Origin of the sequence: Devosia sp. UYZn731 (genome assembly GCF_040546795.1) — a bacterium.
In the GTDB taxonomy this organism is placed as follows: Bacteria; Pseudomonadota; Alphaproteobacteria; order Rhizobiales; family Devosiaceae; genus Devosia.
This window is the reverse complement of sequence record NZ_JBEPOL010000014.1, coordinates 1-56011: the sequence shown is the minus strand read 5'-3', so window position 1 is coordinate 56011 and position 56011 is coordinate 1. Positions and strand designations below refer to the sequence as shown.

The 56011-nt window shown below is 62.3% G+C and carries 57 protein-coding genes, 2 tRNA genes and 1 pseudogene (1 of these 60 cut by a window edge); 40 read left to right on the top strand and 20 right to left on the bottom strand.

The window, feature by feature from the left end:
- On the bottom strand, window positions 1–1603 hold the beginning of the coding sequence (locus ABIB57_RS24735; protein ID WP_354043983.1) for a peptidoglycan-binding protein. It extends 1859 nt beyond the left edge of the window; 1603 of the gene's 3462 nt are visible here — the first part of the coding sequence; the start codon lies at window positions 1601–1603; its stop codon lies off the left edge, out of view.
- A 216-nt stretch (window positions 1604–1819) separates the two neighbouring features.
- Here ABIB57_RS24735 and ABIB57_RS24730 point away from each other — a divergent pair, with 216 nt between their 5' ends.
- Window positions 1820–2491, top strand: coding sequence for a response regulator (locus ABIB57_RS24730; RefSeq protein WP_299724187.1), 672 nt, complete (start codon window positions 1820–1822; stop codon window positions 2489–2491).
- A 955-nt stretch (window positions 2492–3446) separates the two neighbouring features.
- Here ABIB57_RS24730 and ABIB57_RS24725 read toward each other — a convergent pair.
- On the bottom strand, window positions 3447–5075 hold the full coding sequence (locus ABIB57_RS24725) for an ATP-binding response regulator (protein ID WP_354043981.1): 1629 nt from the start codon (window positions 5073–5075) through the stop codon (window positions 3447–3449).
- Window positions 5076–5218: 143 nt separating this feature from the next.
- On the opposite strand from ABIB57_RS24725, the gene mscL reads away from it, so the two are divergent.
- The 3 genes from mscL to ABIB57_RS24710 all read left to right on the top strand — a co-directional run bounded on the left by mscL (window position 5219) and on the right by ABIB57_RS24710 (window position 7390).
- On the top strand, window positions 5219–5656 hold the full coding sequence (gene mscL / locus ABIB57_RS24720; protein ID WP_354043980.1) for a large conductance mechanosensitive channel protein MscL: 438 nt from the start codon (window positions 5219–5221) through the stop codon (window positions 5654–5656).
- Window positions 5657–5933: 277 nt separating this feature from the next.
- Window positions 5934–6569 (top strand): response regulator transcription factor, encoded by a 636-nt coding sequence (locus ABIB57_RS24715; RefSeq protein WP_354043979.1) that lies wholly within the window; start codon window positions 5934–5936, stop codon window positions 6567–6569.
- A 149-nt stretch (window positions 6570–6718) separates the two neighbouring features.
- Entirely contained in the window at window positions 6719–7390 is a 672-nt protein-coding gene (locus ABIB57_RS24710) for an HAD family hydrolase (RefSeq protein WP_354043978.1), read from the top strand.
- On the opposite strand, the gene hemA is transcribed toward ABIB57_RS24710, so the two are convergent.
- On the bottom strand, window positions 7387–8667 hold the full coding sequence (hemA, locus tag ABIB57_RS24705) for a 5-aminolevulinate synthase (protein WP_354043977.1): 1281 nt from the start codon (window positions 8665–8667) through the stop codon (window positions 7387–7389). The two genes, ABIB57_RS24710 and hemA, sit on opposite strands and share 4 nt — an antisense overlap.
- 353 nt (window positions 8668–9020) lie before the next feature.
- Between hemA and ABIB57_RS24700 the strand changes: the two genes are divergently transcribed.
- The 3 genes from ABIB57_RS24700 (at window position 9021) to ABIB57_RS24690 (ending at window position 11932) form a co-directional block, all read left to right on the top strand.
- Window positions 9021–10316: a hypothetical protein gene (locus ABIB57_RS24700; protein ID WP_354043976.1), complete on the top strand. Its 1296-nt coding sequence runs from the start codon at window positions 9021–9023 to the stop codon at window positions 10314–10316.
- 92 nt (window positions 10317–10408) lie between these two features.
- Window positions 10409–11179, top strand: a complete 771-nt coding sequence (locus tag ABIB57_RS24695; protein WP_354043975.1) for an SDR family NAD(P)-dependent oxidoreductase — start codon at window positions 10409–10411, stop codon at window positions 11177–11179.
- Between the two features lie 87 nt (window positions 11180–11266).
- Window positions 11267–11932 (top strand): YiaD family glycine zipper/OmpA-like lipoprotein, encoded by a 666-nt coding sequence (locus ABIB57_RS24690; protein ID WP_354043974.1) that lies wholly within the window; start codon window positions 11267–11269, stop codon window positions 11930–11932.
- 52 nt (window positions 11933–11984) lie between these two features.
- Here ABIB57_RS24690 and ABIB57_RS24685 read toward each other — a convergent pair whose 3' ends face one another.
- The 3 genes from ABIB57_RS24685 to ABIB57_RS24675 all read right to left on the bottom strand — a co-directional run bounded on the left by ABIB57_RS24685 (window position 11985) and on the right by ABIB57_RS24675 (window position 13297).
- A complete protein-coding gene (locus ABIB57_RS24685) occupies window positions 11985–12290 on the bottom strand; it encodes a hypothetical protein (RefSeq protein ID WP_299724151.1) in 306 nt (101 codons plus the stop codon).
- A complete protein-coding gene (locus ABIB57_RS24680; protein ID WP_354043973.1) occupies window positions 12226–12546 on the bottom strand; it encodes a hypothetical protein in 321 nt (106 codons plus the stop codon). Before ABIB57_RS24680 ends, ABIB57_RS24685 begins: the two co-directional genes overlap by 65 nt.
- Window positions 12547–12622: 76 nt before the next feature.
- Window positions 12623–13297, bottom strand: a complete 675-nt coding sequence (locus ABIB57_RS24675; RefSeq protein WP_354043971.1) for a L,D-transpeptidase — start codon at window positions 13295–13297, stop codon at window positions 12623–12625.
- A 193-nt stretch (window positions 13298–13490) separates the two neighbouring features.
- On the opposite strand from ABIB57_RS24675, the gene ABIB57_RS24670 reads away from it, so the two are divergent.
- Both ABIB57_RS24670 and ABIB57_RS24665 read left to right on the top strand, forming a co-directional pair.
- Window positions 13491–13880 carry a PRC-barrel domain-containing protein gene (locus tag ABIB57_RS24670; protein ID WP_354043970.1) on the top strand — a complete coding sequence of 130 codons (390 nt, stop codon included), beginning with the start codon at window positions 13491–13493 and terminating at the stop codon, window positions 13878–13880.
- Window positions 13881–14101: 221 nt separating this feature from the next.
- Window positions 14102–14473, top strand: a complete 372-nt coding sequence (locus ABIB57_RS24665; protein WP_354043968.1) for a response regulator — start codon at window positions 14102–14104, stop codon at window positions 14471–14473.
- A gap of 95 nt (window positions 14474–14568) precedes the next feature.
- Here the strand turns inward: ABIB57_RS24665 and ABIB57_RS24660 are convergent, their stop codons facing one another.
- The 4 genes from ABIB57_RS24660 to ABIB57_RS24645 all read right to left on the bottom strand — a co-directional run bounded on the left by ABIB57_RS24660 (window position 14569) and on the right by ABIB57_RS24645 (window position 17772).
- On the bottom strand, window positions 14569–14892 hold the full coding sequence (locus tag ABIB57_RS24660) for a hypothetical protein (protein ID WP_354043967.1): 324 nt from the start codon (window positions 14890–14892) through the stop codon (window positions 14569–14571).
- A gap of 93 nt (window positions 14893–14985) precedes the next feature.
- On the bottom strand, window positions 14986–15741 hold the full coding sequence (locus tag ABIB57_RS24655; RefSeq protein ID WP_354043966.1) for a creatininase family protein: 756 nt from the start codon (window positions 15739–15741) through the stop codon (window positions 14986–14988).
- Complete coding sequence (locus tag ABIB57_RS24650; RefSeq protein ID WP_354043964.1) at window positions 15738–16553, bottom strand: RidA family protein; 816 nt, start codon at window positions 16551–16553, stop codon at window positions 15738–15740. Before ABIB57_RS24650 ends, ABIB57_RS24655 begins: the two co-directional genes overlap by 4 nt.
- A gap of 70 nt (window positions 16554–16623) precedes the next feature.
- Window positions 16624–17772 (bottom strand): mandelate racemase/muconate lactonizing enzyme family protein, encoded by a 1149-nt coding sequence (locus tag ABIB57_RS24645; protein ID WP_354043963.1) that lies wholly within the window; start codon window positions 17770–17772, stop codon window positions 16624–16626.
- A 123-nt stretch (window positions 17773–17895) separates the two neighbouring features.
- On the opposite strand from ABIB57_RS24645, the gene ABIB57_RS24640 reads away from it, so the two are divergent.
- The 15 genes from ABIB57_RS24640 to ABIB57_RS24570 all read left to right on the top strand — a co-directional run bounded on the left by ABIB57_RS24640 (window position 17896) and on the right by ABIB57_RS24570 (window position 33218).
- Window positions 17896–18666, top strand: coding sequence for an SDR family oxidoreductase (locus ABIB57_RS24640; protein ID WP_354043962.1), 771 nt, complete (start codon window positions 17896–17898; stop codon window positions 18664–18666).
- Window positions 18648–19604, top strand: coding sequence for a MurR/RpiR family transcriptional regulator (locus ABIB57_RS24635; protein WP_354043960.1), 957 nt, complete (start codon window positions 18648–18650; stop codon window positions 19602–19604). Before ABIB57_RS24640 ends, ABIB57_RS24635 begins: the two co-directional genes overlap by 19 nt.
- A 119-nt stretch (window positions 19605–19723) precedes the next feature.
- Window positions 19724–21013 carry an ABC transporter substrate-binding protein gene (locus ABIB57_RS24630; RefSeq protein ID WP_354043959.1) on the top strand — a complete coding sequence of 430 codons (1290 nt, stop codon included), beginning with the start codon at window positions 19724–19726 and terminating at the stop codon, window positions 21011–21013.
- A gap of 63 nt (window positions 21014–21076) precedes the next feature.
- Entirely contained in the window at window positions 21077–21961 is an 885-nt protein-coding gene (locus ABIB57_RS24625; RefSeq protein WP_354043958.1) for a carbohydrate ABC transporter permease, read from the top strand.
- Between the two features lie 2 nt (window positions 21962–21963).
- Window positions 21964–22833: a carbohydrate ABC transporter permease gene (locus ABIB57_RS24620; RefSeq protein ID WP_354043957.1), complete on the top strand. Its 870-nt coding sequence runs from the start codon at window positions 21964–21966 to the stop codon at window positions 22831–22833.
- Window positions 22830–23954 carry an ABC transporter ATP-binding protein gene (locus tag ABIB57_RS24615; protein ID WP_354043956.1) on the top strand — a complete coding sequence of 375 codons (1125 nt, stop codon included), beginning with the start codon at window positions 22830–22832 and terminating at the stop codon, window positions 23952–23954. The genes ABIB57_RS24620 and ABIB57_RS24615 overlap by 4 nt, the downstream gene beginning before the upstream one ends.
- Window positions 23955–24950, top strand: coding sequence for a phosphotransferase (locus ABIB57_RS24610; RefSeq protein WP_354043955.1), 996 nt, complete (start codon window positions 23955–23957; stop codon window positions 24948–24950).
- Entirely contained in the window at window positions 24943–26235 is a 1293-nt protein-coding gene (eno, locus tag ABIB57_RS24605) for a phosphopyruvate hydratase (protein WP_354043954.1), read from the top strand. The genes ABIB57_RS24610 and eno overlap by 8 nt, the downstream gene beginning before the upstream one ends.
- Window positions 26232–26981, top strand: coding sequence for an SDR family NAD(P)-dependent oxidoreductase (locus ABIB57_RS24600; RefSeq protein WP_354043953.1), 750 nt, complete (start codon window positions 26232–26234; stop codon window positions 26979–26981). Before eno ends, ABIB57_RS24600 begins: the two co-directional genes overlap by 4 nt.
- Before the next feature lie 122 nt (window positions 26982–27103).
- Complete coding sequence (locus ABIB57_RS24595) at window positions 27104–28078, top strand: ABC transporter ATP-binding protein (RefSeq protein ID WP_354043952.1); 975 nt, start codon at window positions 27104–27106, stop codon at window positions 28076–28078.
- Window positions 28075–28887 (top strand): ABC transporter permease, encoded by an 813-nt coding sequence (locus ABIB57_RS24590; RefSeq protein WP_354043951.1) that lies wholly within the window; start codon window positions 28075–28077, stop codon window positions 28885–28887. The genes ABIB57_RS24595 and ABIB57_RS24590 overlap by 4 nt, the downstream gene beginning before the upstream one ends.
- Window positions 28884–29717: a substrate-binding periplasmic protein gene (locus ABIB57_RS24585; protein WP_354043949.1), complete on the top strand. Its 834-nt coding sequence runs from the start codon at window positions 28884–28886 to the stop codon at window positions 29715–29717. The genes ABIB57_RS24590 and ABIB57_RS24585 overlap by 4 nt, the downstream gene beginning before the upstream one ends.
- A 163-nt stretch (window positions 29718–29880) precedes the next feature.
- Complete coding sequence (locus ABIB57_RS24580; protein ID WP_354043948.1) at window positions 29881–30522, top strand: c-type cytochrome; 642 nt, start codon at window positions 29881–29883, stop codon at window positions 30520–30522.
- Between the two features lie 50 nt (window positions 30523–30572).
- Entirely contained in the window at window positions 30573–32336 is a 1764-nt protein-coding gene (locus ABIB57_RS24575; protein WP_354043946.1) for a pyrroloquinoline quinone-dependent dehydrogenase, read from the top strand.
- Between the two features lie 60 nt (window positions 32337–32396).
- A complete protein-coding gene (locus tag ABIB57_RS24570; protein ID WP_354043945.1) occupies window positions 32397–33218 on the top strand; it encodes a substrate-binding periplasmic protein in 822 nt (273 codons plus the stop codon).
- Here ABIB57_RS24570 and ABIB57_RS24565 read toward each other — a convergent pair whose 3' ends face one another.
- Entirely contained in the window at window positions 33219–33824 is a 606-nt protein-coding gene (locus ABIB57_RS24565; protein WP_354043943.1) for a zinc metalloprotease, read from the bottom strand. It lies immediately after the preceding gene.
- A 402-nt stretch (window positions 33825–34226) separates the two neighbouring features.
- On the opposite strand from ABIB57_RS24565, the gene ABIB57_RS24560 reads away from it, so the two are divergent.
- On the top strand, window positions 34227–35030 hold the full coding sequence (locus ABIB57_RS24560; protein ID WP_354043942.1) for a class I SAM-dependent methyltransferase: 804 nt from the start codon (window positions 34227–34229) through the stop codon (window positions 35028–35030).
- 189 nt (window positions 35031–35219) lie between these two features.
- Here the strand turns inward: ABIB57_RS24560 and ABIB57_RS24555 are convergent, their stop codons facing one another.
- Together ABIB57_RS24555 and ABIB57_RS24550 are read right to left on the bottom strand one after the other, a co-directional pair.
- A complete protein-coding gene (locus ABIB57_RS24555; protein ID WP_354043941.1) occupies window positions 35220–36170 on the bottom strand; it encodes an amidohydrolase family protein in 951 nt (316 codons plus the stop codon).
- Between the two features lie 243 nt (window positions 36171–36413).
- Window positions 36414–37268 (bottom strand): hypothetical protein, encoded by an 855-nt coding sequence (locus ABIB57_RS24550; protein ID WP_354043940.1) that lies wholly within the window; start codon window positions 37266–37268, stop codon window positions 36414–36416.
- Between the two features lie 257 nt (window positions 37269–37525).
- Between ABIB57_RS24550 and ABIB57_RS24545 the strand changes: the two genes are divergently transcribed.
- Window positions 37526–37936 (top strand): GNAT family N-acetyltransferase, encoded by a 411-nt coding sequence (locus tag ABIB57_RS24545; RefSeq protein ID WP_354043938.1) that lies wholly within the window; start codon window positions 37526–37528, stop codon window positions 37934–37936.
- A 361-nt stretch (window positions 37937–38297) separates the two neighbouring features.
- Here the strand turns inward: ABIB57_RS24545 and ABIB57_RS24540 are convergent, their stop codons facing one another.
- Complete coding sequence (locus ABIB57_RS24540) at window positions 38298–39272, bottom strand: SDR family NAD(P)-dependent oxidoreductase (protein WP_354043937.1); 975 nt, start codon at window positions 39270–39272, stop codon at window positions 38298–38300.
- Window positions 39273–39393: 121 nt separating this feature from the next.
- Between ABIB57_RS24540 and ABIB57_RS24535 the strand changes: the two genes are divergently transcribed.
- Window positions 39394–40026, top strand: a complete 633-nt coding sequence (locus tag ABIB57_RS24535) for a TetR/AcrR family transcriptional regulator (RefSeq protein ID WP_354043935.1) — start codon at window positions 39394–39396, stop codon at window positions 40024–40026.
- A 379-nt stretch (window positions 40027–40405) separates the two neighbouring features.
- Here the strand turns inward: ABIB57_RS24535 and ABIB57_RS24530 are convergent, their stop codons facing one another.
- The 4 genes from ABIB57_RS24530 to ABIB57_RS24515 all read right to left on the bottom strand — a co-directional run bounded on the left by ABIB57_RS24530 (window position 40406) and on the right by ABIB57_RS24515 (window position 46175).
- The gene (locus ABIB57_RS24530; protein WP_354043934.1) at window positions 40406–42337 is read right to left on the bottom strand and encodes an alpha/beta fold hydrolase; all 1932 of its coding nucleotides are present in this window, start codon (window positions 42335–42337) and stop codon (window positions 40406–40408) included.
- A 55-nt stretch (window positions 42338–42392) separates the two neighbouring features.
- On the bottom strand, window positions 42393–42947 hold the full coding sequence (locus tag ABIB57_RS24525) for a hypothetical protein (RefSeq protein ID WP_354043933.1): 555 nt from the start codon (window positions 42945–42947) through the stop codon (window positions 42393–42395).
- Between the two features lie 334 nt (window positions 42948–43281).
- Window positions 43282–45318, bottom strand: coding sequence for a methyl-accepting chemotaxis protein (locus tag ABIB57_RS24520; RefSeq protein ID WP_354043931.1), 2037 nt, complete (start codon window positions 45316–45318; stop codon window positions 43282–43284).
- A 197-nt stretch (window positions 45319–45515) separates the two neighbouring features.
- Window positions 45516–46175, bottom strand: coding sequence for a PAS domain-containing protein (locus ABIB57_RS24515; RefSeq protein WP_354043929.1), 660 nt, complete (start codon window positions 46173–46175; stop codon window positions 45516–45518).
- A 173-nt stretch (window positions 46176–46348) separates the two neighbouring features.
- Between ABIB57_RS24515 and ABIB57_RS24510 the strand changes: the two genes are divergently transcribed.
- The 4 genes and pseudogenes from ABIB57_RS24510 (at window position 46349) to ABIB57_RS24495 (ending at window position 48210) form a co-directional block, all read left to right on the top strand.
- Window positions 46349–46633, top strand: coding sequence for a hypothetical protein (locus ABIB57_RS24510; protein WP_354043928.1), 285 nt, complete (start codon window positions 46349–46351; stop codon window positions 46631–46633).
- Window positions 46634–46669: 36 nt separating this feature from the next.
- Window positions 46670–46840: pseudogene (locus ABIB57_RS24505) on the top strand (helix-turn-helix domain-containing protein); the annotation flags it as partial.
- Window positions 46841–47305 (top strand): TetR-like C-terminal domain-containing protein, encoded by a 465-nt coding sequence (locus tag ABIB57_RS24500; protein ID WP_354044004.1) that lies wholly within the window; start codon window positions 46841–46843, stop codon window positions 47303–47305.
- A 23-nt stretch (window positions 47306–47328) separates the two neighbouring features.
- Window positions 47329–48210: an alpha/beta fold hydrolase gene (locus ABIB57_RS24495; protein WP_354043926.1), complete on the top strand. Its 882-nt coding sequence runs from the start codon at window positions 47329–47331 to the stop codon at window positions 48208–48210.
- A 99-nt stretch (window positions 48211–48309) separates the two neighbouring features.
- Here the strand turns inward: ABIB57_RS24495 and ABIB57_RS24490 are convergent, their stop codons facing one another.
- Entirely contained in the window at window positions 48310–48681 is a 372-nt protein-coding gene (locus ABIB57_RS24490) for a hypothetical protein (protein WP_354043925.1), read from the bottom strand.
- Between the two features lie 28 nt (window positions 48682–48709).
- A tRNA-Thr gene (locus ABIB57_RS24485) sits at window positions 48710–48784 on the bottom strand.
- 127 nt (window positions 48785–48911) lie between these two features.
- Between ABIB57_RS24485 and ABIB57_RS24480 the strand changes: the two genes are divergently transcribed.
- The 9 genes from ABIB57_RS24480 to ABIB57_RS24435 all read left to right on the top strand — a co-directional run bounded on the left by ABIB57_RS24480 (window position 48912) and on the right by ABIB57_RS24435 (window position 55684).
- Window positions 48912–49085: a hypothetical protein gene (locus ABIB57_RS24480; RefSeq protein WP_354043924.1), complete on the top strand. Its 174-nt coding sequence runs from the start codon at window positions 48912–48914 to the stop codon at window positions 49083–49085.
- A gap of 146 nt (window positions 49086–49231) precedes the next feature.
- On the top strand, window positions 49232–50524 hold the full coding sequence (gene murA / locus ABIB57_RS24475) for a UDP-N-acetylglucosamine 1-carboxyvinyltransferase (RefSeq protein WP_354043923.1): 1293 nt from the start codon (window positions 49232–49234) through the stop codon (window positions 50522–50524).
- A gap of 24 nt (window positions 50525–50548) precedes the next feature.
- Window positions 50549–50932, top strand: a complete 384-nt coding sequence (locus tag ABIB57_RS24470) for a hypothetical protein (RefSeq protein WP_354043922.1) — start codon at window positions 50549–50551, stop codon at window positions 50930–50932.
- 737 nt (window positions 50933–51669) lie between these two features.
- Entirely contained in the window at window positions 51670–52107 is a 438-nt protein-coding gene (locus tag ABIB57_RS24465; RefSeq protein ID WP_354043921.1) for a DUF2948 family protein, read from the top strand.
- Between the two features lie 14 nt (window positions 52108–52121).
- Window positions 52122–53414: a histidinol dehydrogenase gene (gene hisD / locus ABIB57_RS24460; protein ID WP_354043920.1), complete on the top strand. Its 1293-nt coding sequence runs from the start codon at window positions 52122–52124 to the stop codon at window positions 53412–53414.
- A gap of 8 nt (window positions 53415–53422) precedes the next feature.
- The gene (locus ABIB57_RS26890) at window positions 53423–54382 is read left to right on the top strand and encodes a UPF0262 family protein (RefSeq protein WP_502914476.1); all 960 of its coding nucleotides are present in this window, start codon (window positions 53423–53425) and stop codon (window positions 54380–54382) included.
- Between the two features lie 52 nt (window positions 54383–54434).
- Window positions 54435–55073 carry a Maf-like protein gene (locus ABIB57_RS24445; protein ID WP_299728441.1) on the top strand — a complete coding sequence of 213 codons (639 nt, stop codon included), beginning with the start codon at window positions 54435–54437 and terminating at the stop codon, window positions 55071–55073.
- 11 nt (window positions 55074–55084) lie between these two features.
- Entirely contained in the window at window positions 55085–55282 is a 198-nt protein-coding gene (gene yacG, locus ABIB57_RS24440) for a DNA gyrase inhibitor YacG (protein WP_354044001.1), read from the top strand.
- Window positions 55283–55608: 326 nt separating this feature from the next.
- A tRNA-Phe gene (locus ABIB57_RS24435) sits at window positions 55609–55684 on the top strand.
- Window positions 55685–56011 lie beyond the last annotated feature (327 nt).

Sequence of the window (56011 nt, the reverse complement as noted above, 5' to 3'; positions counted from 1 at the left end):
CGTCACTGCGCGCCGGCACATCGGTGCTGCGACGATCGAGCGCGTGCAGCATGTCATCGAGCGTCGCATTGCTGGCAGCGGCCCGGGCCGGCCGGTCGGGCTCCGGAGGAATGGCCGCGGCTTCAAGCCGGGCAAACGGGCGCTCCTGGCGCTGCGTCAGCGCCGTTTCCAGCCGCGCCAGCCGTTCGGCGGTGTCTTTTCCGGCGGTATTCAGCAGCGCCGACATGCGCTTTTCGAACACGTCGACGGTAGCGTCGGTCATCACCGGGGCAGGAGCCGCGGCGTTGGATTTGGCCACGGCCAGCGAGGTGCGTTCGGCCACCATCGCCGCCAGGGCGTTGTAGTCAGGCTGGGCCGCGGGCTCGTCATGGGTCGAATACAGCTTGGCCAGCCCGTCCAGCTGTGCGCCGGTTTCGTCCATGCGCGACATCAGCAGCTTGAGCTGGCTTTCGATTTGCCCGGTTCCGGCATCGCTGCCCGGCGCCGCCAGCTTTTCCGATAGCGCATCAAGCTGGCTTTCGATCCGCGAGAACCGCGGCTCCATGCCGCTCATCACCGCATTGCGCAGTGCCAGGATGTCTTTCTTGAGCCCGGCCACGTCGCCATTGGCGGTCTCGAAGCCGCCGATACGATCGGCCAGCGCGTCGACCTTGCTCATCAGCGTGCCGGGCATGGCTTCGCGATCGCGCATCGCCTGGGTGAAGCCGGCCATTTCCGAGGTCAGCCGTTCGAAATCGCCCGAAGACAGCGCCAGGTTCTTTTCGATCGAGTCGATCCGGTCATAGACATTGCGAACGCTTTTTTCGATTGAAGTCATCGCCGGGGCCAGCGCTTCGTCCATGGCGGGCAGGGCGTCGGCCCGGTCCTCGCGCACGATTTCGCGTTCCATCTGGCTGGCCTGCAGTTCGGCAAGCTTGCCGACCGTGGCCGAAACGTCATCGAGCCGCTTGTTGATGGTGGACAGATCCACCTTGGGCGCATCGCCGATCATGCGGGCCAGCGCCGCGATCTGGGCCTCCAGCCGCTTGACCTGCCCGGTTTCACCTACGGCGCCCGCCAGCAATTCCACCACATGGGTCAATTGCTCGACCTGGTTGGCCACTTCACGCACGCTGCCATTGCTGGCGCGCTGCGACTTGAGGTCGCCTTCAAGCCTTTCGAGGCGCCCCGAAAGGCCCCCGACCAGTGCGTTCAGCTCGCGAAATTCGGGCATGTCCGTGGCCCGGCGTCCCAGCGCCGCGGCGGGTGCGGAAAACTGGCGGCTGCGGATTTCGGCGATTGCCGAGCGGAGCTGGTCGGTATCCGCATCGATCATATCTTCGGTTTCGTCGCGGTCGCTGAAGCGGTCTACCGCGCGCTTGACCGTGCGTAGCGCCTCGCGCCGCCGTGCTGACGGCTCGGGCGTACCGCCGACCTGGTCGCGCAGGCTCCGCACGCGCTGCGACAGCCCCTCAAGCGCGGGATCGACGCGCTCGGTCCGGGCATAGCGCCCCTCCACCTGATCGAGCAGGGCGACCAGTTCGCCACGCAACGCCTGCCAGTCACCCGTATTGAGGTCCTGGTCAGCGTCGGTATTGTCCGAGATGGGGAAGGCGCGGGCCATGATGAGTCCCATTCGTGTGAAACAGCATACCCGGCGACTTCGCCCGAAGGTATGAGGGCCACTCTTGGGAATTTATGGTAAAGAACCCGTTAAGTATCGCTGCAATATGCCCAAACGCGGGTGTTAACGGTGCAATTTGATCGACTTTTGCGCCGCCAAGCTGCCAAATATCGGGCATACTGCGTATGCCGACACGCCGCCGGGAGAAGCCTTCGCATGACGCGCCGCCGCATTATCATTGTTGACGATCACCCACTGTTCCGCGCCGCGCTGCGCCAGACCCTGGTGGGTGGCGACGCCAGTGTCACGGTCGAGGAGGCAGGCGATCTGGCCGGCCTGACCGCCGCGCTGGAGGCCGATCGCGATTGCGATCTGGTCCTGCTCGATCTCAACATGCCCGGCGTGCGCGGGTTTTCCGGCCTGCTGCTGCTACGCGCGCAATACCCCGATATTCCGGTGATGATCATTTCGGCGGTCGAGGACGGCACCGTGGTGCGCCGCGCCTTCGAGCTCGGCGCCGCCGGCTACCTGCACAAATCGGTCGGCCCCACCGAAATCCGCCGCTCCATCGAAACCGTGCTCTCGGGCGAGGTCTTCATCCCCGAGGGCATGACCCTGGCGGGCGAGGACAAGCACACTGCTCTGATGCGGCGCCTGTCCACCCTGACGCCCCAGCAGGTCCGCGTGCTGATGATGCTCAGCGACGGGCTGATGAACAAGCAGATCGCCTATGAGCTGACCATCTCGGAAGCGACCGTCAAGGCCCACGTGTCGGCCATCCTGCAAAAGCTCGACGTCGACAGCCGCACCCAGGCCGTCATCGCCGCCGCCCGCATCGAGGAAGGCCAGTTCGAAGCCCTGTTCTCGATTGGCGCCGAGAAGGCTTAGCTTCATCCGGCCGTGTCGTGGCTCCCATCCACTCTCGCAGCCTCCCCCACCCACCGTCCTTCCCGCGGGCTTGACCCTCGGGCCCCTCGCCACCCCACCGAATTCGGTGCGGCCGGACAGCGCCCCGCGGGTCAAGCCCGCGGGAAGACCGAGTGCGGTGGGGCATCGACTCCCAACGCTTGGCCTCTCGCCTGCGTCGCCTAGATCCATCGCCCCATCGTCCCCTCCCCCTTGAGGGGAGGGCCAGGTGGGGGGAACTCCCCGCGAGAGTGGAGCCAACTGAAACCAACTCCACTCCACTATGTCTGGCCTCGATCTGCTCCCCCACCGCCCTTCCCGCGGGCTTGACCCGCGGGCCTCTCGCCACGCCACCGAATTCGGTGCGACCGGACAGTGCCCCGCGGGTCAAGCCCGCGGGCAGGACCTTGGGTGGGGAATGTGGTGGTCTGGCGCGCTCATCCGAGGGAGACGACTGCTTGCTTCCCCTCCCCCTCCAGGGGGAGGCCGGGTGGGGGTCTCGTTGGCACCCCACCTATCAATCTTATCCCCACCCCCAATTCCCACGCTATCCTGCCCCCGATATCTCCACGTTAGCTGCGGGTTCGCGACGAACGGCCGTGGGGAGTTTGGTGGGAGGGGACGTGGTCGCGCGATCCCTGGGCCAGCGCGACGTTCGTCTCCTGAAACAATGGAGGCCACGTTCGGGCGGCCAGAAACCCCATCGCATGCGGCGAGGCGCTGTCTCGCTTATCTACCAAAACCATGAGGCACGTCTCGCCGCATGCCGCAGTCTTTACAAACCGCAAGCGCAAGCTCGGCGGCGTCTCCGCACGACTATCGACAGATACGACATGGCCGAATGCGGCACCCAAAATCGCAAGGCTCGAAGAGAAAGGCCCGTGGCGTGCAAGCAAACAACTTACCCTGTACCCTGTACCCCGTAGCCCGCAACTGCCTATGCCAGCTTCTTTCCCATCGGCACCCTTTGCCCCGCCAATCCGCTGATCGCCGCGCGCAATGCCGCCGGCTTGACCGGCTTGGTGACGACGGCAACGCCGCGATCTTCGGCAAGCGCCCGCACGGCCGCGCTGCGATCCGCAGTCACCAGGGCCGCCGGCAAATGGCCACCCACGTTGTGGCGCAGCCATTCGATGGCATCGAGCCCTGAGGTCTGGTCGAGGTGGTAATCCATCAGCACCAGATCGGGATACCAGCCCTCCAGCAGCCGCTCGCGATCGATCTGCTTCAGCGAAAGAGCCGTGCGCACATCGCAGCCCCAATGGGTCAAGAGGCCCTGCATTGCCTCCAGGATCGCCCGCTCGTTGTCGACGCAGAGGATCTTGAGGTTGAGCGTGCCGAAATTGGTCTCGCTGGCCACCGGCCCCACCTCCAGCGCCGGCCGCAAGGCCCGCGTCACCGGCAGGAACAGCGAAAACCGCGAGCCGACCCCTTCGGCGCTGTCCAGTTCCAGCGTCAGTCCAAGCGCCGTCACCAGCCGCTGCACGATCGACAATCCCAGCCCCAGGCCCTGCGCCATGCGCGCGCCCCGTTCCAGCCGGGAGAACTCGGCGAACAGCAGTTTATGCTGGTCCTTGTTGAAGCCGATGCCGGTGTCGATCACATCAAGCCGCATGCGATTGCCGCGCCGCCGCAGCCCCACCAGCACCTTGCCGCCGGGCGCCGTATATTTGATGGCGTTGGACACCAGGTTCTGCACGATGCGGCCGATCAGCGCCCGGTCCACCAGCACCGTCGCGTCGGACGCCACGATCTTGAGCGCGATCGAACGCTCGCGCGCCATTGGCCCGAACTCCACCTCGATCTTGCGCAGCAGGTCCTGCGCATTGACTGGCCCCGGCACTGGCTTGAGCGCGCCGCTATCGATGCGCGAAATATCCAGCAGTGCGCCCATGATATCCTCGACAGCCGTCAGCGAGGCCTCGATGGAATTGGCCAGTTCGGCCAGACTGGTCGATTTAGCCCGCTCGATCAGCGTCGAAGTATAGAGCCGCGCGGCGTTGAGGGGCTGCAGCAGGTCATGGCTGGCGGCGGCCAGAAAACGCGTCTTGTCGTGATTGGCCGCATCGGCCTTGGCGCGGGCCACTTCCAGCTCCGAATTGACCCGCGTCAGAGATGCCGTACGCTCCTCGACCCGCCCTTCCAGCGACAGGTTCATCCGTTCCAGTTCCCGCTCGGCCCGAACCCGGTCGGTCACGTCGGCAAAACTGACCACCAGACCCCCATCGGGCAGGCGGCTGGAATGAAACTCCAGTGTTTGCCCGGCGCCGCCAAGTCGCTGCGTCACCGTTGCCGCCACCGCCGTCAGCACGTTGACCCGTTCGATTGCCAGCCGTACCGGATCGCCCGAACCCAGATCGCCCCGCGTACCGAGAAACAGCGCGATGTCGAACAGCGGCGTTCCGGACTGCACCAGCATGTCCGGTAGCGTCAGCAGGTCACGATAGCGCGTGTTGGAGGTGACCAGCCGCAAGGCGGCGTCGAATATGGCAATACCCTGCGGAATATGGTCCATCGCCTGCCGCAGGCTAGGCTCGACGTCGGTGCTGGTAGGCGGCATGGCCATGGGCTGGGAGCTTTTCGTGTTTGGCCGATTATCTGCCCGCAGCCGGCCTGCCGCAAGGCCGCCACCCATTGCAATCGGTCGCATTCTACGAAAGTCTGGTCCTGTCGCCCGCAAGGACGGGCCAACGAGCGTGAGGGATAGCTATGTTCAAGGAATTCAGAGACTTCGCCATCAAGGGCAACATGATCGATCTCGCGATTGGCGTGATTATCGGCGCGGCCTTCGGCGCCATCGTGTCCTCCATTGTCGATGATCTGTTTATGCCGCTGATCGGGTTGATCCTGGGCGGCATCGATTTCTCGAACCTGTTCGTAGTGCTGAAAAATCCTGATAACGTGCCGGTCGTCTCGCTCGCCGCCGCCAAGGCAGCCGGCGTTGCCACGCTCAATGTCGGCCTGTTCCTCAACGCGGTCGTCAAGTTCACCATCATCGCCTTCGTGCTGTTCATGGTGGTCAAGGCCATCAATTCGCTCAAGCGCAAGGCCGCCGAGGAACCCACCGAATCGTCGCCGGCGCCAAGCCGCGAAGAAGTGCTGCTGACTGAAATCCGTGACGCTTTGCGGACACGCCCGATCGCCTGAAAGCAAGCATCATCGATGTTTTGCGCCTTAACGGAATAGGAATAAAATCCGTTGACTTGCCCTCTGTGGGTATATAAACCCACAGACATAGGTAGTTGCTCCTACGCAGTGTCCGTCTCGGACGGCACGAACACTTAATGCAAACTACCTTGGCGATTCACCGGAGCTGAACTGTTCATTGCGACAGAAGCGCTGTCGTAGTTTATCGGAGCTTTGCCCAATGCTGGGACGGGAGATGGATCGCGCAAGCGAAGCATGTCACTGGGCAGAGGACAGCATGAGCGACGAGATTTTTTATCATTCCTTCCTGAACCGCGACCGTCTGATCCATATTGTTGATACCGATCCCGCTACCTGCGAGGCCCTGAGCGTTTTATTCAGGCTCGAAGGCTTTCAAACTGTATTTTCGGTGGAGGCTGGCCATTTCATCGCCAGCCTGTCCCGCCGCCGGCCCGATGTCGTCGTGGTCAATCTGCAATTGGGCGAAGATAGTGGGCTGGCGCTGCTGCGCCGGGTCAAGGCCATGCGCACCGGAACGCCGGTGTTCATGCTCTCCGAGGCGCCGCAGATCGACGCAGCGGTCACGGCGATGAAGCTTGGCGCTGCCGATGTCATCACCAAGCCGATCGATACCGAGCATCTGCTCACCGTGGTGCGCGACGCGCTGCGGCGGGACGTGCATCTGGGCGCCATGCATGGCGGCGGCCGCGCCGTCGAGGTGCGCGGCTTCTCTCAACTCACCCCGCGTGAACGCGAAGTGCTGCAACTGATCACCAATGGCCAATCCAACAAGGAAGCCGGCCGCGAACTGGGTATTTCCCCGCGCACCATCGAGGTTCACCGTGCCCGCGTCATGGAAAAACTCGGCGCCCGCAACACCGCCGACCTGATGCGGATCGTGCTGACGTCGTAGCGTGAAACAATCGCTCCGGTGGAGCGATTTTAGCGAAGAAGGCACGAGACCTGTGGTCGAGTGCCTAGTTGAAGCGATCATCGGTCCAGCGCTTGCCGGAGTCCGGGGCACATGCTCCACTACAATCCGGGCGCTGGATGGGATGAGCCATGATCAAAGCCGTATTGTTCGACCTCGACGAAACCCTGCTGGTCCGCAAGGCCGCCATCCGGGCTTTCATCGAGGACCAGTATAAGCGCCATGTGGCGATTCTCGATTCTGTCGGGGCCGACCGCTACGTGACCCGCTTCCTTGCCGTCGAAGACGAGGGACGAAACCCCAAAGTGCTGGCCTATCCCCAAGTGGCCGCCGAGTTGGGCCTAACCCCTGCGGTCGCCGCTGATCTGCTGGCCGATTATCAGGCGATCTATCCCAGCTACGCCGTCCTCAGCGCCGGCGCCAGGGAAACGCTCGTCGCTCTACGCGCCAAGGGGCTCAAAATCGGCATCATCACCAATGGCAATGCTCTGGTGCAGAACAGCAAGATCGACGCCACCGGCCTGCGCCCGCTGCTCGATATCGTTCTGGTGTCCGAAGCCGAAGGCCTGCGCAAACCCGATCCCGCCATCTTCGAACTGGCGCTCCAGCGCCTCGGGATCACCGCAGCTGAAGCCATCTTCGTCGGCGATAACCCCGCAGCCGATGTCGACGGTGCCCGCAATGCCGGCCTGCTCGCCGTCTGGTATCACAGCACCACCGACTGGCCCGCCGACCTGGCGCCGCCAGCGCACACGATCACCAGTTTGTCCGAAGTCGTCGCTCTCTGTGGCGAGGTCGCCTAGCCACCCATCGTCGGCAGTGTCAAATCCCCCGACGTCAGCTTGCTCGCCGTCAGTGCCGCGTCGGCCTGTTCGCGCGGCAGCTCAAGGCTCGCCCAGACGCTGACCAGCGCATGGCGCAGTTCGAACACCATCTCATCGGTGTGCAGCGGCGTCGGCGTGATGCGCAGGCGCTCGGTGCCTTTGGGCACAGTGGGGTAGTTGATGGGCTGGATATAGATGTTGTGCTTGTCCAGCAGCATGTCGCTGGCGGCCTTGCATTGGCGCGCGTCGCCCACGATCAGCGGCACGATATGAGTTTCGGTGTGCATCACCGGCAGGCCGGCATCGGCCAGGATGGCCTTTGTGAGCCGCGCCTGGCGCTGGTGCTGCGCCCGCTCGACGCCCGAGGCCTTGAGATGCTCGATCGAGGCGCGCGCCGAAGCGCACAACGCGGGGGGCAGGGCGGTGGTGAAGATGAATTCGGGCGCATAGGAGCGCACCGCATCCACGATTGCCTTGTTGGCGGCGATATAACCGCCCATCACGCCAAAGCCCTTGGCGAGCGTGCCCTCGATGATGTCGATCCGCTCCATTAGCCCGTCGCGCTCGGCAATGCCGCCGCCGCGCGGACCGTAAAGGCCAACGGCGTGGACTTCGTCGATATAAGTCAGCGCGCCGAACTCTTCCGCCAGATCGCAGATTTCCTTGATCGGGGCGATATCGCCATCCATCGAATAGACCGATTCAAAGCAGATCAGCTTGGGCCGCTTGCGGTCGGCCGCTGCCAGCAATTCGCGCAGATGCGCCACGTCGTTGTGGCGGAAAATCGTCTTTTGCATGCCCGATTGGCGCACGCCCTGGATCATCGAGGCGTGGTTGAGCTGGTCCGAATAGATGATGCAATCGGGCAGCAGCCGCGCGATCGTGGCGATGGCGGCTTCGTTGGACACGAAGCCCGAGGTGAACACCAGGGCAGCTTCCTTGCGGTGCAGGTCGGCGAGCGAACGCTCCAGCTCGACCAGCGGGCGATTGGTGCCCGAAATATTGCGCGTGCCGCCAGCGCCGACGCCGAGGCGGCCCGCAGTCTCCTGCATGGCCGTGATCACCTTTTCGTGCTGCCCCATGCCCAGATAGTCGTTGGAGCACCAGATGGTGATTTCGCGGGCATTATCCGACTCGTCGCGATAAACCGCTCGGGGGAAGCGCCCGGCAATGCGCTCCAGGTCGGCAAACACGCGATAGCGCTTTTCCTGCCGCAGCGTGTCCACTGCATCTTCGAAAATGCCGCGATAATCCATCAGCTTAGTCCTCAACACTCGGCCGCGGCCCGATCGGATAAACCGTCTGGGTCTTGCAACACCGGCGAGCCTAATTTTGTCGGCCCGGCATTGACATAGGTCAATTCGCCGCGCGTCGCATACGCCGCAGTTTGGAGACGTTATAAAGTGCCGCGCGCATGCTGCCAAGAACTGGCGAAGCCCCGCACGCGGATTAGTGACGAACGGGCGCCATTCACTTTGCGTTTCGCCGGGCAGACCTAGAACGCGATTGACTGCGCAATATGTGGACGGTTGCCGTTTCTCATTGGGTGCCGCTATAACTTCAACAGCAACAAGGCTGATGGGGGAAGCAATTGGAGCGTCTAGGGGGGATGAATACGGCAGTTGAACAAGACGAGGCGCTGCTTCGGGCCGCCAGCGCGGTGCGAAAGAACCCCCAGGCGCTGTTCACCAATTTCCAATGGTTTCTCGTCAACTCCAAGAACACTGTCTATTTTACCGCCTTCTCCAGGACTGCGATCGACAAGGCCATCCTGCTGAACTTCGTCGCCGAAATGGTGTCGCTGGCGCCCCAGCTCACCCATGGCTTCGTCGGCGCCCTGCCGGGCCAGCCCTTTCCCCAGCATATGCTCGACGCCATCACCACGGTGAGCGAGGTCGATGACTTCGAGGGTTATCCCGACAAATGGCTCGGCAAAGGGCTCGATATCTTCGAACATGGCGACCTGCCGCTGTTCCGGGTCTATGCCATCACCCGTCGCGGCGGCCCCGATGAAAATGGCCATGCCTCGATGGTGCTGGTGCGCTCCAGCCATGCGCTGCTCGAAGGCAATGACTCGTCCCTGCTCAGCCGGTCGCAGTCGATTGCTCGTGGCGTCACCGTGCCCAAGGCCAAACTGCCCTTTAGGCGCCGCTTCGGCCTTGCCATCGGCTCGGTCATCGGCGCGCTGGTCCAGCTCTACCTGTCCAATTCCAAACCGCTGACGCCCAAGGAGCTCGGCTTCCGCTCGCTGGCCATCGAACGCAGCCGCCTGCGCGACCTGGCCAACCGCATCGGCGTGCGGCAGCGTTCGCTGATGTTCGGCCTCATCACCCAAGCGCTCAACGTCGCCGAAAAGGGCCCCGAAGCGGCGGTCATCACCGCGGCCTATACCATGCTGGATCACTCGACCCGCACCGAGGCCGACGACGACATGTTCCGCGTCCGCGCGCTCGACGCCAAGTTCAAGGTGCAGCCCAATTTCCTCGACTACGTGCGCTCCATCGACCAGACGCTGACCGAGATCGAGCAGAAGGACACCACCACCTTCCAGTTCATCCTAATGGGCATGTTTGCCCTGCACCGCAAGATTTCCAGGCTCCTGCCCTTCCTCTACGGCGACAAGTTCTTCCACTATAACGGCGCCATGGACGTGGTGCTGACGCTGGTGCCCCCGCATCGCATGTATGGCAACATGACGCGCAACCTGATGGAGCCGGTCTATGTCGGCTCCTTCCATCCCAGCGCCAACCTCTGCACCTTCGTGCCCGGCCGAAAATACGTCACCTTCAATTTCGCCGTGGAGACGCGCTATCTCAATCGCGTCAACGACATCATGACCCTGCTGGAAACCACCGAGAGGCTGGATATCCCAACGCCCTCCAAGGCCATGGCCAACGAACTCTGAAAGCCGGCCTTGCACGTAGCTCTGGCGACAGGCGCCCTTGCGGCTATCTCGCCCTCAAGCTAAATCCGCTGCAGTCCACTGGCGAGAACATCATGTCCGACTATGCAGCCTATCCCAGCCTCAAGGGTATTCCCGTCGTTATCTCCGGCGGTGCCTCGGGCATCGGTGAAAGCCTTGTGCGCAACTTCGCCGCGCAGGGCGCCAGGGTGGGCTTTGTCGATATCGCCGCCGAGGCCGGCAACAGGCTCGCGGACGAGCTGACCGCGGCGGGCCAGACCGCAAAATTCACCCAATGCGACGTCACCGACCTTGCCGTCTATCAGGCCGCTATCGCCGGCTTCGCCGCCGCCCATGGCGATGCGTTGGTGCTGGTCAACAATGCCGCCCACGACCAGCGTCACGAATGGGACGAGGTCACGCCGGACTATTGGGACGACCGCATGGCGGTTAATCTCAAGCACCATTTCTTCGCCATCCAGGCGGTGGCTCCAGCCATGATCAAGGCCGGGCGCGGCTCGATTATCAATACCGGCTCGATCAGCTGGATGGTGATGACGCCGCGCATTCCGATCTACGAAACCGCCAAGGCCGCCACCCATGGCCTCACCCGTTCCATGGCGCGCGCTTTGGGCAAGTCCGGCATCCGCGTCAATACACTGGTGCCTGGCTGGGTGATGACCGAGCGGCAATTGACGCATTGGCTCGATGCCGAGGGCGAGGCCGCGCTCGACCGCGACCAGGCCCTGGCCGGCCGCGTCTATCCCGACGATATCGCGCGCATGGCCCTGTTCCTGGCGTCACAGGATAGCGCCATGATTTCAGCGCAGCAGTTCGTCGTCGATGGCGGCTGGGCCAACGCCTGACGGTATGCGCCATCAGGGGCTTTCCCTGATCATCATGCTGCCGTATTGACCAAGCACGAGACCAATCACTTGCCAGGGGACATTGTCATGAAGACCAATATCATCGTTGCGGCTCTTGCCGCGCTGGCGCTCAGCGCCTGCAGCACCACCAATCCCTATACCGGGCAGTCGCAGCTCTCCAATACGGCAGGCGGCGCATTGATCGGCACTGGCGGCGGCGCTGTCGCAGGCGCGCTGATCGGCGCGGCCGTGGGCGGCGATGCGCGCGTTGGCGCCCTGATCGGCGCCGGCGTCGGCGGCCTCACCGGCGTGGCGATCGGCAGTTACATGGACCAGCAGGAAGCCGAACTGCGCGCCCAGTTGCAGGGCACCGGCGTCTCGGTGACGCGCGTGGGTCAGCAGATCATCCTCAACATGCCCTCGAACATCACTTTCGCCACCGATCAGTCGAACGTGCAGCCGCAGTTCAACCAGACGCTGGTCTCGGTGGCTCTGGTGCTCAAGAAGTTCGACAAGACGCTGATCGACGTTTCGGGCCATACCGACTCGCAGGGCGACGACGCCTACAATCAGCAGCTCTCGTACAAGCGCGCTATTTCCGTGGCGACCATTCTGGCCAATCAGGGCATCGTGCAGCAGCGCTTCTCGATTACCGGCCACGGCGAGCAGAACCCGATCGCCTCCAACAGCACCGAATCCGGCCGCGCCCAGAACCGTCGCGTCGAAATCCAGCTATCGCCCATCCAGGGCTGATCGAGCCTTCACCGAAATGCGAAAAGCGCGGCCATCGAGCCGCGCTTTTTGTTTATGGTGCCACTGGCGCGACGGGTTCCACAACCGGCGCCGAAGTCGGCGTGCCCGGCTGCACTTCACTACCGGGCGCGCCGTTGAACACTTGTAGCGCCAATACGATAGCGATGACGATGGCCAAGGCCACCAGGCCATAAAGCCACCAATTGGTCGGGCTGGTCGCCGCGACGACAGCATCGTGTTCGCCGGCTACCTTCAATTCGGACCCATCGGGCACGTCGACCGTGCTGCCATTTTCATCCACCAGCACGTCGACATTGGCGACGGTGGGCTGGCGCGGGAACTTCGAGACCGTGGCCATCAGAAATCTCCCCGCACGACTGTATCGGCGCCACGCCGTCCTGCACGCCCTGGCGCACTTCGGCGATGGCAGCATCGATCTCATCGGCGTCGACTGCCATCGACTTGCCCTCGTGATGGGCGCCGGTCACATCGGACTTGAGCTGGTTCAGCAGCTCGATCTTTTCCTTGGCCGTAAACAGGGTGTGGTGGGCGATTTCCATGGGGGTGATGTTGTCATCGCCCCCCATGCGCTCTTCGAGACTGTCGAATGCCATTTCCGCCTCCATAACATACAAAGGGAGCGGACCGCTCCCGTTACCCTGTCAATGCGAGGCGAAGGCCTTGGGTTCCCTAGACGACCAGGATCGGCGTCCCAACCGGCACGCGCTGGTAAAGGTCGATGACGTCCTGGTTGATCAGGCGAACGCAGCCACTGGAGACCGCTTCGCCAATGGTTGCGGGGTCCGAAGTGCCGTGCAGGCGGTAGATAGTGTCGCGACCATCCTGGTAGATATACATGGCGCGAGCGCCCAGCGGATTGCCGAGCCCGCCCGGCATGCCATTGGCCCATGGCGCAGCATTGGGGTCGCGCAGCACCATTTCGCGCGGCGGTGTCCAGGTCGGCCACATCGCCTTGCGGGCGATTTCCGCGCGTCCGGACCAGGCAAAACCCTCGCGGCCGATGCCGACGCCATAACGCAGCGCCTGGCCGCCCTCCTGCACCAGATAGAGGTAGCGTTCCGCGGTACTGACCACGATGGTCCCCGGACGCTCCCCGGTGGGGTCCGGAACGTATTGCCGGAAATGGGTTGGCTTGAGATAGCGCAGGTCGACCGCCGGAACGGGGAACTTCTCATTCGGCAGCGCCGCATACATCTGCACATAAGCCGGATCGAAAGTCGGCTCCGGCGGCAGGCGCTCGTCGGTGGTGGCACAGCCGGCCAGGGCGAGGGCGCTGAGGGCAGCGCTCCCAGCCAGGAAACCACGACGGGAGACGGTGGGGAAGGGTAGGGCGGAAGTTGTCATGAAGGGCACTGACCGGACGATCGACAAGGAGGGGGCTAGGCAGGCCACACGGCCCGCCCAAGCGATATGCTGTCATAACGCAATCGTCCTTAATGGGACGCCAATGCGTCGATCACTTTCGGTTCATCCGCTTTTTCGGAACTCGATTCCAGCCCTCGCGTTGTCCCTGCACACCAACCAGAGGAGATTTTCCATGGCTTACGATGACAACCGCAACGCCAGCCCCAATATCAAGGAAACTCATGACCTGATCGCCTCGGACAAGGTCGAAGGCACCAAGGTCTACGATCCCAATGGTGAGCATATCGGCTCGATCGAGCGCATTCTGGTCGAAAAGCGCAGCGGCAAGGTATCCTATGCCGTGCTGAGTTTCGGCGGCTTCCTCGGCATGGGCCACGATCACTACCCGCTGCCTTGGTCGAAGCTCAACTATGACGAGGAACTGGGCGGCTATCGCGTCGATGTCTCCAAGCAGCAGCTCGAAGGCGCGCCCAAATATGATCGCGAAGACGATGACTACTGGACGGAAGAAAACGGTCGCCGCGTCTACGACTACTATGGTGTAGCGCCCTATTGGATCTAGCCACCCCGCACGATGATCTGAGCGTTTGGCCCGTTCTATCCACAAGGATAGGGCGGGCCTTTTTGCACTACAGAAACACTCGCGCCTTACCTGTTTTGTACATTTCTTACATTTATTGCCGAGCAAACGGATCGAATACGCTCCCACCGGCTTGAGTCTATCATGATTGCGCGTTTTTCGGACGCGGCCCTAGGGTCAGTGAGCCAGTTTAGGTGGTGACTTTGCCTTACAGTGGACCCTTACCGGCTATCCTCGTTGTCGAGGATGAGTTCCTGATCCTGTCGGCAACCGCTGACGATCTGCGCAACGTCGGCTTCACCGTGCTCGAAGCCGGCAATGCCGACGACGCCCTAGCGCTGCTCGAAGCCCACGCCGAAATCCGTATCCTGTTTACCGATGTGGATATGCCGGGCTCGATGGACGGCCTCAAGCTGTCCGCGGCGGTACGCGACCGCTGGCCGCCAACCCTGATCATCGTTACCTCCGGCAAGGCCCTGATCGGCCGCGCCAATCTGCCCGTCGGCGGCCGCTTCTTTCCCAAACCCTACAACACCGGCAAAGTCGCCTCCGCCATGCAGGAAATGCTCGCCTGACGGTAACCGATATCAGTCGATGATCGTGCCACTGCCATCCAGATATTCGATATAGTTGGTGCAGGCAAAGACGCTCACCGCCTCATGATCGGCCTTCACCAGCCGGCGCGCCGCGTCCTTGGACAGCGTGATGGTCTGGGTCCCGCTACCGGTACTCCAGCCGAATTGGTCAGATCGATCGCCGCATCGGCCAGCACGTCATCGGGGGCGATCTGGAAATACACATGGCCCTGTAGCAGCGTCACGGGCTTTTCCGCATCAAGCCGATAGTTCAAATCGACCTGCACTTTGCCGCTGTTCGAAATTGCCCAGGTATCGAACTTCAAGACGTGCTCCGAACCCTGCCCACTGCAGTCACGGGCTTCCGCCACGCCCATCGAGGCCAACATCGCTACCAGACCCAGAATCACGACACGCATTGCGACCTCCATTTTGCCTTCCATGCGCCACGGCAACTGAACGCAAGCTGAGGACGAACGTCACGACGGCTGGAGGCAGCATAGGGCGAGCCACTATGCTCCGAGCGTTTGCGCGACGGTGATGAGCCGGTTCACCACGATGGTGCTGATCCGTTCGCCCTTTGCCGCAGAGGCGAAGGACGGGTTGCCGACGACGCCGCTGCCGCCGGAGATTTCGCGCATGCTGCGATACATGCTGCCCTGCGCGCCGCGCAGCATGTCGCCCTCGGCCCACGGATAGGTATGGACGTAGCTGAGTTCCTGCGGGATCGGGTGCTGCACCAGATGCGGCGCGATGTGCTGGATTAGCGAAGTCTCGAACTCGCAGGCATGGCCGATGCCGAACGGGCCGGATTCATTCACCGCAACGAGATCGGCATGCGCCAGCGTCCACCACGTGACCAGCCCGATGGTGACGCCGGGATTGTCCGCGCCGAACTGCTCGACGATGACCTGGCCGATGGCCTGGTTGCCACCATGGCTGTTGATGATGACGATGCGCCTGAAGCCGGCATCGACCACCGATTGCAGCAGCTCGGTGACGTAAGCAAGAAATGTAGCATGCTTGACGCTGAGCGTGCCGGGAAAGTCCAGATGGTGGCGCGAGCAGCACACCTTGACCTGCGGCAGCACCAGCACTGTATCGGTCAGCGCGTCATCCAGGCGATCGATAAAGTGGGCGCCGATCAGCGCATCGGTGGCGACGGGCAGATGCGGGCCATGCTGCTCGATGGCGGCGATGTTGAGGAACACCGGGATATTGCGGTCGATCGCGTCGATCTGGCGCGTCGTCAGATATTCCCATTTCATGGCTTGGCCGCCCACATTTCGATTTCCACGAGAAAGTCGCCCAATAGGCCCGTCTGCACGGTGGTGCGCACCGGCAGCGGCTTGGGCATGATGTCCAGATAGACGGCATTGAATTGCGGCCAGTGATCGAGGTCGGTGACGTAGCAATTGACCTTGAACACATCGGCAAGGGTGCAGCCGGCGGCTGCCAGTTGCGCCGCGCAATTGAGCAAGGTCGCTCGGGCCTGGCTGGCGAAATCGGCCGCCAGCGTGGCGCCGTCCGGGCCGACCGCGGCTTGGCCCGAAATCACGACCAGCCGGCTGGCCGCGACCTCGAGAACAGGGGAATAGGGGCCGGCGGTGACGTGCTGGCTGCTGGCTGGCACGCGGATAGCCGGCTGGGTGGGACGATCCGCCGTGCCCATCGGATTGGGCAGATAGCCGAGGAAACCTGCAATCTTCCAGATGTCGCCGAGCTTGCGGCAAAGATAGACGGTCTGCCAGTTCAGGCGATCCACGCCGCCATCGGCACGGGCGATGCTGCCATCGAATTTCTTGTGCGCCACGGCGAAGTCGGCCTGGATATCGATGTCGCGCAGGATGGTGGCGCGATACGTCGCCATGCGGTGGTCTTCCGCATACTCGACGCCGATCGACTGGCGCGCGAAGTCGATCCAGTTGCGCGCATAGGCCTCGAGCGAAGGATAGAGCGGCCGCCAGCTATCGGGATTGGACGACCGCAGCCCATCGATACCGAAAAACCCATCGGCCACGAAATCGCGGGCATGGGCGTCCCAATCGGCGCTCAGATAGGCCTCGATATCGCGCCGCACCAGCATCTCCCAAATGGCGGTCGGCATCGGCGGGCGGAAACGGATTCACGTCGTATTGCATGGCTGCCTCCTAGAGCGTGAAGACGCGTTCGCCGGTCTTGAAGCGATCGATCGCTTCGCGCGACGGGGTGACACCCAGCCCCGGCCCCTGTGGCAGCCTCACGAACGGCGGCTCGAACACCAGCGGCGTTTCCAGCAGGTCATGCGAGCGGATCATCCGGCCAAAGATATCGGACGGCCAGGTGCAGGAGCGGGCCGCCGCCGCCTGGTGCACATACATGGCCTCCAAAATCCCCAGATCGACCTCCGAGCCGTGCAAGCATGGCAGGTTCGCCGTATGGGCGATGGCATCGAGATCGCGGAACTTGGCGAGCCCACAGTTGAAATTGAAGCCGTCGACCGCGCCATGGGCGATGGCGTTGATGGCGTCGTAGGGCCGCTGGCCCTGATAGACATAGGGCAGGGACAGGTGCAGCACGACCGGGGTGGCGGTGAAATTGCGCAGCCTAGCATAATCCTGCAGCATCCAGCGCGGGATCGGGTCTTCGATCAGCATCAGGTTGCCGATGGCATCGAGCGCGCGCAGGCGACGGCGGGCCTCGCCGGCATTTTCCCAGCGCTGGTTCGGGTCGATGATCACCCACATGCCGGGCGCATTGGCCTTGATTTCCTCGCACCAGCCGACGACGTCGTCATCGAGCCCGGCCTTGAGCTTGATGCAGTCATAGCCCTGCGCCTGGAATTGTCTGGCGACATCGCCCATTTCGCCCGGCACGCGATAGCTCGACCACGATCCGACCTTGACGGCATCGCGCACCGCGCCCCCGAGCAACTTGTGCAGCGGAATATCGAGGCTCTTGGCCTCGGCATCCCAGATGGCGCATTCAAAACCGTCATATTCGCGCGACAGCGGGATCGGCAGATCCTGCAGGCTCAACTCATCCAGCGTGCGCCCCAGCAGGTTTGGCACCACGCCTTCGATGGTGGTCCAGTTATGGTCGCGGTAAAATTCGCCCCACCCAATGGTGCCGTCGGACAGCTTGAGCTGCAAGATCAGCTTGGGCAATTCATCGAACTGGATCGACCAGCCCGCCTTGCCGCCTACCGGCAGCATGTGCAGCGGCTTGTCGTGGCCGAGGCTGTTGATGGCGCCCGGATTGGCGGGCACCACGACTTCCTCGAAACGGAACTCGACGATGGTCTTGGGCGATGGGCGCATCTGACGAACCTCGGACTGGCACTTCGTGAAAGGACCGGCGCGAAAACTTTACAATCGCAAAATTACGGCATTCCAGATTTGGCGTAGTTAAACTACACTCCGGCGACCAACACGGAGATGATCATGGCTGACCGCGTCGTAATCACAGGCGCCGCCGGCGATATCGGCCGGGCGCTGACCGAACTGTTCCTGGCGCGCGGCCAAGCCGTGATCGGCTGGGACTTCGATGCGCGGCGACTGGCGGAGAACGACGCGCGGTTCACCGAGCGATATCGCTCGATACCGGTTGATGTCACCGACCCGGCCTCGGTCGATCGCGCTTTTGCGCAGACTGTGGCGGGCGGCGAGAGCGTGCAGGTGCTGATCAACTGCGTTGGCGCCGTTACCCAGCCGCGACTGGCCGAAACCGGCGAAGCCGATTGGGGCCGCGATATCGAGGTCAACCTGTCGGGCGCTTTCCGCTGCCTTCAGGCGGTGCGTCCGGCCATGATCGCTGCTGGCGGCGGCACCATCATCAACATCACCTCGGTCAACGGCGTCGCCATGTATGGCTATCCCGGCTATAGCGCCGCCAAGGCCGGATTGATCCAGCTCACCAAATTCGCCGCCACCGAACTTGGCCCCTTCGGCATTCGCGTCAACGCCATCATGCCGGGTACCGTGCGCACCAAGGCCTGGGACGAGCGGCTTGCCGCCGACCCGGCAATCCTCGATAATGTGAAGAAATACTATTCGCTGCGCGACGTTTGTGCCCCGGCAGATATCGCGGAACTGGCCTGGTTCCTGGCCTGTGGCCCGTCGCGGATGATCAACGGCGCCATCATTCCCATCGATGGCGGCCTGACCGCAGGCATTGGCCTCGTGGCAGGCGAGTTTTGCGGGGTGGAGTTCTAATCATCGCCAAACGCACCAAGACCCCCGAGCCGGTTTCGCCCGCCATACCCGCCCGCGAGCGCCGGCCGGACCTGCTCGACCGGCTGCAATTGGCCACCCAGACCCTGCACAGCGCGGAACTGCAGGTGGCGCAGGCCATCCTCGGCGATCCCGAATGGGTCAGTCGCTCTTCGATCAAGGTGCTGGCCGAGAAGGCCGGTGTCAGCGAGCCCACCGTGATCCGGCTGGCGCGCAAGCTGGGCTGTTCGGGCTATTCCGAATTCAAGCTGCAACTGGCCGAGGACCTGATCGTGACGCGCATGTTCCTGTCCCCCGAAGCGGTGGTGCAGAATTCGCAGCCTTCTTCAATTGCGGAACACATGTTCGAGGCGGCCACCCGCACCATGAGCGAAGCCATGGCCATGCTCGATGGCAACGCCCTCGAACGCGCCGCGCGTGCCGTGGCCAAGGCGCGCCGCGTGCTCTGCTATGGGGTGGGCGGCGCTTCCGCCATCCTCGCCCAGGAGGCGGAGAACCGCCTGTTCCGGCTCGGCCTCGCCGCGCAGGCCAGCGCCGATTATTACAAGCAGCGCATGGCCGTCTCCATCATGCAGGCCGACGATGTGCTCTTGTGTTTTTCCGCCACCGGTAAGCCCGAGGCGCTGATCGAAAGCGCCCAGATCGCCAAGGGTCGCGGCGCGCTCGTCATCGCGGTAACGCCTTCGGGCAGCGGTCTTTCCAACGTTGCCGATATCACCCTGGCCGTGAATATCTTCAACGACGAGATGTATTTCAACCTGCCCAGCCCCACCCGCTACGCCCAGCTCTATCTGCTTGATTGCATGGCTGCGGCGGTCGCGGTGGAACTGGGGCCGCAGTCGTTCCAGAACCTGAAATCCATCCGCCAGACGCTCAGCAGCATGCACGGCACCATGAAGTACCAGCCCATCGGGGACTGAACCCTCAGGGGGGGGGTGATTGCAAAACTACGCATATCCGCTTTTTATGCGTTGCAAAACTACGGATGCGTGGTTAGGCTTTCCCCATCGGCGCGGTCTGGCGCCTCAGGGGGACTTGCATGCGTAAGACGGTTTTTGCCTTCGGTCTGGGAACGGCGCTGAGCGCGCTGTCTTTTGGTGCGCTGGCTCAGGATCAGGTCAAGCTGGTCTATTGGTCGCTGTGGAACGAGCCCGAGCCGGGCGCCAACGTGGTCAAGTCGCTGATCGCCGATTACCAGGCTGCTCATCCCGGCGTCACCATCGAGGCGGTGTGGAATGGCCGCCAGAACCAGACCACAGTGCGAAATGCGCTGGCCAGCGGCACCCCCATCGACATCATGGATGCCGACATGGACGGCCTTAAGGGTGGTCTGGCCGGTGCCGGCGAGCTGCTGCCCTGGACCGACGACTTGGCCGGCGCTTCACCCGACGGCACGGGCACCTTTGCCGACCTGTTCTATCCCACCCTGATCGACATGAGCGCCAATGACAGCGTCTCCTACCAGATCCCCTACATGCTCTACGCCTACAATATCCTCTACAACGCCAAGCTGTTCCGCGATGCGGGTGTGACGAGCGCGCCGGAAGACTGGGACGATTTCGTCGCGGCGCTGGAAAAGGTCAAGGCCACCGGCGTCAATGCTATCGCCATCGAAAGCGATATCGCTTTCTACAACGTCAAATGGTTCAACTACCTGCTCGAACGCATCGCCGGTCCCGACTTCCTGCTTAAGGCCGTCGAGGACAAGACCGGGGAGACCTGGCGCGATCCCGCCGTCCGCAAGGCGCTCGACATGGAACTCGACCTGTGGACCCGCGGCCTGGTGCCTGAGGAAAGCCGCGGCTACCAATGGCCCGCCGCCCAGCAGACGGTTGCCTTTGGCGAAACCGCGGCTGAACTGGTCGGCTCCTGGCTGCCCGTCGAGCTTGCCGATACGGTCGACGAGGGCTTTGAGTGGGGCGCCATGCGCTTCCCGGCCGTCAAGGGCGGGCTGGGCGACATCAATCATGTCGAGGTCAATGCCTTCAGCTTCGGCGTGCTCAAGGGCACCAAGCACGAGGCCGAAGCCCGCGACTTCATCAAGTTCGTGGTCTCTGCACCATCCCAGCAGCGCTTTGCCGACGAGGCCAAGATCGGCGTCGCCAACAAGAGCGTCGCCTGGGCTCCCGAAGTGGCCACTGCCCGCCAGTCGCTCGACGAGGCCAGCTTGATCCTGCCGGAAAACCACGGCATCAAGGCGCTCTACCCGGACTATTCCACCAATGTCTACGAGGCGCTGCACAACCAGGCATTTCTCGGCCTGATCACGCCCGAGGACTACATCGAGCAGATGGTGTCCCGCACCAAGGAATTCTGGGCCAACCGCTAAAGCCAACGGCGCGTCGCTGCGGCGGCGCGCCCCTTATCCATCATCGAGCCTGCGGGGACCGTCGTGATACGCAAACGGCTGATTGTGCTGTTTCTCGCCCCGGCGAGCCTGATCTACGGCGGGCTGTTCCTGCTGCCGACCCTGTCGACCTTTTACTTCTCGCTGTTCAACTGGTCTGGCTTCGGCCAGGACATGACCTATGTCGGCCTCAACAATTATGTGCGGCTGTTCAACGATACGGTGTTCTGGCTCAGCCTGCGCAATACGTTGGCTATCCTGTTCGTCGGCGGCTTCTTCGTCTTCGGGCTGGCCTTCCTCTATACCGTGCTGATCACCTCGGGCATCTGGGGCAAGAAGTTCTTCCGCCTGGTATTTTTCCTGCCCAATGTGGTGTCGGTGGTCGCGCTGGCCGGCATGTGGGCCTATATCTATAATCCCCGCTCCGGCCTCATCAACACGACGCTGTCGACCATCGGGCTCGACAGCATGGCCAAGACGCTGTGGACTTCGCCCAACAATATCTTCTGGGCCATGCTGGCGGCCCTGGTCTGGGTGTTCACCGGCTTCTTCCTGATCCTGCTGATGGCCGGCGTCGATAAAATCCCCACCGATACCTATGAGGCGGCCGATCTTGAAGGCGCGTCGCTGTGGCAGAAGTTCTGGTTCATCACCGTGCCCATGCTGTGGGACGTGATGACGATTTCCTTTGTCATCTGGATGATCAACGCCATCAAGATGTTCGAATTTCCCTATGCCTTCGGCTTCCTGCAGGTGCCCCAGCAGCTCTACACCCTGGGCATCTATCTCTACATCATGGGCTTCGGGCAGCGCGACCCGATCTACCAGCTCGGCTACGCCACCGCGATCGGCGTGGTCATGCTGGTGCTGACCTTCGTGCTCATCGTCGTCATGCGCCGCCTGCTGCGCCGCGAACAGCTGGAGTTCTAGGCATGACCGACACCGCCACTGTCGCGGCCCGCCGCCAACCCCGATTGCCCGGCTGGGTGCGTCGCCTGCCCGCCTATATCCTGGTCTGGGCCTGGACGGCCTTCACGCTGGCCGCCATTTTGTACGTCGTGATGAGCGCGCTCAAGACCAAGCGCGAGGTGCTGCGCTCGGGCTGGAACCTGCCGCAGGAATGGGTCTGGAGCAATTTCGCCACCGCCTGGACCGTGGGCCGGCTGGGCGAATATTTCATCAATTCGCTGCTGGTTGTCGGCGTCTCGGTCTTCGCCATCCTCCTGGTCTCGACCCCCGCCGCCTACGTGCTGGCCCGCGCCCGCTTTCGGGGTCGCGAGACGCTGACCAACCTCTTCGTCATCGGCATGGGTATTCCCATCCCCATGCTGTTCATCCCCATTTTCGGCATCCTGTCCTATCTGCGCCTCAGCGATAGCCTGACCGGGTTGAGCCTCGTCTTCATCGCCATCTCCATCCCGGTGACGATCTATCTGCTGACCGGCTTCTTCGCCTCGCTGCCCTCCGAGTTGGAGGCGGCGGCGGTGCTCGAAGGCTGCAATGACTTCCAGGTGTTCTGGCATGTCATGCTGCCGCTCGCCATGCCGGGCGTGCTGACGGCGCTGATCCTCAACCTGATCTGGCTGTGGAACGAATATCAGCTCTCGCTCGTGATCCTGAACAGTCCGCAAAACCGGACGCTGCCGCTCGGGCTCTATTCGCTGCAAAATGCCATGCAATATACGGGCGACTGGCCGGGCATGTTTGCCGGGGTCACCATCGTCATCATCCCGACCATAATCGCCTATGCGCTCCTCTCCGAAAAGATGATCGCCGGCATGACCATGGGTGCCGTCAAATGAGTGAAGCAAGCAAAGCCTTCGAGGCGCGTGGCGTCAGCAAGCTCTATGGCGAAACCGCCGTGCTCAAGGATATCGATCTCAGCATCGAGCGCGGCGAATTCGTCGTGCTGCTTGGGCCATCGGGCTGCGGAAAATCGACCCTGATGCGTTGCATTGCCGGGCTCGAAAAGACCAATGCCGGCCAAATGCTGATCGATGGGCGCGACGTCACCACCGTGGCGCCGGCCGAGCGCGACGTGGCCATGGTGTTCCAATCCTATGCGCTGTTTCCCCATATGAACGTCGCCGACAATATCGGCTTCGGCATGCGTATCGCCCATACGCCCAAGGCCGAAATGAGCGCCCGGGTGCTGGCGGCCGCCAAGCTGCTCAAGATCGAGCACCTGCTCGACCGCAAGCCGCGGGCCCTGTCCGGTGGCCAGCGTCAGCGCGTCGCCATCGGCCGCGCCATCGTGCGCAATCCCAAGATTTTCCTGTTCGACGAGCCGCTGAGCAATCTCGATGCGGCGTTGCGGCTGGAGACGCGCGTGGAGCTGACCAAGCTGCACCATCGCATCGGCAATACCATGATTTACGTCACCCATGACCAGGTCGAGGCCATGACCATGGCCGACAAGATCGTGGTCATGCGCGAGGGTCGCATCGAGCAGATCGGTAGCCCGCTCGAGCTCTACAACAATCCCAAAAACCTGTTCGTCGCCACCTTCCTCGGCCAGCCGCCGACCAATGTGGTGGAAACCACTGTGGTCCAAAGCTCCGCAGCCGGGCTGACCGTGGCGGTGGGCGAAGACCACCTGACGCTGCCCGCAACCGGAACCGTGCTGGCACCGGGCCAAACCGTTCGCATCGGCCTGCGGCCCGAAAGCTTTTCCATCGGGCAGGGCCGTGGCGCGCTGACCGTGCTGGTCGACCTGGTCGAACAGCTCGGCAACGAAACGCTGGTGCATTGCCAGCTGGCTAATGGCCAGACGCTGACGCTCAAGCTGCCCGGCCAGATCAATCCGCCCGCCGGCTCCAGCCTGGCGCTTGACGTGGCGCGCGACCAGACCATGATCTTTGATCGCGACGGCAACAATCTGCGCTACGACGGACGGGGCGAACAAAGCCAGCGGGGGATCTGAATGAGCGACCAATCCATCATCGCCGCATTGACGCGGCTGAATCTGGTCCAGCCCGGCGAAAGCATCACGCTGACGCCGCTGACCGGCGGGGTATCCTCAGATATCCAATTGGTGGAAACGTCCGCGCGTCGCTTCTGCGTCAAGCGCGCCCTGCCGCAGCTCAAGGTCGCCGCCGTCTGGGAGGCGCCGGTCGAACGCAATGCCGCCGAAGCCGAATGGCTGCGCCTCGTCTATGGCTGGCTGCCAAACCTGGTGCCGGCCTTGCTTGGCGAAGACCGGGAGGCCGGCCTGTTCGCCATGGATTACCTGGCACCACAAGATCACCCGGTGTGGAAACAGCATCTGCTGGCCGGGCAGGTGGACACCGGTTTTGCCGCCCTTGTGGGCACGGCTTTGGGCGTCATTCATCGCCGTTCAAGCACCGAGCCGGGGCTGCCCGCGCGCTTCGCCAATGACGCGCTGTTCGACGCCTTGCGCCTCGATCCCTACCTGCGCGCAACCGCCCGCGTGCATGCCGATCTTGCCCCGGCGCTGGTCGAGCTGGCGCAAACCACGGCTCGCACCAAGCTCGTGCTGATGCATGGCGATGTCAGCCCCAAGAACATCCTGATCGCGGCCCACGGTCCGGTCTTGCTGGATGCCGAATGCGCCTGTTTCGGCGATCCGGCGTTCGATCTGGCGTTCCTGCTCAACCACATGCTGCTCAAGGCCACGCTCAAGCGCGACAACCCGACGCCTTATCTTGCCGCATTCGATGCCATCGCCGCCGCCTATCTGGCCGAAGTCGACTGGGAAGATCGCGTCGACCTGGAACGGCGCAGCGCTCGCCTGCTGGCCGGCCTGCTGCTGGCGCGCATCGATGGCAAATCCCCGGTCGAATATCTGGTCGAGGACATCGACAAGACCTGGGTGCGCCAGTCCGCCCGCCATTTCCTCCTCAATCCGCCCGATCGGCTGGACCCCATTCGCACGCACTGGATGACCCGCAATGACTGACAGCTCCATCCGCGCCGTCCGCGCCCGCCGTATCTGGGATTCGCGCGGGCGGCCCACCATCGAGGCCGAAATCGAACTTGCCGATGGCAGCGTCGGCCGTGGCCTCGCGCCCGCCGGGGCCTCGCGCGGCTCGCGTGAAGCCCTCGACCTGCGCGATGGCGGCACGCTTCTCGGCGGCTTCGGCGTCGCCCAGGCGCTGGCGGGCATCGCGCGCGAAATCGCCCCGGCTCTGCTGGGCCGCGATGCTCGCGACCAGGCCGGCCTCGATGCCTTCCTGATCGAACTGGATGGTACCGTCCTGAAATCACGCCTCGGCGGCAACGCCCTGGTTGCCGTATCGCTTGCCGCCTTGCACGCCGCCGCGGCCAGTGCCCGCCAGCCCCTGTGGCAATATCTTGCTGCGGGCAATCCGGTGACGCTGCCCATGCCCGAAATCCAGATTTTCGGCGGCGGCGCTCATGCCGGACGACGCATCGATATCCAGGACCTCATGGTCATGCCGATCGGCGCCACCTCGGTCAATGAGGCCCTTGAAATGACCGCCGAGGTCTACCTCGCCGCCGGCAAGATCATGACGGCGCGCGGCCTGCTGCAGGGCGTGGCGGACGAGGGAGGCTATTGGCCCGCCTTCGACAGCAATGAGCAGGCGCTCGACACCCTGGTCGAGGCCATCGAAAGCGCCGGCTACGATCCCCGGACCCAGGTCGCCATTTCGCTCGATATCGCCGCATCCGAATTCGGCGCCGATGGTCGCTATCGTCTAGGCCTCGACAAGCGCGAACTCGACAGCGACGGGCTCTGCGCCCTGATGCTGGACTGGTGCGCCCGCTATCCCATCGTGTCGATCGAGGACCCGTTGGCCGAAGACGATGGTGCGGGCCTGCAAAAGTTCACCGCGGCTATCGGCGATCGGGTGCAGGTCATCGGCGACGATTACCTCGTCACCAACGCCTCCAAAGTCGAGCAGGCCGCCGCCGACGGGGCGGTCAATGCCGTCCTGCTCAAGGTCAACCAGGCCGGGACGGTCAGCGAAACCCGCGCGGCGCTCGAAGCAGCGCAACGCCATGGCTTCGGCACCATCGTGTCGGCCCGCTCTGGCGAAACCGAGGACGTCGCTATCGCCCACCTGGCCGTTGGCTGGAACGCCAAACAGCTCAAGGTCGGCTCGTTTGCCCGCTCCGAGCGCATGGCCAAGTGGAATGAACTCGTCCGCATCGAAGAAGCTTTGGGCCCGCAGGCCCGGTTTGCCGGCACAGCCGGCCTGCCAAAAGGAAAACGGTCATGACCACGTCCCTCAACGACCGCGCCGCGATCATCACCGGCGGCGCGCAGGGCATCGGCTATGCCACTGCGGAACGGCTGCTGGCGCTGGGGGCGACGGTGACGCTGTGGGACGTCAACCCGGCAGCTCTGGAGGAGGCTCAAGCCAGCCTCGCCGGCCAGGGCAAGGTAACCATCGCGGCTCTCGACATCACCGACCCCGCCGCCGTGGAAGCCGCAGCCGTCGCCGCCGAGGCCGCCGGCCACAGCTTCGACATTCTCGTGCACAGCGCCGGCATTTCCGGCCCCGCCATGCCCATGGTCGATTATCCGGTGGATGAGTGGGCCAAGGTGCTCAACGTCAATCTGTTCGGCGCTTTCCTCGTCAACCAGGCCGTGGTGCGCCGCATGATCGCCCGCAGCTATGGCCGCATCGTCAATATCGCCTCGATCGCCGGCAAGGAAGGCAATCCCAATGCCTCGGCCTATAGCGCCGCCAAAGCCGGCCTGATCGGGCTCACCAAGAGCCTCGGCAAGGAAACCGCCACGCTCGATATCGCCGTCAACGTCATCACCCCGGCAGCCGCCAAGACCAAGATTCTCGAACAGGTCAGCCAGCAGCATATCGACTATATGCTCGCCAAGATTCCGCGCGGCCGTTTTGTTCTGGTCGAGGAAATCACCGCCATGATTGCCTGGTTGGTATCGGCCGAAAACTCCTTCACCACCGGCGCCGTGTTTGACATTTCCGGCGGCCGCGCCACCTATTAGGGCACCGCGCAGGCCGCAGGAGCACCCTCGTCGCGCCACTGATCATGAAAGTTTGGCTTGCCGATCGCTCCGGCATCGGGCAACCAAGTCGCGTTCAAGGGCTCAAGCCGAAAGTGACTATCATGACCGTCGCCGCCATCTCGGTAGAACAGGTCAGCGCCGCCTATGGCGGCAAGTTGGCGCTGGACAATGTCAGCCTCACCGTTCCGCGCGGCACCAGCATCGCCCTGCTCGGTCCCAACGGGGCAGGCAAGACCACGCTGATCAACATTCTCTGCACGCTGCGCCGGCCCGATGGCGGCAAAGCCAGCGTCGCCGGCGTCGATGTGGTCGCCCAACCCACGCGGGCCCGGCAGTCCATCGGCGTGGTCTTCCAGGATTCCAGCCTTGATGACCGGCTCAGCGCCTGGGAGAACCTCGACTTTCACGGCCTCGTCTATGGCATGGCGCCCAAACATCGGCGCGCCCGCAGCGCTGCCGTGCTGGAACTGGTCGAACTCGAGGACTGGCGCGACCAGATCGTCCGCAGTTTCTCGGGTGGCATGCGCCGCCGTCTGGAAATCGCCCGCGCACTGCTGCATGAGCCCGATATCCTGTTTCTCGACGAGCCCACCGTTGGCCTCGATGCGCAAACCCGCCAGCGCATCTGGCAATATCTCGACCAGTTGCGCCGCGAGCGCGAACTGACCGTGCTCACCACCACGCACTACATCGAAGAGGTCGAGGGCGCCGACATGGTCTGCATCATCGATCACGGCAAGATTATCGTTCAGGGTTCGCCCGACGAGCTCAAGGATCAGTACGGCATGCGCTGGCTGCATGTTTTGCCCAAGGACGCGGAGGCGGGCAAAGCGATCCTCGCACGCTATCCCCAAGCCAAGCCGCTTGGCAGTCATGCGCTTGCCCTGCCGGCCAATGACGACGCCATGGCCGATGCCTTCCTCGCCGAATTTCGCGATAGCCTCGCCGAAGTTCGCTTCCAGGCGCCAACGCTGGAAAGCGTCTTCCTGTCGCTCACCGGACGCCAGCTCAGGGATCAGGCCGATGGCCAGCGCGACGCCGAGCGCGCGGCCGGCAAGCGGGGAGGGCGGCGATGACCAGTCCAATCGTACTGCTGCGCGGCGTCTACGGGGTATGGCTGCGCGAAATCATGCGCGCCACCCGCGATCGCGGCCAGATGATCGGCGGTGTCAGCCGGCCCTTGATCTGGCTGCTCATCCTGGGTGTAGGTCTCAATCCCTACTTCCGCGGTGAGGTCTTTGGGGAGGTGCGTTACGTCATTCCCTACACCTACCTGCAGTTCCTGTTTCCCGCCGTCATCGTGCTCAACATCATGTACACCTCGATCCAGTTCGCGGTGTCGGTGATCTGGGATCGCGAGTTCGGCTTCCTGCGTGAGGTGCTGGTTTCGCCCATGCCGCGCTCGCTGATTCTGCTCGGCAAGGTGCTGGGCGGCAGCACGGTGGCGATGCTTCATGGCGCGCTTGTCTTGATCCTGGCCCGCTTCGCCGATGTTACCCTGAGCATCGAACAGATGGCTATGGCGCTGGGGCTGATGTTCGTGCTGGCCTTCGGCTTGACCAGCTTCGGCGTCATCCTCGCAGGTCGCGTGCGCAGTTTTGAAGGCTTCGGTGTCTTCTCCAACACCATCATCCTGCCGCTTTATTTCACCTCGTCCTCGGTCTTCCCGCTCGACCCGGCGCTCACCCGCACCCAGACCGCCACGGCCTATCCCGAGTGGCTGGTGTTCATGGTGCAGGTCAATCCCATCACCTATGCGGTCGATGCGCTACGCGGCATCCTGATCGGGTTCAACCAGTTCCCGCCGCTCTACGGGCCAGCCGTCATCTTTGGCATGGCCATCGTCTTCTTCGCGCTGGCGCTGATCGATTTCAGCCGCTCATGACCTGGGCCGGGCCTCATCGCTGGCTGCAGGCCGGCCTCAACATCGCCATCGTGGCGGCGCTGTTGTTTGCCGTGAGTTACCTGCCGCCCGATACGTCCCTGCAGGACCGCCGGCGCGACGGCGTGCTCAAGGTCTGCGTCCCGCCCCTCTATCCGCCCCTCATCACCGCAGACCCATCCCGGCCCGGCTTTGACGCCGAATTGGCCGACGCCATTGCCAAAAACCTCGGGCTCAAGCTGGCGCTGAACGTGCTGCCCTCGATCGGCAAGGACTTCAATCCGCGCAACTGGTCCCTGACGCGCGCCCAATGCGACATCATCGCCGGCGGAGTGGCCGATACCGTCCAGACCCGCAGCTTCCTGCAGACCCTGCCGACCCCGGCCGAAACCGGTTGGGTTGGCATATCGGCAACCGGCGCCATGCCCACCTCGGGCGGCACCGTCGCCATCCTGCCCGGCACCGCCGGTCTGGACCGTCTGGCGCTATCGACCTGGCTGCGCAAGCAGGGCCTGCGAGCCCAATTGATGCGCAGCCCGGCTGAACTCGAGCAGGCGCTTAACTCCGGAACGGTCGCCGCCGGAATCACCGAGCGCTTCGTTGCAGCGAGCCTCCGTCTCGACACCAACGCCCTCACCATGTTCTGGTTAGACGAAAGTATATCACCGCGCTTCCGCATGGCCCTGGGCCTCTGGAAGGGTGATCAAACGCTCAAACGCGCAGTCGCCGACACTCTGGAACTGTTTGAGAAGTCTGGCGTTATGCTCCGTCTCAGTGCGCGTTATGGCCTCGACAAAGACATTGCGGAGCCCGTTTCCGACCCGCAGAAATGAGTTCGATGTGATCCCGATTGCGGCAGCAAAGTGGACGGATCGCGGCAAAATGCCCTGTACTTTCGCCTTCTCCAGGACTAAACCTAGCGCACGACGTTTTGCCTTAAACGATTGAAGGCAAACAGTTTTGCTGTCGTAAATCATAATTTATAGGGAGGTTTCTGTGCCTTTCAAACTCAAGCGGATCGCCGCTCCCCTCGGTATTGCGACCCTGGTCTGCGGTGCCCTGAGCGCTGGCTCCGCCATGGCGGGCAACTTCACCGCCGAACAGGCGGCGGCAGGGCAGACGGCGTTCAATTCGAACTGCTCCCAGTGCCATGGCCGCAATCTCGAAGGCATCGAGGCTCCTGCCTTGGTTGGTCCCGACGTGATGCAGAACTGGGATACGGCCGGCGGGCTGTATGACTTCATCTCGGTGGCCATGCCGCCATCCGCACCCGGTAAGCTGGGTGAGGAAACCTATGTCAACATCATCGCCTACATCCTGCAGTTCAACGGCGCGACGCCCGATGACAAGCCGCTGACCTCCGACCGTGACTACGCCATCTCGCTGCCGGGCGAGACGGCCGCTGGCGCAGCCAGTGTCGCCGCGGCCGCGCTCGACGCTGGTGGCGCTGCGGCTCCCGCCGCCGATGCCGCCGCTCCGGCCGCACCGGTTACTGCCGTGCCGCAGGCCTTCACCTGGGGCAAGCAATTGCCAGGCGGCCCCGCCCCGGCGGAACAGGCCGCCGCACCCGCCGCTGCTACATCCACGATCCCGCAAGCTTTTACCTGGGGCAAGCAACTCCCCACGGTTGGTAATTAAGAATGGTCAACTCAGACGTGCTCACCACACGTCGTTGGTAGGAGAAATCGATGAAAATCGATCTGATGAAATCACTGCTGGTGGCGACGACGGCTCTGCTCGCCCTGTCTGGCGCAGCCTATGCTCAGGACGCCAAGCCCGCCTATGCGCCGGTCACCGACGAAATGCTGGCCAACCCACCGGCGCAAGACTGGCTGATGTATCGCGGTGCCTATAACAACCAGGGCTATAGCGCTCTCGACCTGATCAACAAGGATACGGTCGGCAAGCTGCAGCTTGCATGGGCCTGGCCGATGGCCGAAGCCGGCATCCAGGAAACCGCGCCCCTGGTGCATGACGGCGTCATGTTCCTGCAGACCAACAACAACATCGTCGAGGCGCTCAACGCCAAGACCGGCGACCTGATCTGGCAGTATCGCCATGTGCTGCCCGAGATCCCGGCTTCCTGGAGCTACCAGGCCAACCAGGCCCGCCGCCAGAAAAACTCGATCGCGCTCTACCAGGACAAGGTGATCCTCACTACCGCCGACGCCAAGATCGTGGTGCTCAGCGCCATCGACGGCAAGGTGGTCTGGGAGAAGCAGGTTCTCGATTATAACCTGGGCTACAGCTACACGGTCGGCCCGATCATCGCTGACGGCAAGATCATCACCGCAATTTCCGGCTGCTCGATCGCCGGCACCGCTGGCGGCTGCTACATTTTCGCCCATGACGTGAACACCGGCGACGAACTGTGGCGCTTCAACACCATCGACGATCCCAACAATCCCAAGCAGGAAGCAAGCTGGGGCGACGTTCCCGCAGAAAACCGTTGGGGCGGTACGCCTTGGACCACCGGCTCCTATGATCCGGCAACCAAGACCACCTTCTGGGGCATCGGCATGCCCGGCCCCTATTCCGAGCTGATCCGCGGTTCGGGCGATGGCTCGGTGCTCTATACCAACTCGACGCTCGCCATCGATATCGAAACCGGCAAGCTCAAGTGGTACTACCAGCACCTGCCGCGCGATAACTGGGACTTGGACTCCCCATACGAACGTATCCTGGTTGACCAGGACGTCGACGGCAAGACACAGCACCTGCTGGTCACCGCTGCTGGCAAGAACGGCATCGTGTTCGCCCTTGATCGCGATACCGGCAAGTACCTCTGGCACAAGGACACCGTGGTCCAGAACGTCGTCAAGAGCATCGATCCCGACGGCACCGTCAACATCAACACCGACCTGATCTCCAAGGCCGTCGGTGAAGAGCATCTCGTCTGCGCCTCCGTCTCCGGTGGCAAGCTGTGGATGACCGGCTCCTACAGCCCGCTCACCCAGGCCTACTACGTGCCCTTGACCGAAGCCTGCAACACCGTGGCGCCGACCCAGACCGAATTCACCGCCGGCAATGCGGTGGGTGCCGTCAAGTTTGGTCCCCGCGTTCTGCCTGAAGGCATCACCGATGCCGGCCTGCTCGACGCAGTTTCGATCAACCCCACCCAGGGCGACCATATCTGGCAGGCCCGCAGCCGTCCCTCGATGACCTCCTCGGTGCTGGCCACTGCCGGTGGCCTCGTGTTCGGCGGTGACGCCGCCCGTGATATCAAGGCCTGGGATCAGAAGACCGGCGACATCGTCTGGACCCAGCGCCTGAATGCTCCCGTGGGCGGTTATCCCTCGACCTACGAGATCGATGGCGAGCAGTATCTCGTCGTGCCCACCGGCTACTCCAATGCCGCCAGCTCGATTTCCTCGGCCTTCCCGGAAATCCCGCTGCCGACCGGTTCGGGCAATTCGATCTTCGTGTTCAAGCTGCCCAAGGCCACCAACTAGGCCGAACTGCAGAAACATAAAGAAAGGGGCTTCGGCCCCTTTCGCTTTTAGGAGATGAGCATGTTCCGTTTTCTCGCCGTGGGCCTGGCAATGCTGGCTACGACTGCTGCCTTCGGGCAGTCTTCCGGCATCCCACCCGAAGAGATGAACAATACCCGCCGCCTCGCTGGCGATGCGATTAACGTCTGCTTCGACGTCACGAGCTTAGCCCGTCCGTTCGATGAGGAAATCGCCAAGGCCATCGGCGATGCCCTGTTCCTGCAGGTCAACGTGATCGAGGGTTTTGGCGGCTTTCCGCTCAATGGCGATGGCTTCATCGATGAGCTGGCGCTGGCCATGAACAATACCTGCGACATGTTCATGGGCGTTTCGATTTCCGCCAATTCCCCACTATCGGATGCCTTTTCGCTGACCCGCCCCTACGCCACCATGCCCTTCGTGATCGCCGTCGCCGAGCCGGATTGGCAGAGCCTTGGCGATATTCCGAAGGACCGCAAGCTGGGCACTGCCATGGCCAGCCTCGGCGAGATGAACTACATCACCTGGGCGCAGCAGCAGGCCAAGCCGGACCGCTGGATCCGCTTCCCCTATGCCGACTTCGACAAGATGGCGACCCGCGTGCTCGACGGAACCATTGCCGGCATGATTCTGTGGCAGCCCGCGCTGGCTCGCCTGCAGAAAGAACACCCGGGTGCCGACAAACTGCGCATTGTGGCAAATGACCCGATCCCGCTGGCCGATATCAATGTTGGCGCCCTCGTTTCAAGCCGCAACACCTTCCTGCGCAGCCAGGTAGATCAGGCCATCGATGCGTTGGTTCAGGACGGCACTATTGCGGCGCTGATGGAAAAATACGGCTATGAGGGCCACGCCGGGGAATAGTCAGCGCCACTGCAGCCACGGCAACAGCGTGGTCGCCAAGTTGGGCACCCAGCCGGCGACGATTGCCACGATCACCAGCGCCAGCCCGAACGGCTCAAGCCGCCGCAGCCGCCGCTCGGCCCCCGGCCAGATCGCCTGCAGCAGGCTTCCCCCAACGAGCCCCGGGATCGGCAATACGTTCAGCGCGGTGGACGCAATCGCCACCGCCTGCAACTGCCCCAGCAAATACAGCGCCGCATAGCCCCCTGTGCGTGGCAATAGCAGGGCAGGGGCCCTCAGGAGGTCCAGCAGCGGCACAACCGCCACCATTGCGGCCAAGCCCAGGCCCACAACCACCACGATCCCCCACCGCCCCAGCCGATTGGCCTTCGCATCGAACCAGATCGTGCGGATCCAGCTCATCCCGAACAGCGCCGCCATCGCCGCGCCCCACACCGACAAATGCACAAACGGATTGGCCGTCAGTCGCCCATCATGGCTAGGCCGCTGGTCCCCAAGCAATCTGGCAATACCCGCCAGCAGCAGGCCCTGAATACCGGCATAGAGAATCGCCGCCGCAAGCCGCGACACGATTTCCCCCATGCTCAGTTCCCGCAACAAATCCACGCCCAAACTCCCTGACCCGCATCAGCAAATACCTCCGCAACGACCCCGATTGCAACTCAAGCGTATGTCGTCCCCGACGAGAGACGGTTCAGGGCGCGGTCCACCTGCCCCAAGCTTGAGGCCGAGTTTGCTGTATACTCCCAGGTTATACTCGCCTCGCAAAAAACCGACCCGGCCGATTAATGAAACCGTTCCACTCGATGTCCGTCTCTCGCCCACTCCCCCTCAGCCGCTCTGACAACGTTGCGCAATCATAGTCTGAGGATTGCCCAGCCGAAGGATGGGGACCGCAAACCAGCCCATTACCGCCGATTTGGAGCCCCATCGCGGCCGTTCCATATTCGATAGCCACACTCGAACGTCAGCCATAGACTGCAATCTGGATTTCCGGAGGAGAGCGGCATGTCGTCCATCACTCAAGGCCAGGCGCAGCAGTATTCTGATAGCAGCAAGCTTGCCGCGCGGGCACGGCTGCATCAGGAGTTCACCGTCAGCGATGTACCTTGGTTTCCATGGGTAATGTCCAAACTGCCGCTCAGGCCCGGCGATCATGTTCTCGATATCGGCTGCGGGCCAGGCTGGTTCTGGGCCAGTGCTGCTAGTGACATGCCGCAACCAATGCACCTGACCCTGGCCGATCAGTCCCCGGGCATGGTCAAGGAAGCAATGGACCGCTGTGCCGCCCTGCCATTCACATCGCTCAAGGGTGAGACGACCGACGCGTCCGACATGCCGTTTGCCGATCAATCCTTCGACGTCGTCATCGCCATGCATATGCTCTACCACGTGCCTGACCAGGCCCGAGCCATCGCGGAGATGCATCGGGTGCTGAAGCCTGGCGGTACGCTGGCAGTGACGACCAATGGGATCGCCAATCTGGCCGAACTCTATGAGCTGACCACTGTGCTAGGGAGCGATCCGGTGGATCCTGCTGCCGTCGCCTTTGGCTACGACAAAGCCACGGACCTGATGCAGCAGCAGTTCGGAACGGTGAGCCAAGCTGTTCATCCTGCCAGCCTGCGGGTAACCGATCCCGAGGTGGTTTATCTCGCTCTGACGTCGTATCCACCGGGAGATTCTGCTGATCAGCAGACGCTGGGCGAATTTCGTCGCGCAATCGACGCCGCTTTCGGTCAGCACGGCGGGGTCTTGCCTGTGAAGAAGGATACGGCAATATTTATGAGCACCAAAAAAGCCGACCTATAATGGCCGTCTGCTTCTCCGGAAAAGCCCAGGAAACCGGTCGGTCCCCTTTCCCCTCGCCGCCGGCCGGTTCCGATCCCATGGCTGCCCTCCACGACCTGTTGCTGAACTTGCAAAGCCGCCGCTACGTATCGCGAGCTTGATCGCCTGCATGGCCGCAGGGGCGAGCGACCGAGATGAGGCGCTAGGCACTCATCGCGCGACGACCGGATCCGTCAAGCCATTCAACCTGATCTGGTTCAACTCAGCGGTGGAGAAGACGCCGGCCTTGTGGAGCCGGATATATTCCTCGGAAACACTGGAGCCAAACACCAGGACGTCATCGGTGTTGACCGTGACGATGACGCCAGCGTCGTAAAGTGTCCTAATTGGGTGGTTCGCGATGCTATCGACACGGCCAAGCATGACATTGGACGTCGGACAGATGTTGAGCCGAATTTGATGGTCCGCGAGGAAGCGCATGACAGCGGGCGATTGCGCTGCTGCAATCCCATGCTGCACTTCATCGAGCCCCAACTCTTCGACCGCCTGCCAAACGTCGTCCGCGGTTCCCCATTCTCCCACATGAGCCTTGAGCCGAAGGCCTTTTGCGAAGGCGGCTCTATAAACGGGCTTGAACACACCGATGGGCTGAGCCAGTTCGTCTGCGTAAAGGTCGATACTTCGATAGGAGCCTGCCTCCAGCAACGGCTCAGTCCAACTTATGAGGGCGTCGATCGGGCAATGCCGAGATAGTCCCAGTTGGGCGATCCATTCGATTTCAGGTGCCACGCGCTCGTGGATTTCCCGCATGGCCTGAGTGAGTGCCAGGGCGTTCCCGTTCCAAAGGGTTAGTGCCCAGACATCTTCCCCGGCTTCAAGGCGCGTAACGCCGTCATCTTTGGCCTGCACGAATGTTGCTTCGAGTGCCAGCATTCGTCCGGCGGCGCCAGGAAAGGCCTCGCCGATCCGGTTGGCACTTACCCATTCGTGCATCTCGTCCATGGAGGCCAAAACGCGATCGACGGGAACAATGTCGATGCCCGTCCTCTCACGGACAAAGCTGCGGCTTCCACCGAGGGTTGCATGCGTATGAAGTTCGCTTTTGGGATACGCAATGAGAGCTTCGCGGTCGTGATTGGCGAGTGCGGCTTCAAATGTCATTGTTGTCCCCGCTGGTATGCCGGCGAGAACAACATCGCGGTTGCCGACTAGTCAATGACTGCTTTTTGGGATGTTCCAAGTCCGGGACAAACAACCGCATTGGGGCGTAGTACTACGGCGACGACGCCCCGGCGCCTCGCATATCGGCTTTGCGCTCGACATCGATTGCCCCTCTCAGGTGCCCTCACCGGCAGGGTTAGATCGTGGGCGACCTCGCCGCGAGAAATGCAAGGCGCGGGTCGTTTATCGGAGGACCGGTTTCCGCTCCAAAATCGCCGTCGAGCTAAGGTGTTGCTGGCCGCGAGCATCATCTACGATTTGAAGATTGGAGACCTGAGTGCGGCGGATTACGATGCCTCGTGTATCGACGTCGATTGTGGTTCTGATCGTTCCAGATATCTCGGCTTTTGCCCACGATCGCATTGCGTCTTCGATCGTTGGCTGAGGAAGCCCAGTCATTTGAGCGATCGCAATTTCTCTTTCGGCTTGCTGCAGCCGGACAAGGGCAGGATCAAGCTCCAGCTCAGCGACCAATGTCTCCCCAGCCGGGCCAGAGGATGTCAAGCGTAGTGGCACGGGACCAAGGGTTCCGGGTTCGTTGTAGATGGCCCCCTCACTGAGGTCGGTTATTCGTAGATCGTAACCTGCTAACGAGGCCAAGGCCGCCTTGGGGTCGCACTCGATCTTGATCGCAGTCCAAGTGAATATCCACTGCCCGCATGTAGAACGCGACAGGCCACCTAGCTCCAACCACCGATCGACCCGATCCACAAGTTCCGTCTCGTTTAGCAATTCGAGAGGCTTACCGGGGGCTTTCAAGACACGCATCGGATACTCCCAACTGCGCGCTCTAACTTCGGGCGATGTCTCTTCAGGCAAGTCGAATTCTAACTCAACGCCTTCGGGCCGGATGGCGATTACTTTTTCGATCCCACTGAAATTGGAGTTCGAGCTGCCCGACGATAGCCCTGCTTGTTGTTCTGTGTGGACTTGCAGCGTTATCTCGTAAAGATCACCCGCTCGATCTTGAAATGGCTCTTCGGCCGTCGCTAATGCCGACCACGAAAGAGCACCTATTAGGGCGAGGAAGACTTTCACGAACGGCCTCCAATGTTCATTGTTGGTATCATGGCGAGCGGTCGCGTGTACGGCAATGATCTTGAGCTTGCTGTGAATTGCGGATCGACCCGCGCAGGTAGGCCGATGCTCGGGCTTCCGTATTGGCCAGCAAGCGCAGCGTCGGCTCACGCTACTTCCCACCCGAAAGCCGCCGGTCCAGTTCCCATCCTTTTGAGAAGTGCGCTGACAAGGGGGCGGCTCGTCGACATAATGGGTGAATGGAGCTTCGACTATTTTTGGCTGATGATTGGTCCTGGGTTCAGGAGTGGTACCAAGACGCGCTCTTGGATCGCGAACTTGGACCTATGGACACCGACTGGCTGGATGCCGTCCTCGCCGAGCGCAACGGCGTTCAACTGGTAGCTATGATCGAGTCAAAGCCGATCGCCCTAATCGGATGTCTTTGGGCTACGGATCAGCATCCATCACACCACATCACCGATATCGCTGTAGCCCCCAGCATGCGCGGCCAAGGCTTGGCGTTCACGGCGTTGCAACAAGTAGTGGCTTGGCCGGGACATCCGCCTGCCGCGAAGTGGACGGCTTTCGTCAACCCGCGCAACTTACTAGCGCAGTCGCTGCTGCGGAAAAGCCTCTGGAAAGAGGTTGGCGTGTCCGACGGCATGATGCACTTTGAGAAGTTCTAGAGAAGTTCTACAGTTCTAGGGAAGGACTGCTTTCCCTCAGGCGATCCGAAGAAGCCGTCAGTCCGCTACCCACCCATTTTAGACTGGCAGGAACCGACCCCAATCCAGTCGTTGAAACTCAACTGCCAGATTCCAAAAGCTCCGCCTGTGGCGCATATCGCGATGCTCCTCGGACAATGATATTCGGTGACGTGTGGAGAGCTTCGGGCCAGATAGCCGTCAATAGGACGCAGCTGGTCGCGGGCCAGAATGTTTTGAACTAATCTTCCGTAAAGCCACGGGGCCATGGACGATGAGCTAACTCCGCAAGCGATCTGCTGACGTTGGTAGCTGCCACCATTCGCGGCGACCATCGCACCTTTCAGGATACCGGCTTCAACAATTTTGGTAGAGACAAGTCGACGCCGGAGACCTCGACAATGGCCTGCCATGCGGCTTCCTGGTTGGCGGGATCGAGGAGGTGTGGGTGGCGCTGCACCTCAATTGGGCCTGAGAACTTCCCTTCAGCCGAGGCGAAGAATTGCCCTGAGACGTCGGTTCCGAACTCCGACGCCTGGAGGTACCGAGCGGCCGCAGTCTCCGGCGTCTGATTCATGCCGGGAATGAGGTTCACAATTGGAATCATCAGATACTTCAACAACGGGCCAGCGTTTCGCGCCACCTGAGTATCGTTCGACGCCCCGGGCGAGACGGCGTAAACGGCCATGCCGGAGGGTAGCCGGCGCGCCAGTGCCGCGGCCCACCAAGCGATGATCAGCTTGGCGTCCGCATACGCAGTGTTGGGCGCGTACTTCACCTTGGGCCCGCTGCGGATCAGGTCTTCGACGGCCGCGGTTCGGTCACCCTGGTAACTCTCGGCCGCGAATGCAGGCAGATCGGTGTATTTGAACATGGGCACGCCCCCTCGGGCAGGCTCCGCACTGGTGATAATAATCCGGCCGTTGGGGCTCAGCAGGTTGGCGCCAAGCAAGCCGATAGTGAGTTGATGATGGCCGATCAGCGGGGCCTCAGAAGCCTCGACGCCAGTGGCTGTAACCACGCGCACCTTGGTCGGGACGAGCCCGGCATTGAGCAGCAGGAAATCGATCGGGCGACCGCGCTTGACGAGCTCGGCGAGGGCGGCCTGAACGCTGGACGGCGTATTGAGATCGAGCGCCAGAGGCGTGAAGACCTGCTTTTTGGTCTCAACCGCGAGGAGACCGGCGGTTTCCTTGGCCCGGGCGAGGCTGCGCCCAGTGACGATGATCTCCTGCCACCCCTGTTCAGCCAGAGCGCGGGCCGCTGCATAACCAAGGCCGGAGGTGGCGCCGGTGACGAGAGCGGTTGAATGTTCCATATGCGGCTCCTTTGAGAGGAAGGTCGAAGGAGTCCCAAGAAGTAGGGGCAGCCTTGTCATTTTCGAACTGTTTGGTTACATAATATTGCTGCAAGGTTGCGGTCAAGGAGTTTCGAACTACATGGTTCAAAATACCGTCAGACCTCGGGGACGTCCACGTAGCTTCGATGAGACCGAGGCGCTGGAAAGGGCGACCCTTGTGTTCCGCTCGAAAGGTTACGACGGCGTGACGATCGACGATCTCGTCACCGCAATGGGTGTGGGACGGCCGAGCCTCTATGCCGTCTTCGGGGACAAGCGGACGATCTTCTTGCGCGCCCTGAGGGCGTATGCAGCAACCAAGGGCGCTCGCGCCGCAAAGGCACTCCTCGCGCCGCCGGCTCTTCGCGACTCGCTCACCGGCTTCCTGAGGCACGCCGTAGAAAGTGCGACCGAGGCAGGATCAGCCCCGGGCTGTCTAATCGAATGTGTCGCGCCACTCGTCGACGACGCTGAGGTCAGGCAGTTCTTGAAGGACGCCGCAACTGGCGCCGTGGCGCTCATGGAACGCCGTTTCCACGACGGCATCAGCGCAGGAGACATCCCGTCTGACTTCCCCGTAGCCGCGCGCGCGATCCAGGTCATCGATCTGGCGCGTGGTTTGACGATGCGTGCTCAGATGGGCATGCCGCGCACGGCACTGCTCCAAGACGCCGAGGAAGCGGCGGAATTAGTCCTCCTGCCGCGACGAGAAAATTGGGCGACAGAAAAATGATACTGAATGGCGTGAAAGTCGTAGCCAGCAAATCCCGCCAGGCGTCGCGAATGCAACCAGTTCCAGTGTGCAGAAATCAAGATTCAACACCGGAAAAACCACCTTGCAGTCCCAATAGCTTGCAAGAGGCAAGTCAGGTGCAATCCGTTTATTTCCCTCTAAGCCTCCACGGTCTGAAGCTGTGACTGCGTTCGATGCCGATCGCCCAAGATTATTTTGCGCAGGCCGGCGACGGAACCTGTTTGTCTGGGAGTGGCTTGAAGGCGAGTTGATTGACGCCAAGATCAACTGGCGCCACACCGCACGTATCATCGGCGTTGACGTTCCCAGCTCCGTCGCAATCAATCTGACAGGCGGGTGCTGACCCTGGCGGTATCTCTCAGTGGGCAGGTACGTAGAATTTGGGCTTGAGAGAGGCAATGCAGTCGTCGTTCACGGCCACGGCTGGATTGTTGAAAAAGGCATTGGCGATATCGGCGGCGCAGGTTGAGAACAGCACGACACCGTGACCGGCCTCCGGAAAGGTCAGTGCCTGGAGTTGGGTCAGCGGGTAGCTCTTCATGTGTTCGGCAGCGCCCGGGTCGGTTTGCGTGTCATTCAAACCCGACATCGCCAATACCGGAATGTCGCTGGCAACGGGGGTATGAAATGTTGCCCGCGGGTGCGTCTTGACGCCGTTACAGAACGAATAGAACCCGCTCATATCCTGATATTCATAGTCTTCGATGAAGGGGAACCGGTAGGTCTTGCCGACCGCCTTGAGGCCCTCAAGCGTATTGAACGGGATGGATTCCTGGCAAGCATAGACCGCCAAGTCGATGTTGGACTCGGTGGGGTCGACGATCTTGGCAAGGTCGGCGTTAGAAAGCGCCTCGAACGCCGAAACTTCGACGTCAGACATCAGGCTGATGATCCCGGCAGCTCGTCCGTAGTAGGGCGCCGGCAGATACTTCTGGAGGAAGGCTGTAAGCGTCTCCCTGGTGAGTGTGCTGCCACTGAGGCGCGCATATTCCTGGCCCATATCGTAGGCGGTTCGAGGATCGATGGCGGGAACGGCTTCCGAAATGGTGGCGTCGAGCATTGTCGCCAAGCTGCTTGCCGGTGCTGGGGAGGTCGTGTCGGCCGATAGCTGGCCAATCAAGGTATCGATGGCAGCGTTGCTCTGCTTGAGCGCCGCCGCCTGCTGCGCCAGCGCATAGGCCACAGCCATGCGCTCGGGCGGGATTTTGCCAGCGTAGGGTTCAACCATCGCTTCGGGCGTCGGGACGGCGGTGAGCATGCCACCGATCACGATGTCATAGGTCGTCGATAGGCCTTGGTTCCACTCGGTGACGATCTCGGGGATGTAGGAGGTGATCCCTGGCTTCAGCCCCAGGTAATTGCGGTTATCGAACATCTTGATCATCGTGATCAGATCGACCGCCGGTCGCGTCGGGGTCGCCGGAATTGGTGTCTTGCTCAGGCGGGCAGCCGCAGACTTGATCGTGGCTTCCAGGTCCGGAAAAGCTGCGGCGCAGGCGGCATCCGCAGCGCATTGGTCGACGACTGCGCCAATGGCCTCGTCGAGTGGTACGCCATTGGTGTCATAGGTTGGGACATCGGCGGCGTCGATGCTGTCGATGATCAGCGAGCGAAGCCCCTCTGGCGCGCTCCGAAGCAGCTCCTGGCCCAGCAAGGTGCCGTAGGAGATGCCGATGGCGTTATAGGTCGGATAGCCGAGTGCCGACATGATGGCGCGGACATCGTATGCGTTCTGCTGGGTATTGTAGTCAGCCACATTGACGCCGGTTGCCTCCAGTTCGCTGAAGCAATCCGCAAGCGGCGTGTCGGTGTCGGGTGTCGGCTCCACCCCAGCCAACTGGTACAGTCGGTCGGCAATGTTATCGAAGCAGGTCGTCGATTTGGCCGACAGACCCGAGGCACGCTGGTCGAACATGATCAGGTCGCGTTGCTGCCTGAGGAAGTCGAAATTGTTGCCGTTGAACTGCAGATCATCCACGGCCGAGCCGCCCGGACCGCCATGCAGATAGACGATTGGATCGGCCGCCGGCGACTGCGAGTGCGACTTGAAGAGAGCGAAGGCAAGGTCCAGCCGGTTCCCATCGGGATTGGCGTGGTTCTCGGGCACATTCACCTTCCCGCAAATGAGATTCTGACCCTCGATGTCGGCTGTGGCGATTGGACGATGGCACGCGGTAATCGTCACCGGGTAACGTTGATCGAACCCACCCTTTTTGAGCGCGTCAAAAGCCGAGGGATCAGCTCCCGCCAGAAGCGTGTTCAGGATGAAGGCGATGGCTTCAGGTGTCATGAAGGCTCCTGCTGGGGATCACAGCCGCGACAGGCAGCCGCCGTTGACTGCTATTTTAGAGCCATTCAATGGATTGAAAATCTCCGTATGCGTCAAAGAGGCATTGGAACGGAGGATTGCCGTTTGCGCCAAGATCGACACTGCCGGTTACGACAAAGCCGCCGGCAACGCCTCGCATGGGAGAGCTTACGGTTACATTGCGAGGTCGGGTATTGTACGCGCCAGCAACCTCCCCGCGACAATAGTCGGTCATGTCAGAGGCGTTGTTGCCGCCCGCTGGGGCGTTCCCGTTTGAGGCATTATAAGCGGGGCCTCTGAAAACGAACCGCGGCGACGAGCCGTCAGAGCGCCCGCACTGGTAAGTCATCGAGTACCAAGTTACTGGCCCCGGAACCGCATCACCAAGCAATCCACCAGCATGGCTTTCACTGTCGATAACCCGATATTGGCCGCCGCACTTGCTTGCCGCCTCTCTCACGCAGGCACTGGAGGAGCTTTTACAGGTCGAGACCAGCGCGGGTTTGTTCTGCGTCACAACAGTGCGAGCATCGGCCGGTAAAGTCAGTGGAACTGAGAGCAGGAAAGCGACGGCGAGACCAAAGTGTTTCATGGTTTACTCTCCCGCAATGTCAAACATAACACTACGGTGAGCAGCCAGACCCTACAATTCCAATTCAGTTCAATTTTTCTGGGCAGCGCAAGATCATTTGCCGATTCTCTTGCCGGCGAGGATAGTCGATATTCGACCCGATTTGATCTACGTCCGCTTTTTGGAAACATGCTCCCGAGAGCGGACAGACCAACCCGTTATTGCGGTTGCGGGCCGCTCAGTTAAACGACCGCCTTTGGGAAGCCCGGGGCGCAAATTGCGTGCATTGGGCGTCAGGAGGCGCTGCTGATCCCGCTAAGCCCGAATGCTGTGGTCGCGATCGCGCGATACAGGCCTAGAACTCGTTCCAGTCGGCAGAGACGGCCTGTGCGGCGCTCCCGCGTGTCAGATAGGACTTGGCGGCTTGGGCGACGCGCTGGGTCAGCTTGACAACGCCAGTTGGCTCGGCGGCGGGCGGCGCCGACCGAGCGGCGGCTCCCCGTTTGACCACGAAGACGTCCACCACCTTATCGAGTTTGGTCGCCTGCGCCTCGGTCTGCTCGATGGCGGCGTTGATTTCCTCGACTAGCGCCGCGTTGTGCTGGGTCATTTCGTCCATCGTGCGGACGGCGATGTTGACCTCCTCGATTGAGGACGCCTGCTCGCGGCTTTCGCGGGCGATGCTGCTCATCAGTTCGTTGGAAGAGCGTGCGCCGGTCAACATGGATTCAAGCCTCGCTGCCGCGTCGCTGACCAGCTTGCTGCCGCCCCGGACCTCATTGGCCGACTGCTCGATCAGCACCTTGACGTCCGCCGAAGCGCTGGCGGCAGATTGCGCCAGGCGGCGCACTTCCACGGCGACCACAGCAAAACCTTTGCCGGCGTCGCCGGCTCGCGCCGCTTCCACAGAGGCATTCAACGCCAGCAGGTTGGTCTGGAAGGCGATATCGTCGATCAACCCGATGATGTTGGAAATCTTGGCCGAGCTTTGCGTGATGCGCTCCATCGCCTCGGTGGCCTGAAGCATCACCACTCCACCCTCTTCGGCTGTCTTGGTGACGGTAGACGAAACGTCGCTGGCGCCACGAGCGCGCTCGGCATTCTGGATGACCGTTGCAGCGAGTTGCTCCATCGCCGCCGATGTTTCTTCGATGGTCGCGGCCTGCTTGGTGGTGCGTTCGCTCAGGTCGTTGGCGCCCGACAGGATTTCGCTGGTCGCAGTTCGCAAAGAAGAGGACGTTTCGCGCAATTCGCCGACGATTTCGTCCAGCCGATTGGCCACCGCATTGGTGTCGTCCTGCAACTGGGAGAACGAGCCCTTGAACGCGCCTTCCACGCGTTCCGTCAGTTCGGCACGAGCCAGCGATGACAAGACGCGCCGCGTCTCGTTGAGTCCGGTCTCGACCGAGGCAACGAGCTGGTTGACCGAATTGGCAAGCTTGCCCAGTTGCGGATCGGTAAAGCGGCTGTTCACGCGTTCGCCGAAATTACCCTCCAGCCCCGCCTCGACCACGGTGCCGATCTCGGCCTGCAGGATTGCCATGGTGCGCGCATCGTCCTGCATACGCTGCTGGCCAACCAGCTTTTCCTCCTCAAGGCCGCGACTGACGATCAGGTTCTGCTTGAACACTTCCACCGCATCGGCAATGCGGCCCAGCTCCGTACGGTCCCCCCGCATCGGCACCTCGACCGAGGCATCGCCGGCGGCCAGTGCCGCCATCGGCGTGACGATGCGGCCAATGCCGCGACTGATGCCGGTGATGATCAGGACCGCCAGGGTAATCGAGGCGACGGCGCCGAGCAGAACGCCGCCCATCAAGGCGAGATATATGAACTTCTCAAGTTGTTCGGATGCGGCGGCCGCCGTCTCGGCGGCCCCGTGGTTCAGATCGACCAACTTCTGCGCGCTGGCAGCCGTGGCCAGCGCCAGGGGCCGCAGTTCGGCGCTGTTGCGGGCGAAGGCCTCGGCCTGCTGGCCCTGATCCACCAAGCCCACGATCGCCGGAACGCCCTGGACGTATGCAGTCCAACTCTTTTTCAGGTCGTCCAGTAATTGTTGCTCGGCCGGCGAGGACACGAGGGCGCCGTAACTTTCGATCTCGGCATTCACCGTCGCCACATGGTCCTCGAACTGGGCCTGCTGGTCCTGACGGTCGGCCGGCAGGGTTGCCGCCAGATGCGAGATGACTGTCGTGCGGGTGCCGAAAATATCACCCCGCAGGGTCGCCGCCAGGCTGACGCTGGGCAGAACGTCCCGGGCCAGGAAGTGGTTGGATGCCGCCAGCTGGTTGGCTCCCCACAGACCCGCGGCGCCGAGCGCCAGCACGAGGAGAACGGCAAGCGAAAACGCGCCAAGCAGCTTGGCCCGGATCGAGGCAAAAAGGCGGAACATGGGAAGTGACCTGAATCCTGAGGGTGAAAAGTCCCGGCCCGTCCAGGTCACAGGACTTGTCGGCGGGTCAGAACTCCCGCTGGCATAGGTATTTTTACGCGTTTTTGCTTAACTTTTAGTGAAGGTTCCGGTGCGGAACGAATTCAAATCTAGTCAGTCGCGACGTGCTTCCCATCACATCTGCACCTCGAGCACCGCTAAAACGGGATTTCTCCCTGGCGGATAGCCTGCACTACTGCCTGAACGCGGTTGATGGCTCCAAGTTTTACTGCTGCGCTTTTGCAATGCGTTTCCACCGTTCGGGGCGACGTACCCAACATCATGGCAATCTCATCAGACGTATTGCCTTTGGCGATCCATTCCAGAATTTCCGCCTCACGCCGTGTCAGCAGCTTGACTGCAGTGACCGATATTGGATGCGCCAAACGCAAGCGTAGAGTCTCGAACGTACGGACTGCACCCGTATAGGCGACGTGCTGGCCGTGCTCGCCAAAATAGGGCTGTCCGGACGATAGCACCCAGACGAACGAACCGTCGGCGCGCAGAAGGCGATATTCAAGATCGAACGGCCCCTGCAGGCGGAGTGCCTCTGCATAGTGCAACTCGACGCTAGAGCGGTCATCGGGATGGACATTCTGAACCCAGCCGGCGCCCAGTGTTTCCTCGCGGCTTAGCCCGGTGAAATCGCACCAGGCCTGATTGACGTAAATACTTGCACCGTCCGGCTGCACCATCCACTTTATGGTCGACGATCTACTTGCGAATACACTGAACGCGACTTCGCCCGCCGACCAATTTCTCTCCATGGTGCCAACTGCCGGACCATGCGCCTTCTGCCCAAAGCGCTGCACGATCACTTTACCTCTAGTGAGAGTTCGTCAATTAAACCTACGCGTCTACTGGCGGGCTTGTCACTATGTTTTAGATGGACTGCTCCTGCCGCAACCAACTCACCCCGTCGTTTGATTAAGCATTGTGATTGTCTGAAATGGACACCAACGAGTAGTGAGCCAGCCGCCAGGGTCGCCAGGTGTTCCTCGACTTTGTCGCACCGCCCTTCGCGCAGATTGGCCTGAGCCGCGACTTTCGGCCCGCGATAAAGATGGCCGCTTTGGATGGGGTTGCAAATACACGCAAGGCCGGTCTCGCACCCTCCAAACGCGGTGTAACTCATCGCATAGAGGCCGCTACGGAGGTTTATCTTCCTTTTCTGCAGGACGAGCAGCACGTGTTGGCAGAAGCCAGCCTCGTCGCCCATTATGCCCCGCGTGTCGTGGCCACCAAAAACATTGACCGCCCTCATCAACACATTTAAGATACGATTCGTGTCGTATTATAAGGTATCACTGTCATGAGGCCCCCCGGTCGACCGCGAGACGTTGCCCGCGAAAGAGAAATCCTCAGTGTCGTCCTCTCGCTTCTCGCCGAGACAGGTGTCGAGGGGGTTACTTTCGAGGAGGTCGCTCGCCGCGCCCAAGCATCAAAGCCCACCCTGTATCGCAGGTGGGCGACGAAGCGAGAGATGGTCGTTGCGGCTATCAAGGCAGGTCCTGCGAGCGGCAACAAGCCCGAACCCATCAACACGGGATCGCTGCGAGGTGATCTTCTTGCACTGCTCGAGCGGCTCGAAGCGACGATGAAAGAGGGGTCGTCGGTCAGCCTTACTATCCTGCAAGCGGGTTTGCGCGATCCCGAACTCTGCGAGCACATTGAAGAGTCGGCCGGCCCCACAGGTGCCCGATTGACTGAAACCGTCCTGCGATCAGCGATCGATCGAGGCGAGCTGCCAGCTTCCGCCGATCCATTTGCCTTCGAGGAAGTTGCCGCAGCGGCGCTGATCATCCGCAAACTCAACGGCCTATCGACAGATGCTGCCTATCGCGAGGCGCTGGTCGATGCCGTCCTCATCCCAGCGCTGCGAAGCGGCGTCAATGCCAACCAGCACGGCATCTTCTCCGGAAGGCCGACGCCGTCACACCCTAGCTAGCATCAATGAACGAGAGACAATTCATGACCGACTTCAATATTGAAGGCTTCACTTACGACCGCATCGTCGGCGCGGACGGAGTCAAACTCAATGTGGCGCAAGCAGGCGAAGGCCCGCCCATCGTCCTCTTGCATGGGTTTCCCCAGACGCACCTGATGTGGAACGCTGTCGCGCAAGAACTCAAACGTAACTACACCGTGATCGCGCTTGATCTGCGCGGCTACGGTGACAGCGACAAGCCGGAGGCGGTTTCTCCGCAAACCTACTCGAAGCGCACCATGGCTGCGGATGTCGTCAAGATTGCCACCCAGTTCGGATACGATCGGTTCGCCATCATAGGCCACGACCGTGGCGCGCTGGTGGCCGTACGCGCAGGCCTCGATTACCCTGAAGCGATCACTCACATCGGCATCCTCGACGTACTTCCGACGAAGGACACGTGGGAGGTTCTTCACGGTGTCGAAGCTAAAGTCGCTTGGCACCTCTATCTCATGGCACAGCCCAAGGGGTTGCCCGAAAAGATGATCAACGCTGTCGCCGATGAGTTCTTCGCCTCGTTCCTTGACGCTTGGGACCCAACCGGCGCGACATTCTCGCCGGAGCTGCGTGACCACTACGTGCGGATGTCCAAAGGCGCCGTGCCATCCATCGTCGCCGACTACCGAGCGAGCGCAAGTATCGACCTCGACATGGACCGAGAAGATCATGCGAGCGGGCGGCGGCTCGCGATGCCCGTTGCAGTCATCTCCCAGGATTGGGGCAGCCAACTCGGATTCAATCCCACCGAAATCTGGGGTGCCTGGGCACCCGATTTCACCTACGAAGCGATCAATGCCGGTCACTTCATGGCAGAGGAGGACCCCGCCCGCATCACTGGCTTCGCAAGGCAGCTACTGACCCGATAGATCGCTCCTTAGCGTTAGGTCGTGCGATGCGCAGAGGTTGACGACGCTCTCTCGTTATCCAAGGCCACTGAAATCTAACCTTAAGTCCTTCGCCGACGATCATTCCACTGTCGTCGGCGAAGCGCCAGCCAGCGCGACGATCTGACGGTGACTGAGTGGAGCCGGCGTGTCAGTCAAACTCTGCCAGATTAGGTCGAACTGCGATTGAGCATCATTGCCCCGGCGTTTAGCTTCTGGAGCATCCTTTGTCGGCAGCGAGACCTTGAGGTACTCACCCAACTTCACCACGGGAGTTTCATCCACCGTGACGGTCACCATCGTTCCCTTGGCCGCTGCGACCAGTCGGACTGGGACCCGCTGCTTGAGCCAGTAGATGCCGGTGATTTTATGCTTGGAGGGGGAGGGCATCGGCAAGACCATGAGAACCACCTCTGAGTACAAAGGCGGACTTGAAAAGTCCAGCAAATCCAATTTGTTAAGCGCCATCAATGGGATGGACTGGTGCTGCCGGACAGGATTGAACTGTCGGCCTCCCCCTTACCAAGGGGGTGCTCTACCACTGAGCTACGGCAGCATCTGGCGCGATGGGGGATCGATTGGATCGGTCGCGGCGACGTGGGCTCTACTGCCATAGGCCTTATCTCGACGCAAGGCCAAAAAGCGCTTAAACCCCCGACCGAGTCAATCTGGATGCAATGCCCATGTCCAAATCCGATGAGGCCAAGCTGCGCGAGCTAAGATTAGCCGCAAAGCTTCGCGAAAACCTGAAGCGTCGCAAAGGCCAGGCGCGCGCCCGCGCCGATGCCGATGCACAGGCGCCCACCGCGCCGAGCCCACAGATTGCTCAAGACCACGATACTGGCAAGACATCGTAAACTATTTTCGGGCGAACTGTCCGGGATCGCCTCCCACGCTTCGATTGCCCTTCGGGCATGACTCGGATACCAAGACCGGCTTTCACCGGCGCCCGGTGCGCCAGTCAAGATTTGGGCAGAACGCCCCGCATTTCAGGATACCGATAATGGATCGCATTCGTTTGGTTGGCGGCAATGAGCTTCGGGGCGAAATCCCCATCTCCGGCGCCAAGAATGCCGCACTGCCGCTGATGATCGCCTCTTTGCTCACCGACGAGCCGCTGGTCCTGCAGAACGTGCCGCGCCTCGCCGACGTCAAGCAACTCGAGCGGATCCTGGAAAACCACGGCGTCGATATTGCGGTGCATGGCCGCCGCCGCGGCGAGGACGATGGCGCCGGCCAGCGCATGACCTTCCATGCTGCCGACATCGTCGACACCACCGCGCCCTACGAGCTGGTCTCGGTGATGCGCGCCAGCTTCTGGGTTATTGGGCCGCTGCTGGCCCGCGCCCATGAAGCCCGCGTCTCGCTGCCCGGCGGCTGCGCCATCGGCACGCGCCCGGTCGATCTGTTCCTCTATGGCCTCAAGGAATTGGGCGCCCAGATCGAGATCGACGAGGGCTATGTTGTCGCCAAGGCGCCCAAGGGCGGACTGATCGGCGCCCATATCGTGTTCCCAAAAGTCTCCGTCGGTGCCACGCACACGCTGCTGATGGCGGCCACGCTGGCCCGCGGCGTGACTGTGCTTGAGAACGTCGCCATGGAACCCGAAATCACCAATGTGGCCGAATGCCTCGTCGCCATGGGCGCCAAGATTTCCGGCATCGGCACCCGCATTCTGACCATCGAGGGCGTCGAGCGCCTGCATGGCGCCACCGTGGATGTGATTCCCGACCGCATCGAAACCGGCACCTTCGCCATGGCCGCCGCGATGACTGGTGGCGATGTGCTGCTGCGCGGTGCCCGCGCCGAGCATTTGCAGACCGCGCTCGATATCCTGGCTCGCACTGGGGTGGAACTGACCCAGGAGGCCAATGGCCTGCGCGTGCGTCGCAATGGCAACGGCATCCAGCCGGTCGATGTCGAAACCGATCCGTTCCCCGGCTTCGCTACAGACCTTCAGGCTCAGTTCATGGCCCTGATGACCATGTCCTCGGGCGTGTCGCACATTCGCGAAACCATCTTCGAGAACCGCTACATGCACGTGGCCGAACTCGCCCGGTTCGGCGCCGATATCCGCGTCGAAGGCCAGGTCGCCACCGTCACCGGCAAGCCGACGCTCAAGGGCGCCCAGGTCATGGCGACCGATCTGCGCGCCTCGGTGTCGCTGGTCATCGCCGGCCTTGCGGCGCATGGCGAAACCGTCGTCAACCGCATCTATCATCTCGATCGCGGCTTTGAGCGGCTGGAAGACAAGCTGAGCCGCTGCGGCGCCGAAATCGAACGCGTGGCGGGATAGTGCTGCGACCGGGCAGGGGCACCGATGTTGGTTTTGCCATTGATCGTCTTCGGGTTTTACCTGATCCCGATCCTGCTCATTTGGCAGGTGCCCCGGCCCCTGTTGCTCGCGGCGCTGGTGCTGAGCGTCGTCGCGCCGTGTATCTGGCTGCTCATCACGCTCATCGGTGACGGCAGCGCCGTCACCCGGCTCGGCCTGAACTGGTTCATCCTGCCCTATCTGGCGCTGGCGGTTGTAGCCGGCTTCGTCATGGGCCGCATCGCCCTGCCGATTGCGCGCTGGTTCGGCCAGGTGCATCCGCGCGGTGTCGTGCCCACCTGGATCGTCGCCATCGCCTTTCTGCCCGGCGTGGCGTTTTACCTTTTCATGGGCACGCAAGCCGGCACGCTGTTCAATCCGGCGCCGTAGCCTGCCCGGTGGGATTAGCCAGATCTAGTTCCAAGAGTGGCGCGCCTCCTTCCCCCTCCCAGGGGGAGGCCGGGTGGGGGAACTCTCCTCCGAGTGGAGCCAGCTGAAACCAATTCAACTCCGCGCCATATGACTGGCCTCGATCTGGCACCGCCCTTCCCGCGGGCTTGACCCGCGGGCGTCTCGCCACCCCACCGAATTCCGTGCGGCCGGACAGTGCCCCGCGGGTCAAGCCCGCGGGAAGGCCGAGTGCGGTGTGAGCATCCCTTGCCCCCGAATTTCTGCCCCTTATCCCCACCCCCAAAACTTCCCGCATAATCACCCCCGATATCTCCACGTTAGCTGCGGGTTCGCGACGAACGGCCGTGGAGAGTTTGGTGGGAGGGGAATGCGGTCGCGCGATCCCTGGGCCAGCGCGACGTTCGTCATCCCAGTCAAAGGATGGCCACGTTCGGGCGGCCAGAAACCCCATCGCATGCGGCGAGGCGCTGTCTCGCTTACTACCAAAACCATGAGGCACGTCCCGCCGCATGCCGCAGTCTTCGATCCAGTGGATCGATTTGAGGAGAAAAGGCCATGAGAGCTACGCTCGAATGGCCAGGAACCCGCCCGGCCACCCGCGCGGCAATTTCCCATGCCCAAAATCCACCCCCGCATTGCCCCCGTGCCGACAAACTTGTAGATCGGACGGGGCGTGACCAGATACGCTTCGTCTCCATGCAAAGGGCCGCACCTCCATGACTGACCTGAAGCTCCTGGCGCTCGATACCGAAGACCTCGATGTCATCTCTGCTCACGTGCAGGATGCGGTCGTGCGCGTGCCCGACATGGGCTATGCCCGCGGCGATCGGCGCTTCGCGCTTTTGATGAACCGGTTCGATTGGGAAAGCGGCAAGCAGAACCGCCGCGACAAGGGCCAGCGCAAGCGCGCGGCGCTGCATTTCGATGCGGTCCAATCCGTGGTCACCGCCGGTTTCGATCCCAATTCAACCGACGGCGTGCTCGAACTGCTCGCCATCGTGTTCCAGCCCATCGATGGGCCGGCCGGCATTATCGAGCTGCAATTTGCCGGCGGCGGCACGGTTCGCTTGGGCGTCGAATGCCTTGAAGCCCGCCTCGCCGATCTTGGCGCCACCTGGGGCGCCAGCAATACGCCCACTCACGCCATCGACTAAAAGGTCCGCTCCTTATGCCTATTCGCCTCGATAGCCAGGCCGCCAATTTCGAGGCGGAATTCGTCGCCCTGCTCGGCAGCAAACGCGAATCCTCCCAGGAGGTCGGCGATATCGTGGCGACCATCATCGCCGAGGTGCGCAAGCGCGGCGACGACGCGGTGGTCGACTACACCAATACCTTCGACAAGGCCGGCGTCACTGCTCAGACCCTGCGCTTCACCGAAGAAGAAATCGAACGCGGCGCTGCCCGCGTCACCCCCGAAGTTGTCGGCGCCCTGCAGTTCGCCCATGACCGTATCCGCGCTCACCACGAAAAGCAGAAGCCCCAAGATCACATCTACCAGGACCATCTCGGCGTCACGCTGGGCAATCGCTGGACGGCCGTGGAAGCCGTGGGCATCTACGTCCCCGGTGGGCTGGCCTCCTACCCATCATCGGTGCTGATGAACGCCGTGCCCGCCAAGGTTGCGGGCGTCGAGCGTATAGCCATGGTCGTGCCCACCCCCAATGGCCAGCTCAGTTCCTCCATTCTGGCCGCCGCCAAGATTGCCGGCGTCACCGAGATCTACCGCACCGGCGGCGCCCAGGCCGTCGCCGCGCTCGCCTATGGCACCGCAACCATCAAACCCGTCGACAAGATCGTCGGTCCCGGCAATGCCTTCGTCGCCGCCGCCAAGCGCCAGGTTTTCGGCCAGGTCGGCATCGATATGATCGCCGGCCCCTCCGAGGTCCTGGTCATCGCCGATGGCTCGGCCAATCCAGCCTGGGTCGCGGCCGATCTCATCGCCCAGACCGAGCACGGGGCAGGGGCCCGCTCCATTCTGATCACCACCGAAAAGGGCTTGGCCTCGGCGGTTATCGCCGAAGTCGCGCGCCAGCTTGCCCTCCTGCCCAAGGAGGCCATCGCCCGCGAAGGCTGGGACAATTACGGCGCCGTCATCACCGTCCCTTCGCTCGATGAGGCCGTGATCCTCGCCAACCGCATCGCCTCCGAGCACGTCGAGCTGGCGATCGACGATCCCCAGTCGCTGGTGGCGCGCATCCGCAATGCCGGCGCCATTTTCCTCGGCCACCACACGCCCGAGGCCATTGGCGACTATGTGGGCGGCTCCAATCACGTGCTGCCCACGGCGGGTTCCGCCCGCTTCGCCTCCGGCCTCGGTGTACTCGATTTCATGAAGCGCACCTCGATCCTGGGCTGCGATCCAAGCTCGCTATCGGCGCTTGCCGAAGCCGCGGTGATCCTCTCCGAGGTCGAAGCGTTGGACGGTCACGGCCGCTCCATCTCCATCCGGCTCAACCATTGAGCATTTCGATGCAAAACGGGACCGAGGCTGCCACCACCGACCGCCTCATCACCGTCACGCTCGATCCCAATACCATCACCTCGATCGATCCCGACGTGGTGCATGAATGGCGCATCGCCATCTATGACCTGCTCGAAGACAACCGCTTCCGCCCCGCCCGCGTCACTGCGGTGGGGCCCTTCGCCCTCCACGTCTCCATCGTCGGCAATTACATCGTGCTCGATGTGCGCAATCCCGACACCTTCCAGCCGATCGCCGCCCACTACCTGTCGTTGACCCCCTTCCGCCGCCTGATCCGCGATTATTTCCGCATCCGCGACGCCTATTACGAGGCCATCCGCTCGGCCCAGCCGTTCCAGATCGAAACCGTCGACATGGCCCGCCGCGGCCTGCACAACGACGCCGCCGAATTGCTGCGCACAAGGCTGGTCAACAAGCTCGAGATCGACCTCAATACCGCCCGTCGCCTGTTCACCCTGATCTGCGCCGTCCAGCCCTATGCCAGCCGCATCGATGAGAGCAAAAGCCAGCTCCCCACCGTGCTGTTCGTCTGCTCGATGAATTCGGTGCGCTCCCCCATTGCCGCAGCCTTGGCCCGACAACTGTTCCCCGGCCGCGTCATTGCCCGCTCGGTCGGCGTCAATGGCGGCAAGGCCGATAGTTTCGTGCACGAGGTGATGGAGGAGAGCGGCATCGACATGTCCGTCCATACCCCCCACACCATGGATGAATTGATCGCCTCCCATTTCGATCTCGTCATCACCCTATCCGATGACGCCCCCGACGCCGTGGCGCGCAAGGGGCTGGAAACCGGCGCCCTCGAACACTGGTACGTGCCTGACCCGTCCCTCGTCGAAGGCCCGCGCGACGTGGTGCTGGCCGCCTATCGCGACCTGCGTGACAACCTGCGCAAACGTGTCCGCGACCGGCTGGAAGCCCTGGTCTCGGGTGGTTCACAAAGCCCCTGATTTGGTCTAGCCAGTATCCCACCTCTCCTTTCCCCGCATGCGAGCATTTTTAATGGCCAGCCGTCCCGATCTGATTCTGGCCTCTGCCTCCCCCCGCCGCCTGGCGCTGCTCAATCAGATCGGCATCGAGCCCGAACATCTCGTGCCCGCCCATGTCGATGAAACCCCCGAAAAGGCCGAACTGCCCCGCAAGCTGGCCCAGCGCCTGGCCGATCTCAAGGCCCTCACCGCCCAGCATAAGGCGCGTTCCGCCGGCTATGGCGCCAATGCGCTGGTGCTCGCCGCCGATACCGTCGTCGCCGTCGGCCGCCGCATCCTGCCCAAGGCCGAAACCATGGAGGAAGCCTCGGCATGCCTCCGCCTGCTCTCGGGCCGCTCCCACCGCGTCTTCACCGCCATGACGCTGCTCACCCCCTCGGGCGCCAAGCGCCAGCGCTTGGTCGAAACCCGCATCCGCTTCAAGCGTCTCTCCACCAAGGAGATGGAAGCCTATCTGGCCAGCGCCGAATGGCGCGACAAGGCCGGCGGCTACGCCATCCAGGGCATTGCCGGCGCCTTCGTGGTCAAGCTGTCAGGCTCCTATTCGGCCGTCGTCGGCCTGCCTCTCACCGAAACCGCCACCCTGCTTGCCGGGGAAGGCTATCCGGTGCACTTTAACTGGCTCAACCAGTCAACCCTGTCGGGTGTCTGATGACCAATACCATGGCCAAGCCCTGTCCCATCTGCGGCAAGCCCGCCGTCGATAAATTCCGCCCCTTCTGCTCCGCCCGCTGCGCCGACGTGGACCTCAACCGCTGGTTGACCGGCTCCTACGTCATCCCCGGCGATATCGGCAAGACCGATGATGAGGACGACACTTCCGCCGTGCCCTCGCATGATCCAGAAGACGACAATATCTGAGCGTTGTCATGACGGCTGCTAGGGACGCCCAGGCAAGTTATCCCCGCCCCGCGGCGCGCGGCCTATTATCTGCGCAGAGCGGGGAGCGACGCTAGGGTGGTGACAGGTCAATATTGCGCGCATGCCACATCCCTGATTGCCGTCCTGCCGCGTCCCCGCCGGCGGGATCGCGGAGGGATGCCACCCATCTCCAGGAGCCCCAACGCCCTGCGTCCGATGGCCCGCGTTAAAGTCCTTTTCCACAACCCGCTTTCGCCCTTGCACCGGCAAAACTGATCTCCTATAAGGCGCAAGCGTTTCGCAGGGCCGGTCCTCTCCAGCCCTTTGCCCGGGTAGCTCAGTTGGTAGAGCAGCGGATTGAAAATCCGCGTGTCACTGGTTCGATTCCGGTCCCGGGCACCATTATTTCCTAATAATATCAATAGTTTGTGGCCGTTTTAGTCGGAGTGACTTTTCGCACGCGTGAGGCCAGGTAGCATATAGGTAGCAGCTGCGGTTTGTGTCGGAAAAACGGCGTCCAGTGCAGACGCGAATCGTCTACGGGGCAGGGGCCAAAATAATGCTTCTGTCGACCCGGCTGTCGATTGACATGATGGTCGCCGCGATAACGGCTGGAATGGGGCCGGTAGCGGACTGGCAGCTTCTCTATCGCGGATTGTGTCAAGGGTCGCGCGAAGACATCTGCCGCGGGGAGGCGGCACTGCTGACCGTGGAATGTCGCCGATAAGC

Excerpts from the sequence above, each read along its gene's own strand:
- ABIB57_RS24730 (WP_299724187.1), top strand. The coding sequence starts at position 1,820 with ATGACGCGCCGCCGCATTATCATTGTTGACGATCACCCACTGTTCCGC.
- ABIB57_RS24725 (WP_354043981.1), bottom strand. The coding sequence starts at position 5,075 with ATGGCCATGCCGCCTACCAGCACCGACGTCGAGCCTAGCCTGCGGCAG.
- mscL (WP_354043980.1), top strand. The coding sequence starts at position 5,219 with ATGTTCAAGGAATTCAGAGACTTCGCCATCAAGGGCAACATGATCGAT.
- ABIB57_RS24715 (WP_354043979.1), top strand. The coding sequence starts at position 5,934 with ATGAGCGACGAGATTTTTTATCATTCCTTCCTGAACCGCGACCGTCTG.
- ABIB57_RS24710 (WP_354043978.1), top strand. The coding sequence starts at position 6,719 with ATGATCAAAGCCGTATTGTTCGACCTCGACGAAACCCTGCTGGTCCGC.
- hemA (WP_354043977.1), bottom strand. The coding sequence starts at position 8,667 with ATGGATTATCGCGGCATTTTCGAAGATGCAGTGGACACGCTGCGGCAG.
- ABIB57_RS24700 (WP_354043976.1), top strand. The coding sequence starts at position 9,021 with ATGAATACGGCAGTTGAACAAGACGAGGCGCTGCTTCGGGCCGCCAGC.
- ABIB57_RS24695 (WP_354043975.1), top strand. The coding sequence starts at position 10,409 with ATGTCCGACTATGCAGCCTATCCCAGCCTCAAGGGTATTCCCGTCGTT.
- ABIB57_RS24690 (WP_354043974.1), top strand. The coding sequence starts at position 11,267 with ATGAAGACCAATATCATCGTTGCGGCTCTTGCCGCGCTGGCGCTCAGC.
- ABIB57_RS24685 (WP_299724151.1), bottom strand. The coding sequence starts at position 12,290 with ATGGCCACGGTCTCGAAGTTCCCGCGCCAGCCCACCGTCGCCAATGTC.
- ABIB57_RS24680 (WP_354043973.1), bottom strand. The coding sequence starts at position 12,546 with ATGGCATTCGACAGTCTCGAAGAGCGCATGGGGGGCGATGACAACATC.
- ABIB57_RS24675 (WP_354043971.1), bottom strand. The coding sequence starts at position 13,297 with ATGACAACTTCCGCCCTACCCTTCCCCACCGTCTCCCGTCGTGGTTTC.
- ABIB57_RS24670 (WP_354043970.1), top strand. The coding sequence starts at position 13,491 with ATGGCTTACGATGACAACCGCAACGCCAGCCCCAATATCAAGGAAACT.
- ABIB57_RS24660 (WP_354043967.1), bottom strand. The coding sequence starts at position 14,892 with ATGCGTGTCGTGATTCTGGGTCTGGTAGCGATGTTGGCCTCGATGGGC.
- ABIB57_RS24655 (WP_354043966.1), bottom strand. The coding sequence starts at position 15,741 with ATGAAATGGGAATATCTGACGACGCGCCAGATCGACGCGATCGACCGC.
- ABIB57_RS24645 (WP_354043963.1), bottom strand. The coding sequence starts at position 17,772 with ATGCGCCCATCGCCCAAGACCATCGTCGAGTTCCGTTTCGAGGAAGTC.
- ABIB57_RS24640 (WP_354043962.1), top strand. The coding sequence starts at position 17,896 with ATGGCTGACCGCGTCGTAATCACAGGCGCCGCCGGCGATATCGGCCGG.
- ABIB57_RS24630 (WP_354043959.1), top strand. The coding sequence starts at position 19,724 with ATGCGTAAGACGGTTTTTGCCTTCGGTCTGGGAACGGCGCTGAGCGCG.
- ABIB57_RS24620 (WP_354043957.1), top strand. The coding sequence starts at position 21,964 with ATGACCGACACCGCCACTGTCGCGGCCCGCCGCCAACCCCGATTGCCC.
- ABIB57_RS24615 (WP_354043956.1), top strand. The coding sequence starts at position 22,830 with ATGAGTGAAGCAAGCAAAGCCTTCGAGGCGCGTGGCGTCAGCAAGCTC.
- ABIB57_RS24610 (WP_354043955.1), top strand. The coding sequence starts at position 23,955 with ATGAGCGACCAATCCATCATCGCCGCATTGACGCGGCTGAATCTGGTC.
- eno (WP_354043954.1), top strand. The coding sequence starts at position 24,943 with ATGACTGACAGCTCCATCCGCGCCGTCCGCGCCCGCCGTATCTGGGAT.
- ABIB57_RS24600 (WP_354043953.1), top strand. The coding sequence starts at position 26,232 with ATGACCACGTCCCTCAACGACCGCGCCGCGATCATCACCGGCGGCGCG.
- ABIB57_RS24595 (WP_354043952.1), top strand. The coding sequence starts at position 27,104 with ATGACCGTCGCCGCCATCTCGGTAGAACAGGTCAGCGCCGCCTATGGC.
- ABIB57_RS24590 (WP_354043951.1), top strand. The coding sequence starts at position 28,075 with ATGACCAGTCCAATCGTACTGCTGCGCGGCGTCTACGGGGTATGGCTG.
- ABIB57_RS24585 (WP_354043949.1), top strand. The coding sequence starts at position 28,884 with ATGACCTGGGCCGGGCCTCATCGCTGGCTGCAGGCCGGCCTCAACATC.
- ABIB57_RS24575 (WP_354043946.1), top strand. The coding sequence starts at position 30,573 with ATGAAAATCGATCTGATGAAATCACTGCTGGTGGCGACGACGGCTCTG.
- ABIB57_RS24570 (WP_354043945.1), top strand. The coding sequence starts at position 32,397 with ATGTTCCGTTTTCTCGCCGTGGGCCTGGCAATGCTGGCTACGACTGCT.
- ABIB57_RS24560 (WP_354043942.1), top strand. The coding sequence starts at position 34,227 with ATGTCGTCCATCACTCAAGGCCAGGCGCAGCAGTATTCTGATAGCAGC.
- ABIB57_RS24555 (WP_354043941.1), bottom strand. The coding sequence starts at position 36,170 with ATGACATTTGAAGCCGCACTCGCCAATCACGACCGCGAAGCTCTCATT.
- ABIB57_RS24540 (WP_354043937.1), bottom strand. The coding sequence starts at position 39,272 with ATGGAACATTCAACCGCTCTCGTCACCGGCGCCACCTCCGGCCTTGGT.
- ABIB57_RS24535 (WP_354043935.1), top strand. The coding sequence starts at position 39,394 with ATGGTTCAAAATACCGTCAGACCTCGGGGACGTCCACGTAGCTTCGAT.
- ABIB57_RS24530 (WP_354043934.1), bottom strand. The coding sequence starts at position 42,337 with ATGACACCTGAAGCCATCGCCTTCATCCTGAACACGCTTCTGGCGGGA.
- ABIB57_RS24525 (WP_354043933.1), bottom strand. The coding sequence starts at position 42,947 with ATGAAACACTTTGGTCTCGCCGTCGCTTTCCTGCTCTCAGTTCCACTG.
- ABIB57_RS24520 (WP_354043931.1), bottom strand. The coding sequence starts at position 45,318 with ATGTTCCGCCTTTTTGCCTCGATCCGGGCCAAGCTGCTTGGCGCGTTT.
- ABIB57_RS24500 (WP_354044004.1), top strand. The coding sequence starts at position 46,841 with ATGGTCGTTGCGGCTATCAAGGCAGGTCCTGCGAGCGGCAACAAGCCC.
- ABIB57_RS24495 (WP_354043926.1), top strand. The coding sequence starts at position 47,329 with ATGACCGACTTCAATATTGAAGGCTTCACTTACGACCGCATCGTCGGC.
- ABIB57_RS24480 (WP_354043924.1), top strand. The coding sequence starts at position 48,912 with ATGTCCAAATCCGATGAGGCCAAGCTGCGCGAGCTAAGATTAGCCGCA.
- murA (WP_354043923.1), top strand. The coding sequence starts at position 49,232 with ATGGATCGCATTCGTTTGGTTGGCGGCAATGAGCTTCGGGGCGAAATC.
- ABIB57_RS24470 (WP_354043922.1), top strand. The coding sequence starts at position 50,549 with ATGTTGGTTTTGCCATTGATCGTCTTCGGGTTTTACCTGATCCCGATC.
- ABIB57_RS24465 (WP_354043921.1), top strand. The coding sequence starts at position 51,670 with ATGACTGACCTGAAGCTCCTGGCGCTCGATACCGAAGACCTCGATGTC.
- hisD (WP_354043920.1), top strand. The coding sequence starts at position 52,122 with ATGCCTATTCGCCTCGATAGCCAGGCCGCCAATTTCGAGGCGGAATTC.
- ABIB57_RS26890 (WP_502914476.1), top strand. The coding sequence starts at position 53,423 with ATGCAAAACGGGACCGAGGCTGCCACCACCGACCGCCTCATCACCGTC.
- ABIB57_RS24445 (WP_299728441.1), top strand. The coding sequence starts at position 54,435 with ATGGCCAGCCGTCCCGATCTGATTCTGGCCTCTGCCTCCCCCCGCCGC.
- yacG (WP_354044001.1), top strand. The coding sequence starts at position 55,085 with ATGGCCAAGCCCTGTCCCATCTGCGGCAAGCCCGCCGTCGATAAATTC.